Consider the following 42,911-nt stretch of genomic DNA (forward strand, 5'->3'; position numbering starts at 1 on the left):
TGTTAGTTCCACATTTCATTCTCTTACTTATTCAGAGAGCTAGTCTCTCGTTCCAATAGCCTTAGCGTCGGCGGCGACAGATGCGTAAAAGAAACAGAAATGCTGGAAAGGAGGGGACGACGGTGGGCGTGAGGCGCAAGCAAGCGGGAAAGTCGGGCCAGCCTCCTACGGTGCTGCTGGTGGAGCCGCGTGCGGAGGACCTGGAGCGCACCCGGGCGCTCCTGGGCGAGGCGGGCTTCCGCGTGGTTCCCCTGACGCGCTTCGACGCGGCGGTGCCCCTCTTCGAGGTGATCCGCCCGGACGCGGTGCTGCTGGCCGCGCAGCCGCCTGACTACGCGGCGGTGCAGACGGCGCGGCGCCTGCGCCAGGTGGGCCGCGGCACGGTGCCGATGATGTACCTGGTGGATTCGCACGACCGGGACGCGTGGCGCTTCTGCGTGGAGAAGGGGCAGTGCGTGGACGTGGTGCCGCGCGCGGTGGACGGCGCGGAGCTGTCCATGAAGCTGCACGCGCAGATGCGGCTGAAGCAGTCGGTGGAGCGCGCGGCGGCCGGTGAAGAGGCCGGCACGGCGCTGGCGCTGCATGATCCGGTGACGGGGCTCTACAACCGGCCGTTCCTGCTGGCCCTCATCGGGCTGGAGGCCCGGCGGACGGAGCGCTACGGCGGGACGTTCTCGGTGGTGGCGGCGGAGGTGACGGGGTGGAGCGCGCTTCGAAAGGAGCACGGCAAGGGCATGGCGGAGCGGCTGCTCGTCTACAGCGCGGTGGTGCTGGGACAGACGGTGCGCGAGGCCGACGCGGTGGCGCGGGTGGGCGACAGTCAGTTCGCCATGCTGCTGCCGGGCACGCCCGCGGAGGCGATGCCGGAGGTGGTGGCGCGGGTGGAGGCGCGGTTCGAGGCCGCCCGTTTCCAGATGGAGGGTCGCGTGGTGCGCACGGGGCTGGAGCTGGGGGCGGTGAGCTTCCCGGACACGGTGGGGGCTCCCACCCAGCTGCTGGGCGCGGCACTGCAGACCTTGAGGCGTACACGCGAGCTTCGGCGGGCAGCCGGTCCGGCCCGCTTGATGTCGGTTTGATTCAGTTCACGAGGGTTTGATGCACAGGGCGAGCGGAGGCGTGGGGATGGATCGGATCGCGGTGCTGGTGGTCGATGATGAGGAGTCGGTGCGCACGTTCCTGTCCGAGCTCTTGGGCAGCTCGGGGTATCAGGTGCGCTGTGCGTCGAGCGGTTCGCAGGCGCTGGAGATGCTCTCCGGTGGCTCGTTCGACGCGGTGCTCCTGGACGTGGTGATGCCGGAGATGAGTGGCCTGGAGGTGCTGCGCCGCTACCGGAGCACGGGTGGCACGGCCCCGGTCATCGTGTTGAGCGCGCTGTCGGGCGCGGACGACGCGGTGCGCGCCCTGAAGATGGGCGCGTCCGACTATCTGGCGAAGCCCTTTGGCAACGACGAGCTGCAGGACGTGCTCGCGCGCGCCCTGGGGACCCGCGTGCCGGAGCGCCAGGCGACCGCGCCCGCGCCCCGCGTGGTGCTGACGCCCGCGGAGGCCGCGGCGGAGGCCCGCGTGCTCATCTCCACGTCGCCGTCCATGCGCCGCGCGCGTGCGCTGGTGGAGCGCATCGCGGACACGGACGTTCCGGTACTGCTGCTGGGTGAGTCCGGTACGGGCAAGGAAGTGATTGCCCGTGAGATCCACGCGCGCAGCCAGCGCCATGGCCGGCCGTTCATCAAGGTGAACTGCGCGGCGCTGCCGGGTGAACTGCTGGAGAGCGAGCTGTTCGGCCACGAGCGCGGCGCCTTCACGGGCGCCACGGCGGAGAAGCCGGGCAAGTTCGAGCTGGCGGATCAGGGCACCATCTTCCTGGACGAGATTGGCGAGATGGCCATCCGCCTCCAGGCGAAGCTGCTCCAGGTGCTGCAGGACGAGGAGTTCTTCCGCGTCGGTGGCAAGAAGAGCGTCCGCGTGGACAGCCGCGTGGTGGTGGCGACGAACCGCGACCTGGAGAAGGAGATCGCGCTCGGCAACTTCCGCGAGGACCTCTACTACCGCCTCAACGTGGTGGCCATCCGCCTGCCGCCCCTGCGCGAGCGCCGCGAGGACGTGGTCCCGCTCACCGACCACTTCCTGAAGAAGTACGGCAAGGGCTTCATGACGAATGTGTCCGAGCTGCCCTCCGAGGTGCTCCACGCGTTCACCGACTACGAGTGGCCGGGCAACGTGCGCGAGCTGGAGAACATGGTCCGCCGGCTGTGCGTGCTGAAGGACCCGACCCTGGTGCTGGATGAAATCCACGCCGGTGGCCGTACTCCGGCGAGCGCCCCGTCGCTGCCCACGTCGTTCGGGGGCGGGGACGAGTTCATCCCGCCGCCGTCGCGCCACATGGACGAGTCCGCCCGCGTCTTCGCGGCCCCGCCTGTCTCGCATGCGGCGGTGTCGAACTCCGGCGTGCAGGTGCTGGAGATGCCCTCGCGCGGCGTGATGATGACGCCGGCCCCGGTGGCGGAGGCCTCGCCGTTCAACGCGGTGACGCCGCAGCGCTACGCGAACCCGTTCGACGCGCCGCAGCCTCCGCCCCCGCCGCCTCCGGCCGGGGAGCTGTCGCTCAAGGACATCGGCAAGCGCGCGGCGATGCTCGCGGAGCGCGAGGCCATCCTCGCGATGCTCCAGCGCACCGCCTGGAACAAGCGCCGCGCCGCCGGCAAGCTGCGCATCAGCTACAAGGCGCTGCTCTACAAGATCAAGGAGTGCGGCATCATCGACCCTCGCGCGAGCGCGGAGTTCTAAGCCAGCCTTGAAGACGTGAGACGACGGCCCTTCTTCCGGATGACGGAAGGAGGGCCGTTCACTTTGGGGCCGGGCCTTGCGCGCAGCGGCCGTTGCCCGGTATCGCGGAGGGCATGACGGCTCCGCTCCTCCTGCTCGGCTGTGGCTACACGCTCACGCGGTTCGCGCTGACGGAGGCCCGCGCGGGCCGAGAAGTGCTGGCCACGACCCGGGATGCCTCCCGCCGCGAGGTGCTGGAGGGCGCGGGCGTCCGGGTGGTGTCGCTGGAGGATGCGCTGTCACGGGCCACCGGCGCGCACGTCGTGGACTCCATTCCTCCGGACGCCGGGTTGGATGCCCACCTCGCGCAGGCGCTGTCCCAAGCGCGTCCGTCCCGGTGCGTCTACCTGTCATCCACGGGCGTCTATGGCTCCGCTCGCGGGCACGTGGACGAGTCCACGCCGGTCGACACGACTTCGGCGACCTCCCGCGCGCGGCTGGAGGCGGAGGCCCTCTTCCTTCCGTTGGGCGCGAGCGTCCTGCGCATCGCGGGCATCTACGGCCCGGGGCGCGGCACGTCCGGACGGCTGAAGGCGGGCACGCTGCGCATCCCGGAGTCGGGTGGGGGCCGGCTGTCGCGCATCCACGTGGACGACCTGGTGGAGGCGGTGCGCGTGGTGCTCGAGCGCGGCGCTCCGGGCCAGGTGTACTGCGCGGCCGATCGCCGGCCCGCGACGCAGGAGGAGACGGCCTCCTGGCTCTGCCAGCACCTGGGCCTCCCCATGCCGCCACGCGTGCCCTTGGAGTCGCTGCACGAGTCCCTGCGCGGCGACCGCGCCATCAGCGCCGCGAAGCTGGAGGCCCTGGGCTGGACGCCGCGTTACCCGGACTTCACCACCGGCTTCCTTGCCGCGATGGAGGAAGAAGCGCGCGGCTCAGCCCTGCCCGGGTGATTCCGACCGGAGGATCTGCTGCAGGTCGAGCTCCGACCAGTCCAGCTCCTGCTCCACCTGTTGGAACGCCGCGTCCCCGATGGTGCCGTCCGCCCGGAGGTCCGCCAGACGCTTGCGCCCCGCCGCCATCGCGGAGCGCACCATGTCCGCGTCCGCGGTGGGCGGTCCCCAGGGGGAGCTGGGGCCTGCCTGCGTCCCCGTGCTCGAGAGGGAATGCTCGTCCAGGAGCTGCCGCGCGCGCCGCAGCTGCAGCTCGTACCTCCGCCGGACCAGGGTCGCCATCTCCGTCGTGCCCGGAGCTTCCTGCGCGGCTTCCAGCCCCGCGCGCAGTGTCTCCACCCGGGCGAACCGCACCTCGTGGTCCACCTCGTCGTCGTCTTCCAGCTTCAGCCGCGTCATCAGGGGCCGCAGCGTCATGCCCTGCACCACGAGCGTCCCCAGCACCACCGAGAAGGAGGTGAAGAGGATGAGGTCCCGGTAGGGAAAGGCCGCGACACCGTCATGCCCCGTGGGCAGTGCCAGCGCCGCCGCGAGCGTCACGATGCCCCGCATCCCGCACCAGCCCACCAGCACCGCCGCGCCGGATGAGAGCGTGACGGGAGTGGCCTTCGACTTGCGCTGCCTCCAGCGGGTGAACGCCCCCGCGCCCATCACCCAGGCGAAGCGCGCGAGGATGGCCGCGCCCGTCACGACGCCCGCGATCGCCCCGTACTCCAGCCACGTCTCCCGGTCGAAGCGCGCGACGATGGTCTTCAGCTGGAAGCCCACGAGCACGAAGGCCAGCACGTTCAACACGAACGTCGCCACCTCCCACACCGCGTAGGACGGGATGCGGATCCGCGCGGGCGTCATCGTGGAGGCCGTCCGGGAGATGGTCATCGCGTAGATGACCGTCGTGAGGATGCCGGACAGGTGCAGCCGTTCGGCGAGGATCCACACCGCGAACGTGCTGCCGAACTGCGTGATGACCGCCGTGGAGACGTCCTCCACGAGGAAGTTGATGCGCAGGCTCACCCACGACAACACGACGCCCAGCAGCACGCTGCCCACCGTGACGATGAGCAGCGTGGGCACCGCGCTCCAGCCCAGCACGCCGCCCGCGGCCATGGTTCCCAGCGCGAGCCGGTAGATGAGCAGGGCGCTGGCGTCGTTGAACAGGCTCTCGCCCTCCAGGATGACGAGCAGCCGGTGCGGGGGCTTGAGCTGCTTCAGCACCGCCGTGGCCGCCGCCGCGTCCGGAGGCGCGACGATGGCGCCCAGCGCGATGGCCGCGGCCCAGGGCATGCCGGGCACCATCCATCGCACCGCCACCGCGACGGCGATGACCGTGAGCACCACCGCGCCCAGGGCGAGCCCCGCCACCGGCCGCCAGTTCGCGCGCAGGTCGCGGGGAGACGCGTCGAACGCCGCGTCCAGCAGCACCGGCGCGACGAACAGGGTGAGCGCCAGCTCCGGATCCAACACCAGCTCCGGGCTTCCCGGCACCAGCGCCAGCACCGCCCCCGCCAGCGCCACCAGCGCGGGGTAGGGCGTGCCGAGCCGCCGGGACAGCGCCGCCAACCCCGCGCCTCCCAGCAACAGCCCGATGACGATCTCGAACACCAGCATGAAGGCCTCGCGGAGGAGTCCACCCGGACGTCCCTTGCGACCTAGCGCAGGAGGGGCGGTCGCGGACAGTGGCGAATTCCGGACGGCGGAAACAGGCGTCCCGTGGGAGGCCGCCTGCGTCATCAGCGGATCGCGATGGATGCCATCAGCCGGGATCGGGGCGCACCTTTGCGGCGCGTGGGCCCCGGGTGTCAGGCTTGCGCCTTTCGGGCCGCTTGGAAGCGCGCGGCCTTGCGAACCCTGCCCGATGGGGGAACCGAAGATGTCCAGGTCGTTGCTGTTCGCGGCGTTCAACGAGGGCGTCCACCGTTCCATGGCCGGCAACCACGAGGCCGCGGTCCAGTCGTTTGATCAGGTCCTGGCCGTGGATCCGCGCCACTTCCCCGCGCTCACCGCGAAGTCCTTCGCCCTCAAGCAGCTGGGGCGCACCGAGGAGGCCCTGAAGGGCTTCCAGCGCGCCATCGAGCTGGATCCGAGCGCGGCCGATCCCCACCGCGAGGCCGCGCTCTGCCAGCTGGAGCTGGGCGAACCGGAAGCCGCTGCCCTCCTGATGGAGCGGGCGGTTCAACTCAACCCCACCCCCGGGTACCGCGAGGCCGCCGCCATCGAGGTCTACCACCTGGGTAACGCGCTGCTGACCCAGGGCCGGCGGCCGGACAAGGCCCGCTACCGCCTGGCCCGTCAGGTCTTCGAACTGGCGCTGGAGCTGTCGCCCGCCTACGTGGAGGCGGCCAAGGCCCTGGCGGACGTCTGGGAGCACCTGGGCGACCCTACCCAGCGGGAGCACTACACCCAGCTGGCGACCCGGCTGCGCCCCGCCTCCTCCTGAGGCCGCTGGCATCAAATTTTTACAAAAGCGGAGGGAAAGGGCGGGGGGCCGGTGTTGAATACCGAGCGGCCCCCCACCAGGAGAACCCTTCGCATGATCGTGATGCTCGAGCCGGATTCCCCGGAATCCGTCGTGAACGCCGTCCTCCAACTTGCTTCGCAGTACGAGGGCGTCACCCCGCGTGCCCACGTGGTCCAGGGCGCCGAGTCCACCATCACGGAGTTGTACCTGCTGGGCTCCACCGCGCAGGTGCCGCTGGAGCCCTTCCAGCAGCTGCCCGGCGTGCGCCAGGTGGTCCGCGTCTCGCAGAAGTACCGCATCATCGGCCGGCACGGCGGTCAGCGCACCACGGCGGGCTTCGAGTACAACGGCGTCACCTTCGATGACCGCTCGGTGAACCTCTTCGCGGGCCTGTGCGCGGTGGACTCGCCGGAGAGCGTGGACGCGATGATGGCGGCGCTCGCCGGCTGCGGCATCACCACCACGCGCATGGGGGCGTACAAGCCGCGCACCAACCCGTACGAGTTCCAGGGCCTGGGCGCGAAGTGCCTTCCCTACGTCTTCGAGTCCGCGGGCAAGCACGGCATCAAGGTCATCGCGATGGAGGTGACGCACCCGCGCCACATCGACGAGATCAACGACGCGCTGAAGAAAGCGGGCAACTCCACGGGCGTGATGCTCCAGGTGGGCACGCGCAACGCGCAGAACTTCGAGCTGCTCAAGGTGATTGGCCAGCAGCGCACCTTCCCGGTGCTCTTCAAGCGCGGCATGGGCATCACGCTGGAGGAGTCCCTCAACGCGTGCGAGTACGTGGCGAGCGAGGGCAACCCCAAGATCGTCTTCTGCCTGCGCGGCGTGAAGACTCACCTGGGCGACCCGCACCGCAACATGGTGGACTTCGCGCACGTGCCGGTGGTGCGCCGCCTCACCCGCATGCCGGTGTGCGTGGACCCCTCGCACGCCATTGGCCGCGCGGAGGCCCCGCCGGACGGGCTGCCGGACATCTTCCACGCGATTGGCCAGGGGCTCATCGCGGGCGCGTCCATGGTGCTGGTGGACTTCCACCCGACGCCGGAGAAGGCGCTGTGCGACGGGCCGCAGGCGCTGCGCCTGGAGCAGCTGGGCGCGCTCCAGCGCTACACGAACATCGTGCGCGCCGCGTACACGGAGGCCGTGCGCAACGGCGATGGGACACAGGCCGGCGCCAAGGCCGCGGCCGTCAGTCGCTGAGCGCGTAGCTGCCCAGCACCCGGAGCGACGTGCACACGCTCCGGGCTTCGCTCAGGGCCGCCTTCACCGGCGCGGAGTCCTCCGCGCCGTCCACGTCCAGGCACCAGCGGTAGTCCCAGGCGCGCACTCCGCCGGGCCGCGCCTCCAGCCGCGCGACGTTCACCCCGTGCGTGGCGAAGGCCGTGAGCACGCCCGCGAGCGCGCCGGGGCCGTCGTCGAGCGTGAGCACCACGGACGTCTTCCACCGCGAGCCCAGGTGGGGCGGCACGGCCGGGCCCACCGCGAGGAAGCGGGTGGCGTTGTCCGCCGAGTCCGCGATGTCCTCCGCCAGCACCGTGAGGCCGTAGAGCTCCGCCGCGGTCCGGCTGGCGATGGCCGCCGTGCCCTCCAGGGCCTCCTGCGCCACGCGCCGCGCGGCCACGGCGGTGTTGGCTTCGGGCACGGGCTGGAGGTGGTGCTTTCGCAGCCAGCCTCCGCATTGCGCCAGCGCCTGAGGATGCGACAGCGCGCGCGTGAGACCTTCCAGCGTGCGGCCCGGCGGCGCGAGCAGGCAGTGGCGCACGCGCAGGCGCAGTTCACCGGCGATGGGCGGGGCGAACTCCAGCAGCAGGTCCACCACCTCCGCCACCGGCCCCGCGAGCGCGCTCTCCATGGGGACGACGCCGCCGTCCACCGTGCCCCGGGCCACGGCCTCGAAGACGTCGCGGAAGGTGGGGCAGGGGATGCGCGTCACCGAGGCGCCGAAGAAGGCGCCCGTGGCCTCGTCGCCGTACGCGCCGCGCTCGCCCTGGAAGGCGATGCGGCGGGGGGCGGCATCAGCCATCGACGGGCTCCGCTCGCGGGTAGGTCCCCAGCACGCGCAGCGACGACGTGAGCGGACGCAGGTCGTCCAGCGCGGCCGTCACCGCGGCGGACGCGGCGTGGCCCTCCACGTCCAGGTAGAAGCGGTATTGCCACGGCGCTCCCGGGATGGGGCGCGACTCCAGCTTGGAGAGGTTCACCCCGCGCTGTGTGAGCCGCTGCAGCACCTGGCCCAGCGCGCCCGGGCGGTGTTCCAGCACGACGAGCAGCGACGTCTTGCACGGCACGTCCGGCGCGAGCGGCGTGGGCTGGCGCCCCACCTCCACGAAGCGCGTGAAGTCCGAACCGGGCTGCAGGTCGCGGGCGAGCACCACGAGCCCGAAGCGGCTGGCCGCGGACTCGCTGGCGATGGCGGCCACCGTGACGTCATTGCGGTCCGCGACCATCTGCGCGGCCACGGCGGTGTCCGGTCCCAGCACGGCGCGGGCCCCAGGCACGTGCGTGCGAAGGAAGTCCTCGCACTGCGCCAGCGCCTGCGGATGGGAGAGCACCTCGCGCAGGTCCTCCAGCTTCGCGCCCTTCACGCCCAGCAGCCGGTGGTCCACCTGGCTCACCACCTCGCCGGTGATGACGGCGTCGCCCGCGGCGAGCACGTCGTAGACCTCGTTCATGCTGCCGGCGGTGGTGTTCTCGATGGGCAGGAGCAGCAGGTCCTGCGCGCCCTGCTTGAGGGCCTCCACGGACTGGCGGGCGGAGTCGAAGCCGGTGAGGAGCACGCCGCCCGGACGGTGGCCATAGCGCTGCCGGGCGGCCAGGTGGCTGTAGGAGCCCTCGACGCCGAGGTAGCCCACGCGCAAGGGCGTGGTGTCCAGCCGGGTCACCAGCGCCTGCTGGCGGGCCACGGACATGTCCAGGATGACGCGGTAGAGGCGCTCGACCTCGTGGGGATCCAGGCCGCGCTCCGCTGCCCGGCCGCGCAGCTTGCGCAGGAGCAGGTCCTCGCGCTGCGGGTCCCGGAAGGGCCAGGCCGTCACCAGCTTGGCGCGCGCCACGTCGTCGGCCAGGGCCATGCGCCGCTGGAGCGCATCGAGGATGTCGTCGTCGATGCGTTCGATTTGCGCCCGCAGGGTCTCCAGGGTGGGGATGTCCGCCATGGCCGGAACATAACAACTCGCTTCGGGGGAGCCGGACTTCTCTGGAGCGCTCGTCACATTGCCGGGCTCCACGTGAAGTCCAGTAAGGAGCAAGCCAACGAAGCCCTTGGGAAGCGGGCGCGCTCCTACCGCGCGCCACGCAACATGAAGGAACCTATCTGCGAGGCCACAAAGAGACTTCACGCCCAGGGTGCTCGTGATTCTGACCGTCTTTATCCCATTCATGGACATGAGGCGTCCGATGCCCATTGTGGCCGTAGTCGATATCGAGCTCTCGTTGCCCATTGGGACCGTACTTCCGTTCCCGTCTTCGTCCGACAATCCATTCTCCAGGTGGCCCCTTGTCGGGCACATCCTTCTCCTTTGAAAGAAGGATGCCCGCCATCCTGGTGGCCAGCACCAGGGGTGAACGCTCAAAGCTTTGGATGAGCTGAGCAAGCAGCCAGCTTCCAAATGCTGCTGTGGGTGGGTTGCTTTGTCCAAAGACAGTGACGACTGGCATCGTGGTGCCGGCCGGGAACGCTGGGATGGGTGCGCCCACAGGCAACGGAACCGGCAGCGGCAACACCATGGGCGACGGAGGAGGGGCGGGCAACGAACGTGGCAAGTCCGTCACTGGATCGGGTTCGCGACCATCTGGGTCAATATACGAATAAGGGTTGTTGTACGCATACGCGTAGCGGTTGAAGTTGACGCCGGTGTTCACATCCATCGTCACCGGGTCGTTGCTTAAGAACCGTCCCGCCACCGGGTCGTAATAGCGCTGCTGCATGTACGTCAGGCCGGTCGTGCTGTCGTTTACGTGCCCCGCGAAGCCAATCGTGGGCTGGGCTCCGGAGTGCGTCAGGCCATACGGCTCGTAGTAGGTGCGGTTCTGGATCGTGCGCGCCGAGTCCGTCCGCGCCACCACGCTGCCCAGGCCATCCGTGTGGATATAGGACACGCCGATGTCCGCAAGGAGCGTGCCGTTCAGGTACACGTACTTGCTCTCCACGGGCGCGGAGCTTCCCACCGTCGTGGTCCCGTAGAGCAGCTGGCCGTCCTGCGTGTAGAGCTGGAGCTGTGTCTGGTTGCTGCCGTCCGTCTTGACGATCTGGATGCGCCGACCCCGTCCGTCGTACGAATACGTCGCCTTCCCGGTGGCGGACGTCATGCGGTTGGCCAGGTCGAACGTATAGGCCTGCCCGCCCCGCTGCGTGATGTTGCCGTTGCCGTCGTAGCCGTAGCTGAAGCTGTACGGCGCCGCATTGCCGGTGACGCTGCTCAGGCGGTTGCGCGCATAGTCGATGTTGTGCGTGCTCGTGCGCGCCGTGGCACCCGCCGTCATCGTGGTCGAGATGATGTTGTCGAGCGCGTCGTTGTTGTACGTGACCGTGCCCCACAGGCCCGGCGCGCTGACGCTGTAGAGGCGGTCCAGCCCGTCATAGGCCATGTTGCGCGTGCTCACGCCCTGCTGCTGATCCGCGATGCCAATGACGTTGCCGTTCTCGTCGTAGCTGTAGACGTCGTTGAGCACGCTGGTGTCGCTGACCTGGCGGGGCAGGCCGCGCGTGTTCTGCATCATCGTGTGAACGAGCCCGTTGGCGTAGACGAACCCGGCGATGGCGCCATTGGGGTGATAGGTGATGTCGTTGGCGTAGTAGCTCACCACGGTCGGCTCCCCCAGGGCGTTGGGGCTGTAGGTGATGGCCGTGCGCGCCGTGTCCGGGTACGTCAACCGGGCCAGCGAGGCGTTGGCGTCGTAGGCGCGGTTGATGAAGTACGTCTTGCCGCCGTAGGTGAGCCGCTCCTCTTCCAGCAGCCGCCTGCGGTTGTAGGTGTTGGTCCAGGCCGCGCCGTTGGACGTGTTCGTCAGAGGAAGGCCGTCCGCCGTATAGGTCTGCGTGATGGACGGGCTGGCGTCTCCGAAGAGCGTGCTCGTCACGCGGTTCAACGCGTCATAGCCATACGTGACCTTCCGGGCCGCTGGGACGCTGGCGCTGTCACAGGTGCTCGTCGACGGCAGGGACAGTCCGGTGGCGCGCCAGGCGACGTTGCCTGCCGCGTCGTACGTCTGCACGGTGGCGCCGGTCTCCGGCTCGATGCTTTTGCACAGGCGCTGGTTGGCGTCATAGGCGTAGGTGCGCGTGGAGAAGACGCCGTCGACGCCGCGCGTGAAACCCGTCGTCTGCCCGAACACGTTGCGCGTGAACGTCGTCGTCAGGCCATACGGCTGGACGATGGTGGCCGGAGCCCCTTCGGAGGGCTGGTCCAGCGCCCAGAAGCGGGTGTCGGTCACCTGATTGCGGGCACTGGTCACGCGCCGCACGAAGCCATCCAGGTACTGGGTGGTGGTCGTCAGGTTGCCCAACTCGCTCGCGAGGGTGAGGCTGGTGACACGGCCCAGCGCATCGTAGGTGGTGCTGGTGCCGGCGGGGTTCTCACTGACGTCGTTGAGGGTGCGTTGCGCGTATGACTCGAAGGTGGGCTTGCCGTTGAAGTCGAAGCGGCGCAGGACCATGCGGCGCGTGCCCGCCTCGTTGGCGGCGTCGAAGGTGCGCGTCAGCTGCGGACGCAGCAGGGCATCCAGGTACGTCACCGTGCGCGCATTGCCCGTCGTCACCGTCTGGCGCCAGTGTCCGGCGGGCAGGCCGTACTCGGCGGAGCCGATGGGCTCCAGCACCATTGAGGTGGCGTTCCAGGCCACCGTGTCACTGGTGGGGTAGGTGATGAGGTTGAGCCGCCCCATCGCGTCGTAGCCGTAGCTGGTCATGAAGCCCGCGGCGTCGGTCGTGGACGTGATCTGGCCGATGCCGTTGATGACCGCGCTTTCGCTCGCGCCCGTGGGATGGCTGGTGTTCTGAGGCAGGCCGGCCTTGTAGTTCGAATACGTGGTCGTGGAGTTCCGGCCGTCCTTGCGGGTCGCCAGCGTGCCGTCCGGGTAGTACGTCAGCGTCTGTTCCAGGGCGCCAAACCGGCTGACCGTCGCCAGCGTCGCGGTGGCCGCGTCGTAGGTGTTCGCCTCCATCACCTTGCCCGTGCTGCTCTCGGTCACGGTGGCGACCTGACCCAGCACCCACTTCGCCAGGTTGTCGCTGTAGGTCGTCGTCTCGGTGCGGCTGTAGCCCAGGCTGCTGGAGCGGGTGACCGACGTGGGCCGCACGAGCGTGTCGAAGCCGTTCGCGGTCCACAGGAACGTCGCGTCCTGCTGGGTCACGGCCTGTGCGTCCACCGGCATGTAGCGTGCGAGCAGGTCGCCGTCACCCAGGTTGTAGCTGCCGGTGCCCGCGCGCGAGGGATAGGGCCCTGCGTCCGGCGCCCGGTAACGGAGGGTCCGGGTGCTCAGCGCGGTGGTGCCGTTCCAGCCGGTGTCGACCCGCTGCAACTGGCCTTCCGACACGTTGTAGCTGTTGCCAAAGATGTACCGCGTCCGCTCGCCGCGGGGGTCGGTCACCGTCACGATCTTGATGGACGGGCAGCCGGCGCCGCAGGGCTCCCAGCTGGCATTGGTCGGACCATAGTCATAGGTCCAGGCCATGTTGCTCAGCCCCGGGCCGGAGATGTCCTTGCGGGTCAGCGCATAGGTATCGAAATAGCGCGGCACCAACGCGAAGGTGGAGCCGTCCGGGTAGTTCCAACATTGCTTGTAGACGTTCGAACGGCCATGCGTGGTGGGCGTCAGCGTGAAGCTGCCGCTCGCGCCCGTCGGGTGCCGCATGGTGCCGGTGACGGCGTAGGAGTTGAGGTTCGCCGGGTAATCACAGCTGGGGCCGCCCAGGTATTGGAGGTCCTGGAACAGCGGGTCCGTGCCGCTGAACTGCCAGCTGGTCCCATCCGGGAGGGCCACTTGGTTCAGGTCGGGAACCCCCTGGCTCGTCGCGCGATAGCTGTACGTCCAGGTGCGAACCCCGTCCGTGACGGAGGTGATGACCTTGGGGCTGCTGGCATTGCCATAGAACAGCCGGAGCACGCGCCCGTCGCTGGCGCTGATGGTCGTGACGTTCTCGGGATTGGCGGGGTCGTAGGTGTATTGCACCGTGTTGCCAAAGCGATCGGTGATCAGCGTGGGGAGCAGCCAGACTTCCACCCGGTCGAGATAGGGCTGGGCGGCGGCGGCGCGGAGGAAGCCCGCAGGCTTGCTCAACGACTTCGCGCGGTACGTCACGAGCTGGTCGAAGCGGTACTTCGTCCCCTCTGGGGAAACCACCAGAAAGCCCTCCCCGTCGGTGGTGCTGTTGGCGAGGGTCGACAGGCAGCTCGCTGACCAGAACTTGCTCGTGACAACCGGGTAGCTGTCGACAGGTCCTGGCGCGAGGGTGTTGTCGGGGCTGCGCCGCAGCAATTGCTGCTCACCTTCGCCGGGGATGTAGAGGGAGTTGCCCTGCCAGAACTCTTCCGGCTCCCAATGGCCGGAGTTGTTGGCTCCCAGGGCCGGCGGAGGCGCGCCGAAGCTGCTACAGCGCGCATATGTTCCGTCGGCAGCCTTCCAGCCGTCCCGCGTGGAGAACGTTCCGCGGATGTGGGGAATATCCAGCAGCCACCTGCCGAACGGCCGCGCGCTCAACCCGGGAATACTGGTGATCAACCGGCGTCCGACGGCGACTGGCAGCTTGCTGTTGCCGGGCAGGCTGACGTCGGTCTGCGTGAATTCCAGCCGCCCACTGTAGAGATTGACCTGATCGCCAAACAGGTCGGTGCCAATGGCAGTCACCGCGTTGGGCGCCTTCACGGCCTTCGACAGTTCGGCGTACGTCGTGGTCTGGGCCTGTGCCATGGCCGCGTACAGGGTGAACATGGCGCAGACGGCATGACGTCTTCGGAGAGGGTTCAGCGCCGCCCGACACGCATGGAACAGCACACACAGAACCCGATACGCGAACATGCGTCAGCCCTTCATGGCTTGAGGATTGGCTCCACGGAAGGCCAGGAGGGGGAGGCCCACCGTTGTCAGGGCCTAACAACCCATCCTGGCGAAGCAGACATTCCCCGGACTGCCGTCACATTCCCAAACGGCGGGCGAGCTCCGGAGGCACCGGGTAGACGGACTCCTTCGGCAAGAGGCGCGTGGCCTGGTCCGCGCGGCCGTCGTCCAGGTGCTTGCGCAGCTTCTGGACCAGGGGCGTGAGGTCGGTGATGGACACGGTCCAGTCATCCACGAAGCGCTGGATGACGGCGCGGCTCAGGCCCACCTGGATGCTGTCGTGGGGCAGGCCCGCGCCGCGCAGCGTGCGCTCGGGGTCCCACTGGACGTGGACGGGCGCGGACTCGAAGGCTTTACGCCATGCGTCCGGGGAGCCGTGGGCCTTCGGCTCATAGCCGGTGAGGACGGCAGCGCCCAGTGCTTCTTCCCAACCCGAGCGTTTGATCCGCACCGCGAGCGTGCGCTCCTGGCCGCTTTTGCGGCCAAAGTTGGAGCGGTGCATGAGCCACAGGAGGCTGGGTTTGATCCACGTCATCCGGCCCACGGAGAACGGCGGGCCGAACTTCTGCTGCTTCACGGCCACGTCCGCGATGGCATCGGAGTAGGCCTGGTACATCACGATGGTGGCTCGGTCGAAGTCGGCGCGGACTTCGCGGGCGGCGCTCATGGGCGGGCTCGGGGCTTGGCCTTCGGCTTCGACGCTGGGGGCTTGGGAAGCTTCGTCTTGCCCATCTTCAGGACGAGCTCGAAGTGCTCTGCCGGAGTGGGCGTCACGCTGAGGCGGCTGCGGGTGATCAGCGGAAAGTCCTTGAGCGCGGGCGTGGCCTTGATGGTGGCGAGCGTCACCGGCGTGGTGAAGGCGACCACGGGGCCCACGTCCACGGAGGCCCAGTCCTCGCCGGGGGCGGTGGGGTCGGGGCCTGGCTTGGAGAGGACGCACGCCACGCCGACGACGGCCTTGTCCTCATTGGAGTGGTAGTAGAGGCACAGGTCCCCGGGCGTCATGGCCCGGATGTTGTTGCGCGCTTCGAAGCTGCGCACGCCCGTCCACTCCGTCCTGCCGTCCTCCTCCAGCTTCGCGTACGCGTAGACGGAGGGCTCGCTCTTGATCAACCAGTACCGCGGAGTCGCCATGGCGGCGCACCCTAGCTCAAGGAGGCGTCTCGCGCGCCTGCGCCGGAGCAGGCGGGGGCGCTGACTTCTGGAGCTCGAAGAGGTTCCGGAGCTGGGAGTCGTCCATGGCGGCGACTTCACTGCGGGTGGGATCCTCCTCCGTGTAGCCGACGCGCTGGGCGGCGTCGTCGAGTCCGGGGAAGAGCGTCCGCACCGCAGTCCAGGTGCTCCGGTCATCCTGCGCCAGTGAGCAGGGGAGGGGCGTCAGGATGCTGGCCGTCTGCCCCTGGACCCATGTTTCCGGCAGCTCGTTGAACGACAGGGCCGCGTTCCCAGGGATGCGCAGGGGCGAGGCCGTGTCCATGAAGCGGGTCATCACGGGCAGCGTGCGCACGACAATGCCAGTCAGCTGCGTCGGAGTGGAGCGTGTGGGCCGCCCGTAGGTGAGGGGCGACATGTCGATCTGCACGGCGCAGGTGTCCGGATGAACAGACAGCATGAAGGCATCGCCTTCCTGGATGTCGACGCGGAAGATGCGTGTGACGCCGATGCCAGGATCCCGCAGATAGATTTCGTGACGCCCGCTGGGGACCGGATAGGCGAGGTGCTGGCCAATGCGAAGCACCGGCTCCACGGGGGCATCATCCACGCGCAGGTCGAACTCCTGTCCAGGGGCCTTGTCGCTGACCACGACGTGGAGGAGGCCTCCGCTGTCGCGGTTGATGAACAGGACGCCGCCCACGGCCAGCACCGCGGCGAGGAGCCCGAGTGCGAGCTTCAGGGAGAACAGTGAGGAGGGCGTCCTGTCGGGCTCCGGCGTGAGCGGGGGAGGGGGTGGTGTGTTTCCTCCCAGCAACGTGTCAGCGGTCGGAAGCTTGGGCGCGAAGATGAGCGAGAGCCCCCATCGCACGAGGAGCACCACAACCAGGACGCCCAGGGCCTCCAGCGCGTTGCCGTCGATGATGAAGCGGATGAGCCGGACCATGGCTTCCCCCTGAAGTGGCGCGCTCCGCCCCTCCAGGACGTTTCATGACACGCCCTGTTTTGGACCGTCAAGAACCGGGGCTCGAAGCCGCTACTGCAACTCGAACGTGGAAACGAATTGCTGGAAGGGCTCGGTCTTCTCGCCGTCGCGCAGGTACAGGAGCTGGTACAGCCGCTCGTGCACCATGATGATGCGCAGTGAGACGCGCATGCGGCTGGAGGTCTGAATGGCCTCGATGTCAATGCCGGGGAAGGTTTCTCCGCTTCCCCTGGCGCCATTCACGATCACCCGCTCTTCGCTCAACTGCGTGAGCGTGTAGTCGGCCATCGTCTTGGCAAATGCCCTCCTCATGACTTCGTCGGCAGTCAGCCCATTCGTCACATGGATCGACTGCGCCACAACGACCCCCATGCTGCCGCCATTCTTGCCAATGGGTACGCTATAAATGATCGCCGTCGCGTTGCCGGCGGGTGTCTTCACCAGCCGTTCCTTCACGTTGGGCGTGGAGGGGAAGGCGACGCCGAACTTGCCTTGGGGCGAGGTCACCCAAGACCAGCCCTTTGGAATCACGACCTCGTCCGTGGCCTCTTCGGCCGTGACCTCCGCGGGGGAGGGCATGGCGTCGGGCACCTGGGGCGCGTCTTCTTCAATCGCTGGCAGATCGTTTGGAGCCGCCACCTGCTTCACGGCTTCCTGGGCCTCTACTTTCGCAGGGGCGGGCCTGACGGCAGGCGCCTGGGGTGCGTCCGCTCTGATGATGATGGGATCGCTGACGCAGGCAGCGGTGAGCGACAGCACGGCGGACACAGCCAGGGAATGGAGTGAGCGCATGTGATGCGAACACTACCATGCAAGCTCATCCAACGTTGGTCTTGGAGAAGACTCGCAGCGCTTCCGCCACGCTCCAGGCCTGGGCGAAGCAGCCTCGCGGGCGGTAGGGCTCCGTCGCGTCGAAGATCTCCGAGATCTGTCCAATCCCCGCATGTGACAGGTGGGCCTCCATTCCAGACAGCAGGGCCCTCGCGGCCTTCAGGTCCGGAGCCACCTTCAACGTCGCGTCCACGTAGTGCCCGATGAGCCAGCCCCACACCGTACCCTGGTGATAGGCCGCGTCCCGGGTGCGCAGGTCTCCGTCGTATGTCGGCTTGTAGTCCTTGCTCCCTGGCGCCAGGCTGCGCAGCCCCACCGGCGTCACCAATTCCCTGCGCACCACCTCCAGCACCTGCGCCCACCGCTCGCGCTTCAAGACCGGGTGCTTCAGTGAGATGGCGAAGACCTGGTTCGGCCGCACGCTCGCATCCTCACGGCCGTCTTCTCCGTCCACCACGTCGTAGAGGCAGCCGCCCGCCTCATTCCAGAAGCGCTGATTGAAGCTGCCTTGTGCCCGCTCCGCCGCGCCCCGATACGGGCCCGCGTCCTGTCCCAGCCGCTCCGCCCAGCCCGCCATCAGGCGCAAGGCATTGAACCAGAGCGCGTTGATCTCCACCGCCTTGCCCCGGCGCGGCGTCACCACCCAGCCGTCCACCTTCGCGTCCATCCAGGTGAGCTGGTATCCCTCCTGCCCCTGGCGCAGGAGTCCGTCCGCCGGGTCCACTCCAATGTGGAAGCGCGTGCCCTTCTGGTGGTGCGCCACGATGTCCTGCAACGTCGGGAACAGGTCGCGCAGCAGGGACTCGTCCCCCGTCTCCTCCTGGTAGCGGTCCACCGCGTGGAAGAACCAGAGCGTCGCATCCGCCGTGTGGTAGACGCCCTCGTTCTCTCCGTCCGGGAAGTAGTTCGGGATCAGCCCGTCGCGCACGTAGCGCTGGAACGTGCGCAGGATGGCCGCCGCCTCGCGGTAGCGCCCCGTGGCCAGCGTCAGCCCGTCCATGCTGATCATCGTGTCCCGGCCCCAGTCCGTGAACCATGGGTAGCCCGCGATGACGCTCCTGGCTTCCAATCCCATCGACCGCGCCCACGCGGCGTCCGCCGGCCTTGGCGGATCGATGATGAACTGGTCCGCCGCCAGCACCAGCCGCGCCGGTACGCCTGTCCGCCCATGCTCCGGGGCCTGCTCCAACAGACGTTGCTGCCGCAGCAGCTCCCGCTCGAAGACCTCCTCGGGCTTCCGCTCCAGCAGGTGGACCGGCTGCTCCGTCGTGAGCCCGAAATACAGCGTGCCCCCGGGCTTCAACGTCGCGGTGAAGTAGCCCGGCGAGTGCTGCACCTCCGTGAAGTCATACCCGCGCGCCTTCTCCACCCGCAGGTGCTGCGGCTTCGACGTCTCCGGAAGGCTCACGAACGGCGTGGGCCCATCTGAATACAGCCGCACCCGCTGCCGGGGACCCTCCTCGCCGTTGCGCAGCTCCACCAGCGGGCCTCGCAGCGTGACGATGGGTTCTCCCGCGTCCTTCAACAGCGGCCCGTCGTGCGGACGCAGCACCGGGAACGGCCGCAGGTGCAACGTCACCTCCGGGCCGGACAGGTGCCGCCACTCGAGGAACACCGTGTCCTCGCCGTGCACCATCACGTAGCGCCGGAGCAGCCGCGCGCCTCCCACCGCGAACTCCCAGACGGGAATCAGCCCCTCCAGGTGGAAGTGCCGCAGGTGCCTCGCGCCATCCTCCTGCGTGCTGCCGTCCGCGTGCTCCTCGGAGGTGAGCCGGTAGCGCTTCCCGTCCACCAGCGCCGTCTCCTCCATGCGCGCCATCAGCACCGTGCGGCCCAGCTTCTCCAGCGTGGGGATGAACAGGCCGTGGTAGCGGCGCGTGTTGCAGCCCACCACCGTGCTGGAGGCGTAGCCCCCGCGGCCATTGGTCAGCAGCCACTCGTGGCTCACGTGGGCGTTGAAGTCGGCGCCGCCCGGGAAGTCGAACGACAGGCGGGGCAGGGCAGGGGCAGGTGCGTTCACGCCGTGGTCTCCTCCTCGCCCGTCAATACGAGCGCGGTCTGTCCATCCTCCGGAATCGGAGGCATGCCCATGGCGCCATCGCGGCCCTGGTCACTGGACAACACCGACCGGCCGTCCGTTCGTGCCCAGGGGAAGGAGGACCCGCCGCCCGCTTTCCTGCTCGCTGGGTGCGACTTGAAGACACCGCTTGGGCGATGCCGAGCGGGAAGGGTAGGAAGCAGGAAGAGAAGGACGGCCGGACGGTCAGGCCCTCGCCGCTGCCGCAGGCTCGCCAGAACCCTGGTCCCGGGAACGCTTGCGACGAACCCCCGTGGGCCGCACCTCAACCAGAGCGATTTTCCGAGGAGACACGGCGTGGCCATCGTGAAGTCAGCGGGCATCACCGGCCGCCAGCACGGACTGGCGGAACAGGTCTTCTCCCGCGCCGCCGGCGCACCGCTCGTGCCGGGCAACGACGTGCACCTCTTGCGCGACGCGCGCGAGAACTACCCCGCATGGCTGCGCGCCATCCAGCAGGCACAGCGCTCCATCCTCTTCGAGAACTACCTCATCGAGGACGACGAGGTGGGCCGCGGCTTCGCGGACGCGCTGGCCGCCCGTGCTCGCGACGGCGTGCAGGTCCGCGTCCTCTATGACTGGCTGGGCTGCCAGGGCACCGCGTCCCGTCATTACTGGCGCTCCCTGCGCGACGCGGGCGTGGAGGTGCGCTGCTTCAATCCCTTCCAGTTCGACCGGCCCCTGGCGTGGCTGGGCCGCAATCACCGAAAGACGCTCACCGTGGACGGCGAGGTGGGCTTCGTCTCCGGCCTGTGCGTGAGCCACAAGTGGGTGGGCGATGCGCAGAAGGGCGTGGCCCCGTGGCGCGACACCGGCCTGGAGATCCGCGGCCCCGCCGTGTCGGACCTCGTGCGCGCCTTCGCCCAGGGCTGGAGCACCGTGGGCCCTCCCTTGGATGAGGAGGGCTGCCTGTCCGCTCGCGCCTCCACGCCCATGGGCGACGTGGCCCTGCGCGTGGTGGCGGGGGTGCCCTGGAGCGCGGGCCTGTTCCGCGTGGAGCAGCTCATCGCGTCGCTCGCGCGCAAGCGGCTGTGGCTCACCGACGCGTACTTCGTGGGCACCGCCACCTATGTCCAGGCGCTCCGGGCCGCGTCGCGCGACGGCGTGGACGTCCGGCTGCTCGTGCCCGGCAGCAGCGACATCCCCGCGCTGCGCCCGCTCACCCAGGCCGGCTACCGCCCCCTGCTGGAGGCCGGCATCCGCGTCTATGAATGGAATGGCACCATGCTCCACGCCAAGACGGCCGTGGCGGATGGCCTCTGGGCGCGCGTCGGTTCCTCCAACCTCAACCCCGCCAGCTGGCTGGGCAACTCCGAGATCGACGTCGCCGTGGAGGACGCCCCCTTCGCCCAGCAGATGGAGGCCATGTACCTCCAGGACCTGGAGCACGCGACGGAGGTGGTGCTCAGCGGCAAGGCGCGGCGCCTGAAGGCCTCGCCTCCACTGCCGCGCTCGCAGCGGGGCGCTCCCGGCCGGCGGGGCAGCATGAGCCGCGCGGCCGCGGGCGCGGTGCGCCTGGGCAACACCGTGGGCGCCGCCGTCACCAACCACCGCGAGCTGGGCCGCACCGAATCCAAGGTCGTCTTCGGCGCGGGCGTGGTGCCCCTGGCCCTCGCGGGCGTGGCGCTCTACTGGCCTTACGCCGTGGCCGTGCCGGTGGCGCTCCTGAGCGCGTGGGCCGGCATCGCCCTGTGGAGCCGGGCCGTGCGCCTGCGCCGCCAGGAAGCCCAAGGCTCCGAACAGCAGCCGCTGCCGGAGCCCGAGGTGCCGCCGCTTCCCGCCGCGAAGCCGCAGGCACTCCCGGACGCGCCCGCCCCCCGCGCGCCGGAGGCCGGGCCGCACCAACCCTGAAGAAAAGGGGGGGCCGGACATGACAAGGGCCCACGGGCCGGGAGCGGGGGAAGTCTGGCTTCCCACTTCGCTGATCCGGCCCGAAGGCCCGTGAATCCTTACAGCGTTTCAGCCTTCCGGCTGTGCGGCGCTAGGCCTGCTTCGCGACGCCCGTGGGCTCCGCCGCCTTGCCATTGAAGAGCGAGCTGCCCCCGTACAGGGCCAGGCCGACCATGCCCAGCACACCCGCTTCGATGCCGTTGCTCACCGAGGCCCCCAACAGCCCCACGATGCTGGTTCCGAGCATGAAGACCACCCCCACCGCCCCTGCCACCTTGCCCATCCGCTGTCCCCCTCTGGACTGAATTGGACCCCTGAACCACTACCGCTGTTCGACGCACACCCCCTCTTCAAGGCGCGTGCCAGACCGCTGGCACGGGCGTCCCAGAGGAGGCGTGAAATGGAGTGGAAGGTGCGGGGCGCACGTTGGGCAATCCTCTTCCACCCCGTGGAAGCGATCGGCAGAAAGCACAGGGGAGAACACCGGGGTGGGACCGGAATTTTTCCCGGATGCGCCCATGTGCGCCTGATGTGGCACGCCGTAACCCACTGCATTCCAAGGGTTTTCCCTCCCCACGGTCGCTGGCACACGCGCTGCTAAGAGCCTCCGCCAGAAGCGAGCCACCCGGCCCTTCAGGGCGTGTGAACGGTGGCCCGCGCGGACATCAGTCGAACGAAGGAGAGCGGAAGATGGGAATGCGGCGCACGGGGTTCTGGACGGTGATGGGGATGCTCCTCCTGTCGGGTTGTGCTCACCAGCAGACGCTGAAGGTCGACAACGCGGAGCAGCCCTACCGCATCGGCCGCGAGGACGTGCTCGACGTGAGCGTCTGGCGCGATCAGGAGCTGTCGCGCACGGTGCCGGTGCGTCCCGACGGCTTCATCTCCATCCCGATGGTGGGTGAGATCCAGGCCGCGGGCAAGACGCCCACGGAGCTGGCGGAGGCGCTCAAGTCGGGCCTCCAGGCGTACGTGCAGGAGCCCCGCGTGACGGTCATCGTCCGCGAGGTCAACAGCAGCCGCGTCTTCGTGACGGGCGAAGTGGCCCACCCGGGCGCCTACCCGCTGCGCGGCCGCGTGTCGCTCCTGCAGGCCATCGCGCTGGCGGGCGGCTTCACGGACTTCGCCAACTCCGACGGCATCGTCGTCATCCGCACGGACGGCAAGGGCGGGCAGATCCCGGTGCGCTACAGCGACCTGGTCTCCCCCGAAGGCGAGAACGTCATCCTGCGGCCGGGTGACACCGTCGTCGTCCCGTGAAGCGGGGCGGGCGCGAAGACAGCATAGACAGACATCCGGAAGCAGCGAACGTGGGCGTGGGTATGGACGGGAGGGCGGCGGTGAGGGGCAACTGGAAGCGGGCAGTGATTGCAGGCTGTCTCATCGCCGCGCCGGCCGCGCAGGCGGCCACCATCCTGGAGCCGCGACTGCGCCTGACGGCGGAGGAGCGCTTCGACAACGACATCCGTCTGGGGGCCGGTGGCACCAACGGGCAGTTCATGACGAAGCTCTCCCCGCGGGTGGGCCTGGACGCGAAGAACGAGCAGCTGACGTTCGACTCGTTCTACGCCACGGACCTCCTGGCGCGGCACGGCTCCGGCAAGACGACGGTGGACCACCGCGCGGGCATCGGCTTCCGGGACGTGCTGTCCCGCCGGCTGCGGCTGGACGCCAGCGCCAAGGTGTTCCGCGTCACCGACCCCACGTCGCTGCCGCGTGACGGCCTGGCGCGCTCCACGGCGCCGACCTTCTATGCGACGACGAAGGTGGGGCTCACGGGGCGCGTCACGGAGCGCATGGACGTGCGCGCTGGCTACGCGTTCGAAGCGACGCGCATCATCGAGCCGGGACGGGTGGCGGGCTATGCACACACCCCGTCGGTGGAGCTGTGGTACCGCACCACGCGCCGGCTGTCCCTGGGCGCCGAGTATCGCTACCAGGGCTTCCTGTACGCCGGCGACTACAGCCAGGCGCACGGTGCTTCCGCGGCCCTGCGCTACCGGCTGACGCGGCCCACCACGCTCACCCTCCGGGGCGGGCCGGTGCACTACCAGCCGTCGGACACGTCGCGCGGCGGGTGGCTGCCCCGCGTGGCGCTGGAAGTGGTGCGCGAGGGCGAGCGCAGTGACTTCGGCTTCGCCATCGGTCACGACCTGGTGGGTGCCAGCGGGTTTTCTGGCGCGGTGTGGGCGGACTACGCGTCGGTGATGGGGGCGCACCGGTTCACGCAGAAGCTGTCGGCCTTCGGGGCGGCCAGCTTCTTCCGGAACGGGACGGCGCCCGGTGAGAACTACACGGAGTGGCGCAACACCACGAACGTGTCGCAGGGCTATGCGGTGGGTGGAGGCGTCGAGTACCGGCTGAGCCGGAAGCTGGCGCTGCAGGGGGCGTTCGACCGCATCGCGCAGGTGGGTGCGGCGGATGTCGCTGGGGCGGGGGACCTGACACGCAACGTGTTCGCCCTCCGTCTGGTCATGACAGCTTGGTAGGCAACTTTCGAGTTCGAGGCATGGAGGAGCGGATCATGGAGCGTGGGATGACGGCGGACCAGATGCTTTCGGCGCTGTGGCGTCGCAAGGCCCTGGTGGGGGCGATCGCTGCAGCAATCTTCGTGTTGGGCGCGGCCATCGTGATGACCCGTCCGAGCATTTATGAAGCGTCCGTGGTGGTGCGTGTGGAGCCGCAGCGCCCCGGCGAGGAGATGGTCCAGCGCACGGTGAGCGAGCTCATCGAGCAGCGGCTGGTCACCGTCCGCCAGGAGCTGCTGGCGCGGCCGGTGCTCCAGAAGGCCATCGAGGAGATGAACCTCTACCCGGAGCTGGTCTCCGAGAAGGGCATCGAGGCGGCGGTGGAGCAGATGCGCAAGGACCTCACCGTGCGCGTCGAGGGTGAGACGGCCTTCGAGCTGACCTACGCGGGCCGCGACCCGCAGGTGGTGGCGCAGGTGGCCAACCGGCTGCCGGCCATCTTCTCCGAGGAGACGCTGAAGATCCGCCAGACGCAGGCGGCCCGCGCCACCGACCTCTTCACCGAGGAGATGGTCGCCATGGGCAAGGCCGTGTCCTCCTGGGAGGGCAAGATCTCCAAGTTCAAGGTGGACCACCTGGGCGAGCTGCCCGAGCAGATGGAGATGAACATGCGCGGCCTGGAGCGCATCAGCGCCCAGCTGCAGACGAAGTCCGAGGAGCTGCGCACCGCTGAAGCGCGCCGCTCCGACCTGGCCCGCGCTCGCAACGCCGCGGACAGCGAGGCGGGCCGGCTGGAGGCGGCGGAGAGCGGCCTGTCCCGCACCCTCACCCAGGCCAAGACGCAGTGGACGCCGGACCACCCGGAAGTGAAGCGGATGGAGCGTGAGCTGGGCGACATCAGCACCCAGCGCAAGGACGCGGAAGGCCGGATGTTCGCCGAGCGCAACGAGCGCACCCGCGTGTCCACGCTCATCACCAACATCCAGAAGGACATCGTGGACCTCCAGAAGCAGGCCGAGGCGTACCAGGCGCGGTTGAACAACACCCCGCGCTGGGCCCAGGAGCTGGCGGTCATGAACCGGGACTACGAAATCGCCCGCACCAAGTACCAGAGCGTGGTGAGCCGCAAGGTGGAGGCGGAGATCGCCCAGGAGCTGGAGGCCAAGAGCGCCAAGAGCCTGTTCAACGTCATCTCGCCCGCCGGGGCGCCTTCCTCCCCGGCCCGCCCGGACCGCATGAGCGGCCTGCTCATCGCCGCCCTGGTGGCCCTGGCCCTGGGTGTCCTCACCGGCACCGTGCTCGAGATGCGCGACGACAGCCTGCGCGATGGCACCGAGGTCCGTGAGCGCATCACGCTCCCTGTCCTGGCGGTGGTCCCGAACATGCAGGGGAAGACGGAGAAGCGGATCTTGATGCCGATGGCTGGGAGCAAGAACAGCGTCTCCTCGCCCACGTCCCTGAATTAATTGCCGACCGCTTACGGAAAGGATTGGAGAACTCAGATGGATTCGACGATGGAGCGGGCCGGAAACTTCCTCCCCCGCGTGGATGAGAGCACGGCTTCCAGCAACGCGGTGGACCGCCGGGTCGTGACGCTCACGGCCCCTGCCTCCGCGGCCGCCGAGCAGTACCGCACCCTGTACTACCGCCTGGAGCGCATGCGCGAGCAGCGCCCGATGAAGGTGGTGGCGCTCACCTCCGCGATGCCCGGCGAGGGCAAGACGGTGACGAGCGTGAACCTGGCCCTGGCCGCCGCCCGGGCGAACCCGGAGCGCCGCATCCTGCTGGTGGACGCGGACCTGCGCCGGGGGCAGGTGGCCCCCACGCTGGGCATGCGCAACAAGCAGGGCCTGGCGGAGCTGCTGGCCGGGGAGTGCGACGTGCGCGACGTGGTGCGCCGCTTCAACTCCACGCGCCTGGCGGTCATCCCCGCCGGCGCCACGCCGGAGGAGAGCACCCAGGTGCTGGCCTCCGCCCGCATGAAGCAGTTCCTCAAGGCGGTGCGCGAGGGCTTCGACGAGGTGTACGTGGACCTGCCGCCCACGCTGCCGTTCGCGGACGCGGCCATCCTGGGCCACCAGATGGACGGCGTGCTGATGGTCATCCGCGCCAACGTCACCCCCTCCAAGGTGGTGAACCAGGCGGTGGAGCAGCTGGCGGGCGCGGCGCTGGTGGGCTGCGTGCTCAACGGCGCGGAAGTGAACGCGACCCCGTACCTGAAGAACTACGTGAAGAAGTAGCAGGCAGCGTCAGCAGTCGAGGTGGAGTGTTTTCAAGGCCCGACCCGCTCCTCGCACCGATGAGGTGCGAAGAGCGGGGGGCCTGGAGCGGCGGCGGGTCGGGGTTGGAGGAGTCACGTGCTTCGCGTTTTCCATCACTACTTTTCAGCCAAGAAGTTGACGTTCTTCCTCGCCGAGTCCTCGGCGATCGCGCTGGCCTGTGTCGCGGGTGCCGCGGCCTGCGCGGCCCTCTTCGCGCCCCTGGGCTCCACGCCCCCGTTCGCCACGATGTGGCCGACGCTGGTGGGGCTGGGCCTGGCCTTCGTCGTCACCTTCCAGTTCACGCTGTACCTGTTGGACCTGTACGACCTGCGCATCGCGGCCGAGGACCGGACGCGCGGCTACCGCTTCCTCAAGGCCGCGGGCGTCACCGCGATGGTGGCGGGCGGGGTGATGCTGCTGCTGCCGCTGGCCCTGCCGGTGGTGCTGCCTCCCGGGACGCTCCTGGGCGGCGCGATGGGCGCCCTGGCCGGCACCCTGGTGGTGCGCGTCTCCATCCGGGCGCTGGTGGGCGAACCCGACGCGGTGCTCGTCGTCGGTGACGGCCTCAAGGCCCGCGCGGTGGCGAGCGCCATCGAGGACGGCGGCGAGGGCTCCTTCCGCGTGGTGGCCCTGGTGGAGCCGCGCAAGGTGGAGGAGCCGCTGGACGCGATGGCTTCCCGCCTCAACGCCTCCTACGTGGTGCAGGCCGCGGACGACATGCGCGGCGCCAACTGGGTGGAGTCGCTCTTGCGCTGCCGGCTGGACGGGCGGCGGGTGTACGACGCGGCGGGCTTCTGCGAGCGCGTGCTGCGCCGCATCCCGGTGCAGTTCCTGCGCGCCAGCGACTTCGCCTTCGCGGATGAGATGACGGTGTCGCCCATGCGCCGGGCCTTCAAGCGCGTGTTCGACGTGGCGGTGGCCTCGCTGCTCCTCCTGATGGCGTCGCCCTTCCTCATCTTGGTGGCGCTGGCCATCAAGCTGGACTCCAAGGGCCCTGTCTTCTACCGGCAGGACCGCGTGGGCCTGGGCGGCAAGGCGTATCCGCTCTGGAAGTTCCGCAGCATGCGCACCGACGCGGAGAAGAACGGCGCGGTGTGGGCGCGCTCCAACGACGACCGCGTCACCCGGGTGGGCAAGTTCATCCGCAAGACGCGCATCGACGAGATTCCCCAGGTGTTCAACGTGTTGCTGGGCCACATGAGCTTCGTGGGCCCGCGTCCGGAGCGTCCCGTCTTCACCGAGCAGCTCAAGCAGCAGATTCCGTTCTACGGCCTGCGCGAGGCGGTGAAGCCTGGCATCACGGGGTGGGCGCAGATCCGCTACCCCTACGGGGCCTCGGTGGAGGACGCGCGCAACAAGCTGGAGTTCGACCTGTACTACGTGAAGAACGGGTCGTTGTTCCTGGACGTCGGCATTATCTTCCACACCGTCCGGCACGTGCTGTTGGGGCGGGGTGCTCGGTAGCCTGGTTCAGTAGTGAGTGATTGTGACCATCCGCGGCCTCCGGTTGTCGGGGGAGGCCGGGATGCCAAGGGTGGGGCCATGGATTGGGATGGGCGAGGGGGTCGGAACATGGTGGGCATGGATGTGGACGCGCCGTTGTCGGAGTCGTGGAGCCAGGACGACGCGCGCAACAAGGCGCAGGGCGTTGAGCGCAACGAGCTGCTGCAAGCCCCGAAGAACCGCCCGACGCGCATCGTCGCGATGGGCGGCGGCACGGGCCTCCCCATGGTGCTCAAGGGGCTGGCCCGCCGCGCGGCCCCCAAGGGGGGCCAGCCCGGTGTGGACATCACCGCGGTCGTGGCGATGAGCGACGACGGCGGCAGCTCCGGCCGCCTGCGCCGCCAGCACGGCGCGCTGCCCCCGGGCGACATCCGCAACTGCCTGGTGGCTCTCGCGGGTGGCAAGAGCGCGCTGAAGGACGTGTTCCAGTACCGCTTCGGCGGCGCGCGGGGCCTCGCCGGCCACGCGGTGGGCAACCTGCTCATCGCCGCGCTCGCGGAGCTGAAGGGTGACTTCCTGGAGGCGGTGCGGCTGTCCGGGGAGCTGCTGGGCGCGCAGGGCCAGGTGCTGCCCAGCACGCTCGCGTCGGTGCAGCTGGTGGCCCAGATGCACGACGACACGGAGGTCGTGGGCGAGCGCAACATCTGCCGCGCCCAGGGCCGCGTGCGCCGCGTGTCGCTCAGCCCCCGCTCGCCGCCCCCGGTGGACGGCCTCTTGGAGGCCATCTACTCCGCGGACCTCATCGCCATCGGGCCGGGCTCGCTGTACTCGAGCGTGCTGCCCAACCTGCTGGTGGACGGCGTGGCCCAGGCGCTGAAGGAGACGCGCGCGCTGAAGGTCATGGTGGCCAACCTGATGACCCAGCCGGGTGAGACGGACGGCATGAACTGCCTGGACCACGTGCAGGCCGTCATCGACCACGTCGGGCCGGTGCTGGACGCGGTGCTCGTCAACGGCCGCGCGCCGTCGGAGGAGTCCATCCAGCGCTATGCGCGCAAGGGCTCCTACATGGTCACGGCGGAGACGCGGGAGCTGTTGTCCTCCGGCGTGATTCCCGTGCAGGCGGACCTGCTCAAGGAGGGGTCCAAGATCCGACACGACAGCCGCAAGGTCGCTGCCTGCCTGCTGAAGATGGCGCGCAGCGGGTTGTAGGCCGCCCTGGCCATCACCACCTTGGGGCCCGCGAATATGGAAGCCATCAAACTGCAAGCCGGCCCGCAGGTCGTGGAAGTCAACGACCGGGCGGCCTTCATGTCCCTGGAAGCCGAGTGGAACCAGCTGGTGGAGACGACCTCCAACGAGCTGTTCTACCGGCACGAGTTCCTGCGGCTGTGGCTGGACAACTTCGCCGCCGGGGCGCGCATGCGCGTGCTGCTCCTGCGCGGCGAGGATGGAACGCTCACCGGCGCGCTGCCGCTGGTGGAGGAGCGCACGTCCCTGTACGGCGTGCCGGTGCGCCAGCTCACCTCCGCGGCCAACGCGCACTCCTGCCGCTTCGACGTGCTGGCGCGTGAGCCGGACGCCGCGGCCCAGGCCTTCCTGTCGCACCTGCGTCAGACGGGCGGCTGGGACGTGCTGCGGCTGACGGACGTGCCGGACGGCGGCGTGGGCTTCCGCCTGCTGGAGGCCGCGAAGCAGGGCGGGCTGCCGGTGGGCGAGTGGGAGTCCCTGAACTCGCCCTACGTGCCCTTGCCCGCGAAGAAGGACGCGTACTTCGCGAAGCTGCCGTCCAAGTTCAAGGCCAACTGCCGCCGCCGCCGCCGCAAGCTGGAGGAGAAGGGGAAGGTCACCTTCGAGCGCGTCACCGGCGGGCTGGACCTGGAGGGCACGCTGGAGGAGGGGCTGCTCTTGGAGCAGAGCGGCTGGAAGGGCGCCAATGGCACGGCCATGGCGCAGGACGCGAAGACGCGCGGCTTCTACACGGAGCTGGCGCGCGACGCGGCCTACCGCGACCGCCTGGCGCTGTACTTCCTGCGCCTGGACGGGCGCGCGGTGGCGTTCCAGTACGGCCTGGAATACGGCGGCCGCTATTTCCTGCTGAAGCCCGGCTACGACGAGAGCCTGAAGGAGTGCAGTCCGGGGCAGCTCCTCATGGAGGAGGTCCTGGGGCACTGCCTGGAGCGCGGGCTGACCGAGTTCGATTTCCTGGGGCCGGACATGGTGTGGAAGCGCGACTGGACGGATCAGGTCCGCAGGCACACCTGGCTCTACGTGTTCAATGACACCGCCTTCGGCCGGGCCCTGTGCGCGGCGAAGTTCCGGTGGGTACCGGCGGCGAAAGAGGTGGTGGCGCGATGGAAGCGGTGAAGACGACTGACAAGCTGTTCGTTCCGTCCCTGCCCACGCTGTGGCCGGGCATGCTGATGGCCCCGCCGCGCCCGGGGGCGCTGCCGCCGTTCTCGTCTCCCAACGCGCGCTACTTCTACTTCGCGCGCAACGCCGTCTGGCTGACCATGAAGATGCTGCGCCTGGACGGCGGCGAGGTGCTGATGCCCGCCTACCACCACGGCGTGGAGGTGGAGGCCGTGGTGGACGCGGGCGCGACGCCGCGCTTCTACCGCGTGGGCAGCCGCTGGGACGTGGACGTGGCGGACGTGGCGAAGCGGATTACGCCGAAGACGCGCGCGCTCTACCTCATCCACTACGCGGGCTTCCCGGGGCCAGTGGACGCCATGCGCAAGCTGGCGGACGAGCACGGCATCCCGCTGATTGAAGACTGCGCGCTGTCCCTGCTGTCGTCCGACGGCGCGACGCCGCTGGGCACCACGGGCGACGTGGGCATCTTCTGCCTCTACAAGACCCTTCCGGTACCCAATGGGGGTGCCCTGGTCGTCAACGGCAAGCGTTCGTACAGCCTGCCGGAGCCGCCCGCGCCGCCGGTGGCTTCCACCTTCAGCCACACCATTTCCGCGCTCCTCCAGAACCTGGAGCTGCGCGGCGGGGCGGTGGGCCGGGGCCTGCGCGGCCTGGTGCGTTCGGTGGGGCACGGCACGGTGAAGGCCGCGAGCATCGAACGCGTGGCCACGGGCACGCAGCACTTCGACCGGCGGCACGTGGACCTGGGCATGAGCCCGCTGACGAAGCGGATTGCCCTGGCGCAGGACCTGGAGGGCATCGTCGAGGCCCGGCGCCGCAACTACTTCCTCTTGCTGGGCCGGCTGCGCGACGTGTCTCCGCCGCTCTTCAACCAGCTGCCCGCGGGCGTCAGCCCCCTGTTCTACCCGATGGTGGTGCAGGACAAGGAGACGCTGCTGGCGAAGCTGCGCGAGAAGGGCATCGACGCCATCGACTTCTGGAAGCGCTTCCATCCCGCGTGCGACCCGACGGAGTTCCCGGAGGTCGCGCAGCTGCGGCGCACCATCCTGGAGATTCCGTGCCACCAGGACCTGTCGCCGGAGGTGATGGGGCAGGTGGCGGACGTGGTCCGGGAGGCGCTCAAGTCCGAGCGCCGTCCGAGCAAGCGCGCGTCGTGAGGGAACAGGAGCTGGCTCCCGGGTTGCAATGGTCTCCTGGGGCCGGGGCAGTGCTTCGGGAAAGGCATCGGGGTGACGCGGTGATCCGCGAAGATGAGTTGACGACGGGTCCGAGGTTGACGCCGCGGCTGGACGTGGCGGCGGTGGGCAGTGCCTCGCAGATGGCGGGAATGCGGGCCGAGTGGAACTCGCTGCTGGACGCGAGCACGGCCGGTCCGTTCAACGCCTGGGAGTGGCTGTATCCCTGGTGCCGGCGCATCGCGCCTGAAGTGCGGCCGCTGGTGCTGACGGCGCGCGACAGGCTGGGCACGCTGGTGGGCCTGCTGCCGCTGGGGCTGGAGCACCGCTGGGTGAACGGCATGCGCGTGCGGCGCCTGGGCTTCCTGGGTGAGACGCACGTGGGCAGCGACTACCTGGACGTGGTGGCGCGCAAGGGCCGCGAGGCGGAGGTGGCCCGGGCGTTCTTCAACGTGCTCCAGGGGCTGCGCGACGAGTGGGACGTGCTGGACTTGACGGACCTGCGCGAGGGCTCCATCACGCTGGGCGTGGCGCGCGAGGTGTTTGGCGACGTGCGCGTGTCCGAGCGCTACGTGTGCCCGTACGAGACGCTGGTGCCGGGCGAGCCGTTCGACGCGTTCCTCAAGCGCACGGGCCGGCGGGACAACTACCTGCGCCGGCGCAAGTGGCTGGAGAAGCAGGACGGCTACCGCATCGAGCGCACGGACGCGCCGGGCGCGCTTGCCGGACCGATGACGGACTTCTTCCGGCTGCACGCGCTGCGCTGGTCGTCGGACGGCGGCTCCCAGGGCATCAAGGGCGCCGGCGTGGAGGCGTTCCACCGGGACGCGACGCAGTGGCTGGCGGAGCGGGGCCGGCTGCGGATGTACACGATGAAGGTGGGCGGCCAGGCGGTGGCGTCCGTGTACGGCATCCTGCATGGCCAGACGTTCGTGTACTTCCAGTCCGGGTATGACCCGGCGTGGCGCAACCGCAGCGTCGGCCTGGTGCTGGTGGGCGAGACGTTCAAGGACGCCATCGAGATGGGCCTGACGGAGTACGACTTCCTGCGAGGCACGGAGTCGTACAAGGCCGACTGGGTGACGAAGCAGCGTCAGACGGTGTCGCTGCGCACGCACGGCGCGGGCTTCGCGGGCGAGTGGTTCACCCGCTCCGAGGAATGGGCCCGCCAGACGCGCAACGCGGTGAAGGGCGTGCTGTCCGACGAGCTGGTGGAGAAGGTGCGCCGGTTCCGTCGCCGCAAGGCCGCGGTGAATTGACGTCCGGTGGCGCTCCAGCGGATCCTGGCCGGTGCCATGGAGAAGCTGCGCTGCGCCATCCTGGATGACTATCAGGGCGTTTCGACGAGGCTCGCGGACTGGTCGTCCGTGAGCGGACAGGTCGAGGTGACGGTGTTCCGTGAGCACTTCTCCCGCGAGGAGGAGTTGGTCGCGGCGCTGTCGCCGTTCGACCTGCTCGTCGTCATGCGGGAGCGCACGCCGTTTCCGAAGGCGCTGATTGAGCGACTGCCACGGCTGAGATTGCTGGTGACCACGGGGATGCGGAACGCGTCCATCGACCTGGCTGCGGCTACAGCGCACGGCGTGACGGTGTGCGGGACCGCGAGCGCGACCGAACCGCCCGTGGAGTTGACGTGGGCGTTGATATTGGCGCTCGCGCGGAACGTGGTGGGGGAGAGCACGGCGTTCCGGCAGGGCGGCCCGTGGCAGCACTCCGTGGGCGTGGACCTGCATGGGAAGCGGCTGGGGTTGCTGGGGCTGGGGAAGATTGGCAGCCGGGTGGCGCGCGTGGGTGCCGCGTTCGGGATGGACGTGGTCGCGTGGAGCCCGAACCTCACGGAGGCGAGGGCTGCTGAAGTCGGGGTGACGCGGGCCACGTCGAAGGATGCGCTCCTGGAGACGAGCGACTTCGTGTCCATCCACCTGGTGCTGGGAGAGCGTTCCAGAGGACTGGTGGGGCGCGCGGAGCTCGCGAGGATGCGGCCCACGGCGTACCTCATCAACACGTCCCGCGCGGCCATCGTGGAGCAGGCCGCGCTCGTTGAGGCACTCCAGGAGGGTGTCATCGCGGGCGCTGCGGTGGATGTCTTCGAGACGGAGCCGGTGCACGCGGATGACGTACTGCGGAAGCTGCCGAACCTGCTCGCGACGCCGCACCTGGGCTACGTGTCCCAGGGGAACTACGCGACGTACTTCCGTGAAGCCGTGGAGGACATCCGCGCATTCCTGGACGGCGCGCCCATCCGCAGGCTGCGGTGAGGCTCAGGGGAGATTGTCTGCATAACTGGTGAAGAGCGCATCGAAGAGCGTTGTCTTCGGAGGAGACTTCCGGTCCACGAAGACGGGCGCTGGATGGTTGGCAATGTCAGGGGGCAGCAGGCTCAAATCCATCGTGGACTCCATGAGTCGCGCCATCGTGACCGCTGGCTCTACCGCAGGGGGCTCCAGGTCGAGCTGTCGGAAGATCCGGCGCTCGCCGTACTCAAACAGGACGCGATACACGGTGTAGACGGGTGCGATGATGCTGGCGCAGCCGACGTAGACCCAGTGCACGCCAGAGCGCTCGGGAGTACGCCTGGGATAGATAGCGCACCAAAAGGATGCGTCCCTGGAAGTGGTGATGTTCCCGACGCTGTTCTCTGGAAACGTTGTTCTGAGTTGCTCGATCAGGACGTCCCAAGGGCCAGGCTCCTCCAACTTCTTCTGCCAGAGCGCATGGAGCCGAAGTTCCTCGGGCGAAAGCTCCTGATTGGGGTCTTCTTGCGAGGGCCAATAGGTCCGCGCGATCTCCAGCAGCTTCTCAATGGATGGAACCATGGGCTACATGCCTCCGTTGATAGACGGTCCCGTAGGTGTCACCACCACGGGCTTGATGCCTCTGGTACAGGCCTTGGGGACACGTGCCCCCTTGATGGCGGCATTGAGCGTGAGTTCGTAGAAGGACCTGAACTCTTCGCAGGCCATGCTGATGGGAGTGGCTGGCGTCGCCGCGGAAAGAGTTGCCCTTGCGGCTTGATTGGCACAGCTCGCGGAAAGGCTTTGCGCCTGTTCGGTGGAGATGAATCCCTGCGCGTCATTGGCGATGGGCATCTCCACGCCGAACCTGCAGAGGAACATCTCCCCCGAATCGCGGGCGATGCCAACGTGGAGGCACGCAGCCCGCCATCCGCCGGACCCCGAGCCCTCCCACTTCACCACTTCATGGAACACGAAGTGACGGGGGCGCAGGGCGCCCTCCACATACGTCGCGGAACCGCCTGTCGCGCAGGCGGATGACAACGCGACGCCGCACAGCGCGACAGCGGCCTTCCAGAAGGCTGATGCACCCATGGCCCACCTCCAGGGGTGACACACTTCGCGGGCCGGATGTCCGGCCCCTCACGACGTGCAGCCTACCGCTACTGCTGCGCGACCTCCGCGCGCAGCTGGGCGATGGCGGGGGCCAGCTGCGGGGGCTGCATGTTCTTGGGCACTTCCACCGTGAAGCGTTCAAAGTGCGCCAGTGCTCCTGCCTTGTCGCCCCGGCGCAACGACAGGCTGCCCAGGAAGATGAGCGCCTCCTGCGCGTCCGGCCACGTGTCCACCAGCTCCGTCAGCTCCTGCTCCGCGCCCTGGAGGTCGCCCTGCGACGCCGCGCGCAGCACGCCTCGGTGCACCCGCAGCTCCACGTTGAACGGATCCACCGCCAGGCCCTTCAGCGTCACCTTCAGCGCTTCCTCGAACTGCTGCTGACGGATGAGCTCGTGGCTCAGCATCGACGCGGCCTCCACGTCGCTCGGGTTCGACGCCAGCCGCTGACGCGCCTGCTCCAGCTCGTCGTCCTGCTGGGGCATCTCCTGCTGCTGCTGCATCTGGGCCATGCCCGGCGGCGTCACGCCCGTGCCCATCTGGCCTTCCTCGCGCGGCTTCTGCTCGGACACCAGCAGGTAGCCCAGCCCGCCGAAGAAGACGACCACGCCCGCGCCCCACATCGCGCCCACCATCTGCGGGTTGCGCGACGCCCAGCCCGAGGGCGCCGGCACGTTGCGCGCGGGCGCCTTCTCTCCCGCCGCCTGCCGCTTCTGGTGCTCATCCTTCGCGCGCAGCGCGGCGGCCGCTTCCTTCTCCAGCCGCGCCTTCTCCGCCGTGTAGTGCTCCGCGGTGAAGTGGTGCTTCTCCGCCTCCAGCGTGCGCAGCTGCTCGATGAGCGACTGCGCCCGCTGCGCCAGGTCGTCCACCGTGCCGTCCGCCTTCGGCGACGCGTCCGGCAGCGCGCTCCCCGTCTTCATCTTCATGTAGAGGAGCCACGCGGCCGCCAGCACGAAGGCGACCGACAGGACGATGATTCCGGGCAACCAGTTGGTGGGCTCGGGCTGCATGGCTTAGCGCTCCAGCTCCCGGCGTACGGCCTGGAGATAGGGGTCCGCATCGTCGGTGGACGGCGCGGGAGTGGAAGGGGAGGGGACCGGCGCGGCTTCCGCTGACGCGGCGCCCTCGGGCAGGGGTTGGCGCTGCTTCATGATGACGAAGAGGCCGCCCAGCACCAGCGCGACGGGCCCCAGCCACACGAACCAGTTGAAGCCCTCCGCGCGCGGCTCCAGCAGCACCCACTCGCCGTAGCGCGCCACGAAGTAGTCGACGATCTCCGTGTCCGTCTTTCCGTCGGAGACCAGCTCACGCACCTTGTCCAGCTGCGCGCGCGCCATGGAGGACGGGCTGTCCGCCACCGACAGGCCCTGGCACACCGCGCAGCGCAGCTTCTTCGCCAGCTGCTGCACCCGCGCCTCCTGGGCCGGCGCGAGCGGATCACTGGCGGCCTGCTGCGGCGCGAACTGCCCCGTGGCAAGGCTCAGGGCGAGGGTCAACGAGACGAGGACGGCATTCATCGGGGGCTCCAGCGGGGGCCGTCCCTAACTACCGCCCCCTGACGGGTATTGCACAGGGAAACCTGGACCGCACGCCCGCCGTCCGGGCAGCCCTTCCGTGAATCGCTCGCGGCCTTCAGCCCCGGTAGCCCGGGTCGGGCTCGGGCTCGGTCTCCAGGTCCTGGTCCGGGTCGTAGGGGTCGTCTTCCGGCGGGAGCAGCCCTTGCGGCTCGTCGCGGCCCAGCGCGTGGCGCACGGCATGGAAGCCCACCGCCCCCAGTCCGACGAGGAACGCGAACGGCCCCACCGCGAGCTTCACCCCCGCGAGCGCCCAGAGCAGGCTCACGCTCACCGCGCCCACCGGCACCCACCGCAGGAAGGACGGGCGATCCACGTCCGGCCGCAGCGCCGCGAGCACGAGCAGCGACAGGAGCGCCAGCAGCGGCAGCTCCGACAGCGGCAGGTCCCAGCCCGAGCGCGACGCGACGCCGCCCCCCTGGCTGTAGAGCGAGTCATCCGAGGGCCGCGTCGTGGGCAGCACGCGCAGCTCCGGCGGCGCGCCCCGCACGCTCCCCGGCACCGGCGCGTTGTCCGGCAGGGGCGACCCGTCCGCCATCACCTTCCCCCAGGGAAGGAACAGCGCCACCACGCACACCACCACGCCTGCCAGCGCCAGCACCCGCGGAAAGCCCAGCAGCGAGCGCGCGTCGAAGTCGCGGCCCACGCCGTCCGGCTCCGCGATGACCAGCCGGTACTGCTCCAGGGCAATCAGCAGCGTGCCCGCCGCCCACAGGGGCACGAGCAGGTTGAAGCCCGACAGCAGCCGCACCGTGAGCGCCACGAGCAGCAGCGTGAACGCGGCGGCCGCCTCCTGCCGCATCAGCACCAGCGGCACGTGGTCCACCCAGCCCGGCGCGTTGCCGTCGCGGCGCAGCTCGCGCGCGACCAGCGCCACGCTCCCCACGAGCGTCAGCAGCGTCCCCAGCACGCCCACGCTGGGGAAGAAGGGGAGGATGGACAGCACCAGCGAGAACGTCACCAGCCCCACGCCCACCACGCTCTGCGAGTGGCCTGGCACGTCCTTCAGCCAGCGCGGGCCCGTGTACGGGTCCTCGTCCTCGTACGCGTCCGGCGGGGGCTGCGCCTTGGCGCCACGCGGGGGCGCGGAGCCGGCGCGGCCCTGCCGTCGGGCGTCCTCCTCCTCATCCAGGATCTCCGCCGCGTAGGCCGGCTCTGTCATGGGGCGGCTGGGGCGCTGGCTCTTCGCGCTGCTGCCACGCGGCGGCGGGGCCGGGCGTGCGGGCATCTTCGCGCCGCAGTTCTCGCAGTAACTCAAGCGGACGTCCGCCGCGCTCTCACCGCACTCGGGGCACTGCATGGAGGACCACCTCGCTGGAGCAGGGGCCGGGGGTGCCCCCGCGAACGACGCCGGCAGCAGGGATTTACTACGGAAGCCGGGCCTCCCGCGAGGCGGCCCCGGGAATGCGGCTCCAACGCCGGCTCCCGGGTGCCTGCCTTCCAAGCGGGCGGCGGTGACTCAGGGCTGCCGCGCGGCTTCCGCGGTGGGGCCGGCCACCGGCTGGGTCAGCTCCTTCACCCGGGCCGTCAGCGTCTTCGGATCGATGGGACCCACGTGCTTGCCGCGGATGATGCCCTGCGCGTCGATGAAGTACGTCTCCGGCACGCCCGCGACGCCGTAGTCCACGGCCATGCGCGAGCGCGTGTCCATCATCTGCGGGAAGCTGGCCCCCATGCGGCGCAGGAAGTCGAGCGCGTTGGGCTCCGTGTCCTCGAAGACGACGCCCATGAACACGGCCTGGGCGCCCAGCTCGCGCGCGCCCCACTCGAGCACCGGGTGCTCGTATTTGCAGGGCCCGCACCACGACGCCCAGAAGTTGATGACCACCGGGCGGCCCTTCAGGTCCGCGAGCTTCACGGGGTCGCCGCCATCCAGCGGCTTGAGCGTGAAGTCCGGCGCGGGCGCCCCCTTCAGCATGAAGGGCACCTCGTGAGGGTCGCGCCCGAAGCCCTGGAAGAGGACGAAGAGCAGCGCCGCCCCGACGGCGGCGAACACCAGGGGAAGCCGCCAGCGCTTCATGCCGCACCCCGCTCGGCGTCCGTGCCCGGCAGGGGAGGCGCCGCGCCCACCGGCGCCGCGTCCGCGCGCAGCACCGCGGCCTTGCGCTGCGGCCACACGGCGATGAGCGTGCCCAGGAGCAGGAGCGGCAGGCTGTACCAGATCCATCCCACCAGCGGGAACACCCAGACGTTGAAGCTCGCCGTGCCCGTCGTCTCGCTGAAGGCCATCAGCGACACGTACAGGTCCTCCTTCGGCGACTCACGCACCGCGGGCGTGCCCACGGGGTCCGTGCTGCGCTCGTAGTAGTTCATGCGCGGGCGCAGCTCCGTCACCTTGCCGTTGGGCGCCGTCACCTCCAGGCGCGCGGCGACGAAGGTGCGGTGCGGCTCCTCGCCGCTGGACAGGCCCATGTACTTCAGCTGGTAGCCGTCCAGCATCATCGTGCCGTCCTTCTTCAGCGTGCCGGACGTGTGCTTCACGTACGCGCTGGAGGCCGCCACGGCGACGATGATGAGCACGATGCCCAGGTGCACCACGTAGCCGCCGAAGCGCCGGCGCGCCTTGCCCGTCGCGGTGGTCAGCGCCGTGACGAAGCCTTCCTTGCGCTCCGTCATGCGCACGCGCACCGGCACCACCAGTTCGCGCAGCGTGATGACGGTGACGAAGCCGCCCAGGCCGAACGTGAGCAGCGGGTACACGCCGCGCAGACCCGCCGCGTAGCAGGCAATGGTGATGACCACGCCCACCGCCGCGGGGATGAGGAACTGGCGGCGCAGCGCGGCCTTGTCCGGCGTGCCCCAGGGCAGCACCGGGCCCACGCCCATGAGGAAGAGCACCGCGATGCCGCCCGGCACCGCCATCTTGTTGAAGTACGGCTCGCCCACGCTCACGCGGATGCCGCGCACGGCCTCCGACACCAGCGGGTAGAGCGTGCCCAGCAGCACCGTGAAGGTGATGGCCACGAACACCAGGTTGTTCACCAGGATGCTCGCCTCGCGCGACATCATCGACGTGAGGCGGCCCTCCGGCGCCAGCAGGTGGCCGCGCGTGGCCAGCAGGCCAATGCACACCACCAGCAGGATGGCGATGAACACGAGGAACGTGGGCCCGATGTCCGACTGGGTGAACGAGTGCACCGAGTTGAAGATGCCGGAGCGGGTCATGAACGTGCCCAGGATGGTGAGCACGAACGACGCCAGCGCGAGGCTCAGCGTCCACAGCTTCAGCATCCGCTTGCGCTCCTGCACCATGGTGGAGTGCATGAACGCCGTCGCGGTCAGCCACGGCAGGAACGACGCGTTCTCCACCGGGTCCCACGCCCAGTAGCCACCCCAGCCCAGCACGGCGTACGCCCACCAGGAGCCCAGCACGATGCCCAGCGTGAGGAACATCCACGCGATGAGCGTCCAGCGCCGCAGGGGCGCCATCCACGCTTCACCAATCTCCCCGCGCAGCAGGCCCGCCACGGCGACGCCGAACGGCACCGTCATGCCCACGTAGCCCGCGTAGAGCATGGGCGGGTGGATGATCATCAGGAAGTGGTTCTGGAGCAGCGGGTTGGGCCCCGGGCCGTCCGCCGGCACCGGCGACACGGCGCCCCAGGGGTTGGCCGGGCCCGCGATGAGGAAGGCGAAGAAGACGCCCACGGCCAGCATGGTGCCCAGCGCCAGCTGCATGTAGCGCGCGTGTTCCTTGCGGTGCACGAAGGCGAACGCCGCCACGTACACGCCCATGATGAGGCCCCAGAAGAGGATGGAGCCTTCCAGCGCGCTCCACAGCGACACGATGGTGTAGATGAGCGGCGTGGCGCGGCTGCCCACCTGGGCCACGTACTTCACGCTGAAGTCGTGGCTGATGAGCGCTTCCACCATCACCAGGTTGCTGCCAATCATGCACGCGGCGAAGCCCCACACCGCGCGCAGCACCCAGGGGTAGCTGGCGTCGTTGCGGCGCATGCCGCCCACCAGTCCCAGGATCGCGCCGAACGCCGCGAAGGCCAGGCCCGCGAGGACCAGCCCATAGCCCAGCATTCCGTTCACGGCGCCCCCGGGGGCGTCACGGTCGCGGTGGTGGCGCCCTCGGCCAGCGTGTCCTGCCACTTGCGCGGGGACTCGCCCTCCTTGGGAGCGCGGTACTCGTTGGAGTGGTTCACCATCAGCCGGTTGGACGTGAAGATGCCGGCCTTGTCATAGGTGCCCTCCACCACGACGCCGATCTTCTCGCGGAACATCTGCGGGGGCGTCTCCAGCGAGCGCACGTGCACGCTCTTGGCGTCCGCGTGCGCGTTGTCCGCCACGCGGAAGTCCAGCGTGGTGTGGCCCTCGTTCCACTGGATGCTGCCCGGCTGCACCACGCCGCCCAGGCGGATGGTGGCCGTGTAGGCCTTGTCGCCGTTGGAGAGCAGCTCCGACGGGCTCCAGTAATAGACGAGGTTGTCGCCGATGTTGCCGAAGGCGATGAAACCAAGGCCGGCGCCGGCGAAGAGCAGGGCTCCCAGCGCGATGAGACGGTTGCGGTTGACGGGCGTCATGGGCTCACTCCTTCGAATCGGCGGCGGCGCGGGGACGCCGCGCCCAGAGGGACACCGAGTAGAGCACGAAGGCGGCCACGGAGATGCCGTAGCACGCGCCCACGTACCCCCAACCACCCTGGAGACGGCCACTGCCCACCTGGGCCAGCAGCATCAGCGACGTCAGCGAGGTCATGTTCAGGCCACCTTCGAGGAATGGGTCGCGCGCAGCGCGGGGTCGTCCGTGGGCAGCGCCTCCGGCAGCGCCACCTCCGCCTGCCGCTCCGCGAGCGCGATGCGGTAGCGGTGCACCATGAAGAGGATGAGCAGCGCCAGCATGCCGAACGCCGACACGCGCAGGGGCAGCACCATCTGCGGGTCCACCGTCTTGGGGCTGGACTGCACCTGGTGGAGGCTGCGCCACCAGCGCACGGAGAACCACACGATGGGCAGGTTGATGGCCCCGATGATGGCCACCACCGCGCTCCACACCGCGCGCTTCTCCGGATCCTCCACGAAGCGCCGCAGCACCAGGTAGCCCGTGTAGGACACCAGCAGGATGGCCTCCGACGTGAGGCGCGGGTCCCAGGACCAGTACACGCCCCAGGTGGGGCGGCCCCAGATGGAGCCGGTGATCATCCCCAGCGTGCCGAAGAGCAGGCCGACCTCCGCGGAGGCCTCCGCCATCGCGTCCGTCTTCCACGACTGACGCATGAGGTACGTCACCGCGGCCACGAAGTTGATGAACATGGCCATCATGGCCATCCACTGGAGCGGCACGTGGACGTACATGATGCGCTGCACCTCGCCCATCTCACGGTCGGGCGGCGCCCACGCAAGGCCCAACCACCAGCCCGCGCCCAGCAATGCCAGCGTCAGCGCCGGCAGGCCAAACTTGACGAACTTGTTCATCCTTCAGTCCTCGATGACCCGGGGAAACAGCACGAAGCCCACGCCCCAATAAATCAGATTGAACCCCAGCAGCAGCCCCTGCCATGAGCCCAGCTGCTGCATCGGGTCACCCTGGAGTACGAGCGTGGTCCCCTTGGCAGCGGAGAGGAGGGCCGGGATGACGAGCGGGAACAATAGCAGAGGCAGCAGAACATCCCGGGCTCGCGCATTGCTGGAGATGGCCGCGTAGACGGTCCCCGGGGCGCTCAGCGCCAGGCTGCCCAGGACCAGGATGCCCGCCAGGTCACCGACCCCGGTGACGATGCGCACCCCGTAAAGGGCCACCATCACGGGCACCAGCACCACCGCCAGCGCCAGCAGCAGCAGGGCGTTGCCCAGCGCCTTGGAGAGGAAGATGGCGCGCGCGTCCGCCGGGGCCAGCCGCACGCCGTCCAGGCAGGCGTTCTCCGTCTCCACGCGGAAGGACTCGCCCAGGGACAGGACGCTGGCGAAGAGGATGGCCAGCCACAGGTAGCCGCCCGCGTTGCGCTCCAACAGCTTCGTGTCCGGGCCCAGCGCGAAGGAGAAGAGCAGCAGCGTGGCCATGGCGAAGAACACCAGCGCGTTGAGCCGCGCGCGGGTGCGCCATTCAATGAGCAGGTCCTTGCGCAAGAGGACGAGCGTCGTCGCCAGCAGACCCGGGGGACGCTTGGGGTTCGGGGGGCTCATGCCGCCACCGCCCGGCCGTCCTGCAGGTGCAGCCGCTCCTCGCACAGGCTCAGGCCCTGTTCGATGAGGTGCGTGGCCAGCACCACGGTGGTTCCGCCCGCCTTCAGCTCCGCGATGACGCCCTCCATGTCCTGGATGCCCGCGGGGTCCAATTCGCCGAAGGGTTCGTCCAGGAGCGCCAGGGCCGGGGCCTTCATCAGGAGCCGCGCGATGGCCAGGCGCTTGCGCATGCCCGCGCTGAAGCCGCGCACCGGGCTGTCCGTGCGGCGGGTGAGGCCCACCTTGTTGAGCAGCGCGTCCGCGACGTCCTGGGGCGCGTCCACGCCCAGCAGGCGCCCCAGCACCATCAGGTTCTGCTGCGCGGTGAGGTCCTCATAGAGGAAGCTGGCGTGGGACAGGAGCGCCACGTCGCGGCGCACGGCCTCGCGATCCAGGACGGCGTCCCGGCCCAGCACCTCCACCCGGCCCGCGGTGGGCCCGAGCGCGGTGGCCACGAGGCGCAGGAGCGTCGTCTTCCCGGAGCCGTTGTGGCCGGTGAGCAGCAGCGAGCGGCCAGCGGGCAGTGCGTAGGTGAGCCGCGCCAGCGCCCACCTTCGCCCATAGCGCTTGCTCACGTCGTGGAGGGCGAGCGCGGGCGCTGATCCAGAGGGGAGAGGGGGCATCGGCGGGTCGTTTCGTAGCCGGAAACCCCGATGTTCACCAGTGAAACCCCCGGGGTCGCCCGCCGGAGGACAAGAAGTTTTTACGCCTGCTTCTTCCGTCGCTTTCGCCGGGGGACTGAAAGGTTTTCGCCACGGGTGGGCGCCCGACTGCCCTGGTACACCCAGGTAGGACCTCCGCAGGGGCGTACATGCCCCCGGGGACACGGGGTTTCACGGGGTTACGGGGGGTTTTCATCACCTTCCTGCCCTGGCATCCAGCATGCACACACGCGGGCGGGGCCCGGTCCACTGGGGGGAGCGG

The 42,911-nt window shown here is 69.4% G+C and carries 38 protein-coding genes; 16 read left to right on the forward strand and 22 right to left on the reverse strand.

The annotated features are described in order from the left end of the window. Nucleotides 1-122: 122 nt before the first annotated feature. The 3 genes from D7W79_RS05600 (at nt 123) to D7W79_RS05610 (ending at nt 3,716) form a co-directional block, all read left to right on the forward strand. Nucleotides 123-1,076 carry a GGDEF domain-containing response regulator gene (locus tag D7W79_RS05600; protein ID WP_171436265.1) on the forward strand — a complete coding sequence of 318 codons (954 nt, stop codon included), beginning with the start codon at nt 123-125 and terminating at the stop codon, nt 1,074-1,076. A gap of 46 nt (nt 1,077-1,122) precedes the next feature. Continuing rightward, a complete protein-coding gene (locus D7W79_RS05605; protein WP_120524291.1) occupies nt 1,123-2,784 on the forward strand; it encodes a sigma-54-dependent transcriptional regulator in 1,662 nt (553 codons plus the stop codon). Nucleotides 2,785-2,897: 113 nt separating this feature from the next. Then, complete coding sequence (locus D7W79_RS05610) at nt 2,898-3,716, forward strand: SDR family oxidoreductase (protein ID WP_120524292.1); 819 nt, start codon at nt 2,898-2,900, stop codon at nt 3,714-3,716. On the opposite strand, the gene D7W79_RS05615 is transcribed toward D7W79_RS05610, so the two are convergent. Continuing rightward, nucleotides 3,699-5,324, reverse strand: a complete 1,626-nt coding sequence (locus D7W79_RS05615) for a Na+/H+ antiporter (protein ID WP_120524293.1) — start codon at nt 5,322-5,324, stop codon at nt 3,699-3,701. The two genes, D7W79_RS05610 and D7W79_RS05615, sit on opposite strands and share 18 nt — an antisense overlap. A gap of 262 nt (nt 5,325-5,586) precedes the next feature. Here D7W79_RS05615 and D7W79_RS05620 point away from each other — a divergent pair, with 262 nt between their 5' ends. Then, nucleotides 5,587-6,153, forward strand: coding sequence for a tetratricopeptide repeat protein (locus tag D7W79_RS05620; protein WP_120524323.1), 567 nt, complete (start codon nt 5,587-5,589; stop codon nt 6,151-6,153). 93 nt (nt 6,154-6,246) lie between these two features. Beyond that, nucleotides 6,247-7,383: a 3-deoxy-7-phosphoheptulonate synthase gene (locus tag D7W79_RS05625; RefSeq protein WP_120524294.1), complete on the forward strand. Its 1,137-nt coding sequence runs from the start codon at nt 6,247-6,249 to the stop codon at nt 7,381-7,383. Here the strand turns inward: D7W79_RS05625 and D7W79_RS05630 are convergent. From D7W79_RS05630 to D7W79_RS05665, 8 genes are all read right to left on the reverse strand, one after another. After that, nucleotides 7,373-8,206 carry a prephenate dehydratase gene (locus D7W79_RS05630; protein WP_120524295.1) on the reverse strand — a complete coding sequence of 278 codons (834 nt, stop codon included), beginning with the start codon at nt 8,204-8,206 and terminating at the stop codon, nt 7,373-7,375. The two genes, D7W79_RS05625 and D7W79_RS05630, sit on opposite strands and share 11 nt — an antisense overlap. Beyond that, complete coding sequence (locus D7W79_RS05635) at nt 8,199-9,338, reverse strand: bifunctional chorismate mutase/prephenate dehydratase (protein ID WP_120524296.1); 1,140 nt, start codon at nt 9,336-9,338, stop codon at nt 8,199-8,201. Before D7W79_RS05635 ends, D7W79_RS05630 begins: the two co-directional genes overlap by 8 nt. 154 nt (nt 9,339-9,492) lie before the next feature. Further along, entirely contained in the window at nt 9,493-14,112 is a 4,620-nt protein-coding gene (locus D7W79_RS05640; RefSeq protein WP_158616894.1) for an RHS repeat domain-containing protein, read from the reverse strand. A gap of 202 nt (nt 14,113-14,314) precedes the next feature. Continuing rightward, the gene (locus D7W79_RS05645; RefSeq protein ID WP_120524298.1) at nt 14,315-14,905 is read right to left on the reverse strand and encodes a DUF4291 domain-containing protein; all 591 of its coding nucleotides are present in this window, start codon (nt 14,903-14,905) and stop codon (nt 14,315-14,317) included. After that, the gene (locus tag D7W79_RS05650; RefSeq protein ID WP_120524299.1) at nt 14,902-15,372 is read right to left on the reverse strand and encodes an EVE domain-containing protein; all 471 of its coding nucleotides are present in this window, start codon (nt 15,370-15,372) and stop codon (nt 14,902-14,904) included. The genes D7W79_RS05645 and D7W79_RS05650 overlap by 4 nt, the downstream gene beginning before the upstream one ends. Nucleotides 15,373-15,388: 16 nt before the next feature. Continuing rightward, nucleotides 15,389-16,336, reverse strand: coding sequence for a hypothetical protein (locus D7W79_RS05655; RefSeq protein ID WP_120524300.1), 948 nt, complete (start codon nt 16,334-16,336; stop codon nt 15,389-15,391). A gap of 90 nt (nt 16,337-16,426) precedes the next feature. After that, the gene (locus D7W79_RS05660; protein WP_208729642.1) at nt 16,427-17,143 is read right to left on the reverse strand and encodes a hypothetical protein; all 717 of its coding nucleotides are present in this window, start codon (nt 17,141-17,143) and stop codon (nt 16,427-16,429) included. A gap of 49 nt (nt 17,144-17,192) precedes the next feature. After that, nucleotides 17,193-19,226 carry an amylo-alpha-1,6-glucosidase gene (locus tag D7W79_RS05665; protein WP_120524302.1) on the reverse strand — a complete coding sequence of 678 codons (2,034 nt, stop codon included), beginning with the start codon at nt 19,224-19,226 and terminating at the stop codon, nt 17,193-17,195. 354 nt (nt 19,227-19,580) lie between these two features. On the opposite strand from D7W79_RS05665, the gene D7W79_RS05670 reads away from it, so the two are divergent. Beyond that, entirely contained in the window at nt 19,581-21,134 is a 1,554-nt protein-coding gene (locus tag D7W79_RS05670) for a phospholipase D-like domain-containing protein (protein WP_120524303.1), read from the forward strand. A gap of 130 nt (nt 21,135-21,264) precedes the next feature. Here the strand turns inward: D7W79_RS05670 and D7W79_RS05675 are convergent, their stop codons facing one another. Continuing rightward, entirely contained in the window at nt 21,265-21,456 is a 192-nt protein-coding gene (locus D7W79_RS05675) for a hypothetical protein (RefSeq protein WP_120524304.1), read from the reverse strand. A gap of 407 nt (nt 21,457-21,863) precedes the next feature. Here D7W79_RS05675 and D7W79_RS05680 point away from each other — a divergent pair, with 407 nt between their 5' ends. The 10 genes from D7W79_RS05680 to D7W79_RS05725 all read left to right on the forward strand — a co-directional run bounded on the left by D7W79_RS05680 (nt 21,864) and on the right by D7W79_RS05725 (nt 33,154). Continuing rightward, on the forward strand, nt 21,864-22,433 hold the full coding sequence (locus D7W79_RS05680; protein ID WP_120524305.1) for a polysaccharide biosynthesis/export family protein: 570 nt from the start codon (nt 21,864-21,866) through the stop codon (nt 22,431-22,433). A gap of 62 nt (nt 22,434-22,495) precedes the next feature. After that, complete coding sequence (locus D7W79_RS05685; protein WP_120524306.1) at nt 22,496-23,662, forward strand: hypothetical protein; 1,167 nt, start codon at nt 22,496-22,498, stop codon at nt 23,660-23,662. A gap of 35 nt (nt 23,663-23,697) precedes the next feature. After that, nucleotides 23,698-25,107: a GumC family protein gene (locus tag D7W79_RS05690; RefSeq protein ID WP_120524324.1), complete on the forward strand. Its 1,410-nt coding sequence runs from the start codon at nt 23,698-23,700 to the stop codon at nt 25,105-25,107. 36 nt (nt 25,108-25,143) lie between these two features. Further along, nucleotides 25,144-25,881, forward strand: coding sequence for a CpsD/CapB family tyrosine-protein kinase (locus D7W79_RS05695; protein ID WP_120524307.1), 738 nt, complete (start codon nt 25,144-25,146; stop codon nt 25,879-25,881). A 117-nt stretch (nt 25,882-25,998) separates the two neighbouring features. Further along, nucleotides 25,999-27,366 (forward strand): polyisoprenyl-phosphate hexose-1-phosphate transferase ExoE, encoded by a 1,368-nt coding sequence (gene exoE / locus D7W79_RS05700; protein ID WP_120524308.1) that lies wholly within the window; start codon nt 25,999-26,001, stop codon nt 27,364-27,366. A 108-nt stretch (nt 27,367-27,474) separates the two neighbouring features. Beyond that, a complete protein-coding gene (locus D7W79_RS05705) occupies nt 27,475-28,557 on the forward strand; it encodes a gluconeogenesis factor YvcK family protein (protein ID WP_120524309.1) in 1,083 nt (360 codons plus the stop codon). Nucleotides 28,558-28,593: 36 nt separating this feature from the next. Further along, nucleotides 28,594-29,712: a GNAT family N-acetyltransferase gene (locus tag D7W79_RS05710; protein WP_120524310.1), complete on the forward strand. Its 1,119-nt coding sequence runs from the start codon at nt 28,594-28,596 to the stop codon at nt 29,710-29,712. Beyond that, on the forward strand, nt 29,700-30,878 hold the full coding sequence (locus tag D7W79_RS05715; protein WP_208729643.1) for a DegT/DnrJ/EryC1/StrS family aminotransferase: 1,179 nt from the start codon (nt 29,700-29,702) through the stop codon (nt 30,876-30,878). Before D7W79_RS05710 ends, D7W79_RS05715 begins: the two co-directional genes overlap by 13 nt. Nucleotides 30,879-30,958: 80 nt before the next feature. Beyond that, entirely contained in the window at nt 30,959-32,155 is a 1,197-nt protein-coding gene (locus tag D7W79_RS05720) for a GNAT family N-acetyltransferase (RefSeq protein WP_120524311.1), read from the forward strand. Between the two features lie 6 nt (nt 32,156-32,161). Further along, nucleotides 32,162-33,154, forward strand: coding sequence for a D-2-hydroxyacid dehydrogenase family protein (locus D7W79_RS05725; protein WP_244221613.1), 993 nt, complete (start codon nt 32,162-32,164; stop codon nt 33,152-33,154). A gap of 3 nt (nt 33,155-33,157) precedes the next feature. Here D7W79_RS05725 and D7W79_RS05730 read toward each other — a convergent pair whose 3' ends face one another. The 12 genes from D7W79_RS05730 to ccmA form a co-directional block, all read right to left on the reverse strand. After that, on the reverse strand, nt 33,158-33,712 hold the full coding sequence (locus D7W79_RS05730; RefSeq protein ID WP_120524312.1) for a hypothetical protein: 555 nt from the start codon (nt 33,710-33,712) through the stop codon (nt 33,158-33,160). Between the two features lie 3 nt (nt 33,713-33,715). Next, entirely contained in the window at nt 33,716-34,225 is a 510-nt protein-coding gene (locus D7W79_RS05735; RefSeq protein ID WP_120524313.1) for a hypothetical protein, read from the reverse strand. A 68-nt stretch (nt 34,226-34,293) separates the two neighbouring features. Then, nucleotides 34,294-35,253 carry a tetratricopeptide repeat protein gene (locus D7W79_RS05740; RefSeq protein ID WP_120524314.1) on the reverse strand — a complete coding sequence of 320 codons (960 nt, stop codon included), beginning with the start codon at nt 35,251-35,253 and terminating at the stop codon, nt 34,294-34,296. 3 nt (nt 35,254-35,256) lie between these two features. Beyond that, complete coding sequence (locus D7W79_RS05745) at nt 35,257-35,760, reverse strand: cytochrome c-type biogenesis protein (RefSeq protein ID WP_120524315.1); 504 nt, start codon at nt 35,758-35,760, stop codon at nt 35,257-35,259. A 115-nt stretch (nt 35,761-35,875) separates the two neighbouring features. Beyond that, nucleotides 35,876-37,117 (reverse strand): zinc ribbon domain-containing protein, encoded by a 1,242-nt coding sequence (locus D7W79_RS05750; protein WP_147441810.1) that lies wholly within the window; start codon nt 37,115-37,117, stop codon nt 35,876-35,878. A gap of 159 nt (nt 37,118-37,276) precedes the next feature. Next, a complete protein-coding gene (locus D7W79_RS05755; RefSeq protein WP_120524317.1) occupies nt 37,277-37,837 on the reverse strand; it encodes a TlpA family protein disulfide reductase in 561 nt (186 codons plus the stop codon). Beyond that, on the reverse strand, nt 37,834-39,858 hold the full coding sequence (locus D7W79_RS05760; RefSeq protein ID WP_120524318.1) for a heme lyase CcmF/NrfE family subunit: 2,025 nt from the start codon (nt 39,856-39,858) through the stop codon (nt 37,834-37,836). Before D7W79_RS05760 ends, D7W79_RS05755 begins: the two co-directional genes overlap by 4 nt. Beyond that, nucleotides 39,855-40,349 carry a cytochrome c maturation protein CcmE gene (locus D7W79_RS05765; RefSeq protein WP_120524319.1) on the reverse strand — a complete coding sequence of 165 codons (495 nt, stop codon included), beginning with the start codon at nt 40,347-40,349 and terminating at the stop codon, nt 39,855-39,857. Before D7W79_RS05765 ends, D7W79_RS05760 begins: the two co-directional genes overlap by 4 nt. A 4-nt stretch (nt 40,350-40,353) precedes the next feature. After that, nucleotides 40,354-40,524: a hypothetical protein gene (locus D7W79_RS44235; RefSeq protein ID WP_167497667.1), complete on the reverse strand. Its 171-nt coding sequence runs from the start codon at nt 40,522-40,524 to the stop codon at nt 40,354-40,356. 2 nt (nt 40,525-40,526) lie between these two features. Further along, nucleotides 40,527-41,240: a cytochrome c biogenesis protein CcsA gene (gene ccsA, locus D7W79_RS05770; RefSeq protein ID WP_120524320.1), complete on the reverse strand. Its 714-nt coding sequence runs from the start codon at nt 41,238-41,240 to the stop codon at nt 40,527-40,529. Nucleotides 41,241-41,243: 3 nt separating this feature from the next. Then, on the reverse strand, nt 41,244-41,948 hold the full coding sequence (locus D7W79_RS05775; protein ID WP_120524321.1) for a heme exporter protein CcmB: 705 nt from the start codon (nt 41,946-41,948) through the stop codon (nt 41,244-41,246). Beyond that, nucleotides 41,945-42,610, reverse strand: a complete 666-nt coding sequence (gene ccmA / locus D7W79_RS05780) for a heme ABC exporter ATP-binding protein CcmA (RefSeq protein ID WP_120524322.1) — start codon at nt 42,608-42,610, stop codon at nt 41,945-41,947. The genes D7W79_RS05775 and ccmA overlap by 4 nt, the downstream gene beginning before the upstream one ends. Nucleotides 42,611-42,911 lie beyond the last annotated feature (301 nt).

The sequence above is a fragment of the Corallococcus exercitus genome (assembly GCF_003611585.1).
GTDB classification, from domain to species: Bacteria; Myxococcota; Myxococcia; order Myxococcales; family Myxococcaceae; genus Corallococcus; species Corallococcus exercitus.

What these genes read in the sequence shown, in the direction of transcription:
- D7W79_RS05765 (WP_120524319.1), bottom strand. Translation starts at nt 40,349, where the DNA reads ATGACGCCCGTCAACCGCAACCGTCTCATCGCGCTGGGAGCCCTGCTC.
- D7W79_RS05750 (WP_147441810.1), bottom strand. Translation starts at nt 37,117, where the DNA reads ATGCAGTGCCCCGAGTGCGGTGAGAGCGCGGCGGACGTCCGCTTGAGT.
- D7W79_RS05640 (WP_158616894.1), bottom strand. Translation starts at nt 14,112, where the DNA reads ATGTTCACCCTGTACGCGGCCATGGCACAGGCCCAGACCACGACGTAC.
- D7W79_RS05680 (WP_120524305.1), top strand. Translation starts at nt 21,864, where the DNA reads ATGGGAATGCGGCGCACGGGGTTCTGGACGGTGATGGGGATGCTCCTC.
- D7W79_RS05610 (WP_120524292.1), top strand. Translation starts at nt 2,898, where the DNA reads ATGACGGCTCCGCTCCTCCTGCTCGGCTGTGGCTACACGCTCACGCGG.
- D7W79_RS05625 (WP_120524294.1), top strand. Translation starts at nt 6,247, where the DNA reads ATGATCGTGATGCTCGAGCCGGATTCCCCGGAATCCGTCGTGAACGCC.
- D7W79_RS05775 (WP_120524321.1), bottom strand. Translation starts at nt 41,948, where the DNA reads ATGAGCCCCCCGAACCCCAAGCGTCCCCCGGGTCTGCTGGCGACGACG.
- D7W79_RS05705 (WP_120524309.1), top strand. Translation starts at nt 27,475, where the DNA reads ATGGTGGGCATGGATGTGGACGCGCCGTTGTCGGAGTCGTGGAGCCAG.
- ccmA (WP_120524322.1), bottom strand. Translation starts at nt 42,610, where the DNA reads ATGCCCCCTCTCCCCTCTGGATCAGCGCCCGCGCTCGCCCTCCACGAC.
- D7W79_RS05635 (WP_120524296.1), bottom strand. Translation starts at nt 9,338, where the DNA reads ATGGCGGACATCCCCACCCTGGAGACCCTGCGGGCGCAAATCGAACGC.
- D7W79_RS05645 (WP_120524298.1), bottom strand. Translation starts at nt 14,905, where the DNA reads ATGAGCGCCGCCCGCGAAGTCCGCGCCGACTTCGACCGAGCCACCATC.
- D7W79_RS05695 (WP_120524307.1), top strand. Translation starts at nt 25,144, where the DNA reads ATGGATTCGACGATGGAGCGGGCCGGAAACTTCCTCCCCCGCGTGGAT.
- D7W79_RS05675 (WP_120524304.1), bottom strand. Translation starts at nt 21,456, where the DNA reads ATGGGCAAGGTGGCAGGGGCGGTGGGGGTGGTCTTCATGCTCGGAACC.
- D7W79_RS05615 (WP_120524293.1), bottom strand. Translation starts at nt 5,324, where the DNA reads ATGCTGGTGTTCGAGATCGTCATCGGGCTGTTGCTGGGAGGCGCGGGG.
- D7W79_RS44235 (WP_167497667.1), bottom strand. Translation starts at nt 40,524, where the DNA reads ATGACCTCGCTGACGTCGCTGATGCTGCTGGCCCAGGTGGGCAGTGGC.
- ccsA (WP_120524320.1), bottom strand. Translation starts at nt 41,240, where the DNA reads ATGAACAAGTTCGTCAAGTTTGGCCTGCCGGCGCTGACGCTGGCATTG.
- D7W79_RS05620 (WP_120524323.1), top strand. Translation starts at nt 5,587, where the DNA reads ATGTCCAGGTCGTTGCTGTTCGCGGCGTTCAACGAGGGCGTCCACCGT.
- D7W79_RS05745 (WP_120524315.1), bottom strand. Translation starts at nt 35,760, where the DNA reads ATGAATGCCGTCCTCGTCTCGTTGACCCTCGCCCTGAGCCTTGCCACG.
- D7W79_RS05685 (WP_120524306.1), top strand. Translation starts at nt 22,496, where the DNA reads ATGGACGGGAGGGCGGCGGTGAGGGGCAACTGGAAGCGGGCAGTGATT.
- D7W79_RS05735 (WP_120524313.1), bottom strand. Translation starts at nt 34,225, where the DNA reads ATGGGTGCATCAGCCTTCTGGAAGGCCGCTGTCGCGCTGTGCGGCGTC.
- D7W79_RS05710 (WP_120524310.1), top strand. Translation starts at nt 28,594, where the DNA reads ATGGAAGCCATCAAACTGCAAGCCGGCCCGCAGGTCGTGGAAGTCAAC.
- D7W79_RS05755 (WP_120524317.1), bottom strand. Translation starts at nt 37,837, where the DNA reads ATGAAGCGCTGGCGGCTTCCCCTGGTGTTCGCCGCCGTCGGGGCGGCG.
- D7W79_RS05655 (WP_120524300.1), bottom strand. Translation starts at nt 16,336, where the DNA reads ATGGTCCGGCTCATCCGCTTCATCATCGACGGCAACGCGCTGGAGGCC.
- D7W79_RS05630 (WP_120524295.1), bottom strand. Translation starts at nt 8,206, where the DNA reads ATGGCTGATGCCGCCCCCCGCCGCATCGCCTTCCAGGGCGAGCGCGGC.
- D7W79_RS05690 (WP_120524324.1), top strand. Translation starts at nt 23,698, where the DNA reads ATGGAGCGTGGGATGACGGCGGACCAGATGCTTTCGGCGCTGTGGCGT.
- D7W79_RS05715 (WP_208729643.1), top strand. Translation starts at nt 29,700, where the DNA reads ATGGAAGCGGTGAAGACGACTGACAAGCTGTTCGTTCCGTCCCTGCCC.
- D7W79_RS05730 (WP_120524312.1), bottom strand. Translation starts at nt 33,712, where the DNA reads ATGGTTCCATCCATTGAGAAGCTGCTGGAGATCGCGCGGACCTATTGG.
- D7W79_RS05650 (WP_120524299.1), bottom strand. Translation starts at nt 15,372, where the DNA reads ATGGCGACTCCGCGGTACTGGTTGATCAAGAGCGAGCCCTCCGTCTAC.
- D7W79_RS05605 (WP_120524291.1), top strand. Translation starts at nt 1,123, where the DNA reads ATGGATCGGATCGCGGTGCTGGTGGTCGATGATGAGGAGTCGGTGCGC.
- D7W79_RS05740 (WP_120524314.1), bottom strand. Translation starts at nt 35,253, where the DNA reads ATGCAGCCCGAGCCCACCAACTGGTTGCCCGGAATCATCGTCCTGTCG.